Source organism: Micromonospora sp. R311 (assembly GCF_056780015.1).
The window spans coordinates 55184-111236 of sequence record NZ_JBSWCE010000017.1; the positions used below are offsets into that span (position 1 = coordinate 55184).

Genomic DNA, 56053 nt, shown 5'->3' on the forward strand with positions numbered 1-56053 from the left:
GCCGCCCACCGCCCGGATCACCTGGTCGAGCTTGACCGGGTTGGTGCGCAGCCGGTTCTCCGAGGCGCGTTCCAGCATCGCCCGGAGCAGTTGCTGCTGGTGGGTCTGCCGGTCGTAGTCGCCGCCGGGCAGGTCGTAGCGCTGGCGCACGTAGTCCAGCGCCGTCGCCCCGTCCATCTGCTGACAGCCGGGGCTGAAGACGCGGTTGGTGTGGATCGAGCGGACCTCGGTCTGCACGCACATCCGCACCCCGCCGAGCAGGTCGATCACCTTCCGGAAGCCGGAGAAGTCGATCAGCGCCGCGCCGTCGAACCGGATCCCGGTCAGCCGGGCCAGCGTGGCGGAGAGCAACCGCGCGCCGCCCTCGCCACCCCCGCCGTGCTCGAACACGGCATTGATCTTGTCCTGCCCGCCGCCGAAGCCGTTCCGGCCGGGCGGGATGGCTACCAGCAGGTCCCGGGGGACGGAGATCAGGTACGCCGCCCGCAGCCCGGCCGGTACGTGCACGATGAGGATGGTGTCGGTGCGCTGGTCCGGGTTGCTGTTGCCGGGACGCGCGTCGGAGCCGACGAGCAGGTAGTTCAGTGGCCCGTCGAGGTCGGTCCGGTCCCGGCGGGCGGCCGGGTCGAGCAGCTGCTCGCGGAGCACGGCGCGGTCGTACCGGTCGGTCAGGGCGCGCAGGCCGAACACGGCGAGCCCGGCCAGCAGCACGAGCGCCAGCCCGACCCGGAGCAGGATGCGGGACCAGCGCGGCGGCGCGGTCCGGGCGCCCGCCCGGCTCCGTTCCCGTCCGTCCCGCCCCGACCTGGACGTGGCACCCTCCCCGCAGCCAGTACGTGAAACCTGCTCACGTCAGGCTACGGGCGCGCCAGACCGGATCGACCCGGTTTGTCGACATCCGTCCCGGCGGTCGCCGCGGCTGCCGCGACCCGGCCACCGCGAAGCGGATCAGGTGAAGCGGGCGCCGCTACTTGCGGGTGGAGATCACTCCGGGGTTGGCGAAGACGAACTCGGCCAGCTTGTCCTCCTTGACCGCCCGGAACATGGCCAGGGTCTCCTCGCTGAAGGTCTCCTTGCCCGCGCCGTCGCCGTGGAAGGTGCCGCCGTTGGTCTTCAGCATGGTCAACTCGTTGGCGCCGACCCCGCGCATGGTGAAGACGAAGTCGGCCACCGCCACCCCGTTGGTGTCCAGGATGAAGGCCTTGCCCGCCGCCTTGATCAGCTCGTTCAGCTTTGCCGGGTTGGTCAGCGTGCCGTTCTCGCTGGCCTTGCGGGCCATCGCCTTGATCAGCTGCTGCTGGTTCTGCTGGCGGTCGTAGTCGCCGTTCTTCAGGGTCTTGCGCTGGCGGGAGTAGTCCAGCGCCTCCCAGCCCTCCATCTCCCGGCAGCCCTTCTTGTGCACCACCGGGGTCCTCGGCTTGCCGGTCTTCTTGGCGTCCGCGTTCCACATCGGCTTGCCGTCGACGTACGACATGTGCAGCGACTGGACCTCCTGGCTGACGCAGATGCGCACCGAGCCGAGGGTTTCGATGATGTTCTTGAAGCCGCCGAAGTTGATGATCGCGGCGCCGTCGAAGCTGATCCCGGTCATCTTCTTGATGGTCTGCGCCATCAGCTGGGCGCCGCCCTCCCAGCCGCCGCCGTTGCGGGCGCCGGCCTGGAAGGCTGCGTTGATCTTGTCGACCCCGCCGGAGTAGCCGCTCTTCTTGAAGGCCGGGATCTGCGCCTCGGTGTCCCGGGGGATCGAGATCAGGTACGCCTGGTCGTGTGTCGCCGGGATGTGCAGCACGATGATGCTGTCCGCGCGGACGTCGTCGGCGGCCCACCGCTCCCGGGCGTCCACGCCCAGCAGCAGCATGTCGATCGGGCCGTCCAGGTTGGCGCCACCCTCGGCGTCGCTCTTGCCGGCGTCACCGAGCAGGTTCTGCTGGGCGATGTTGCCGGTGGCCTGGTTGATCAGTGCCTTGCTGCCGACGATGGCGATGCCGCTGGTCATCATCAGCACGGCGCCGAAGACCACGGTGAGCCGGGCCCAGAGCGGGTCCCTGCGACGCGGCCGCTTCTTGGCCGGACCGTCGCCGGTCTTCGTACCCTTCCGGGGCTGCGCCGGAATCGTCGTGGACACCCGGGCGGACGCGCGGGGTGGCTCCAGCGACGGGGGGCGTCGGCTGGTCTGAACCGGCATGCGTGCTCCAGCTCGCGTGATCAGGGGGCGGCACCACTGTACGTACGGTTTCCCGTCCTGGCGAGTTCGTCTCACCGCAATTTGCCGTTGTCCTGGCGGCCATCCAGGTGATCTGACCGAACGGACAGATCAATGCGGCCGGTCGGCGGTTGGCCTACCGGAGAGGCGAATCCGAGCGCAGACCCGCGTCGACGTCCGTCGACGTCCCGTGCGCCCCGCGGCGGTCAGCCGCCGTTGCCGTCCACCTTCTGGTTGGCCTTCACCCAGTCGGCCATCGTGTCGCCGGCCATCGCCCGGTACATCGCGAGGGCCTTCTCCCGGTCGGATACCACCACCGACTCCCCGTTGATCGTCTGGCTGCCCACGTGCGGGCTGGTGACGAAGGTGAGGTTCTGGCCGCGCAGGTTGCGGAACTGCACCGCCATGTCCATCAACGAGAAGCCCTGGTCGACGGTTACCGCGTCGGTCACCGACTGGAGGAAGTCGTGCAGCTTCTTCGGGTTGGTCAGGGTGCCGCTGCTCGCCGCCTTGTCCATCAGCGCGCGGAGGAACTCCTGCTGGTGCCGCATCCGGGCGAAGTCGCCGTCCGGGAACTGCTTGCGCTGCCGGATCCAGTCCAGCGCCTCGGCGCCGTCCATGTGGTTGACGCCCTTGGTGAACGTCCGGTACGGCTTGTGGATCGAGGTGATGGTCCGCTCCACCTTCAGGTCCACGCCGCCGAGCGCGTCGGTGACCTGCTTGAAGCCGGCGAAGTCGATCGCCATCACGTGGTCGAGCCGGACGTCGCTGAAGCACTCCACGGTCCGTACCGCCAGCGGCAGCCCACCGAACGCGAACGCCGCGTTGATCTTCCCGCGCCGGCCGGAGCCGCACTCGGCGTTGGCGCTCTCGGGGATCGGCACGTAGAGGTCGCGCGGAATGGAGACCAGATAGGCCTGCTGGTGGTCGGACGGGATGTGCATGACGATGATCGTGTCGGCCCGCCACTTGCTGCCCTGGTCCACCGGGGCGTCCGGGTCCCGGGAGTCGCTGCCGACCAGCAGGATGTTCAGCGCGCCCTCGACCGGCTTCACCGGCCGGCCACCGGTGATCTCCGAGAACGGGTCGGTGCGGGCCAGGTCGTTGTTCAGGTTACGGGCGTAGAACCAGGCGCCCGCCCCGCCGAGCAGCGCGAGCACCAGCACGGCCACGCCGGCGACCAGCGCGATCCGGCCCCACCGCGGGCGCGGGCCGCGCCGCTCCGGCCGGCCCGGGGCACCGGGGCCGTCCGGGCCGATCGGCCCACCGGGGCCGCCGGGCCCCCCGGCCCGCGGCTCGTCGGGCGACGGATACCAGCGCGCCTCGCCCGGGCGGGCGCGTCCGGTGGCGCTCCGACCGGGGCCGGGCACCGACGCGCGCCCGGCGCTGCGCTGCAGGTACGGGAGCGGGAGGCCGGCTGGCGTGGTCGCTGACATGTAACTCAGGGTACGTAGCCGGGGCGAGTACCGCCCTGATGCACAGGCCGGTGTTGTGCCGGCGCGGTTACCCTAGCCGCTCGCGGAAGTACTCGATCGTGCGTCGCAGGCCGTCTTCGGGCGCCACGGTCGGCTCGTATCCGAGCAGTTCGCGGGCGAGGGTCAGGTCGGGCCGGCGCATCTCCGGGTCGTCGGCGCTGCGGGTGACGTACGTCACCTCGGAGCTGCTGCCGGAGAGTGACACGATCGTCTCGGCCAGTTGCCGCATGCTCATCTCGTGCTCGGTGCCGCAGTTGATCGGCCCGGTCTCGCGGGAGTCGAGCAGCAGCAGGATCCCGCGGACGAGGTCCTCGACGTAGCAGATCGAGCGGGTCTGGTTGCCGGTGCCGTGCACCGTGATCGGCTCGCCGCGCAGCGCCTGGGAGATGAAGGTGGGGATCGCCCGCCCGTCGTCCGGGCGCATCCGCGGGCCGTACGTGTTGAAGATCCGGACGATCGCGGCGTCCAGCCCGCGGCTGCGGTGGTAGGCCATGGTGGCCGCCTCGGAGAAGCGCTTGGCCTCGTCGTAGACGCTGCGGATGCCGATCGGGTTGACGTTGCCCCAGTACGTCTCGCGCTGCGGGTGCTCCTTCGGGTCCCCGTACGCCTCGGAGGTGGAGGCCATCAGGAACCGGGCGCCGTCGGCGACCGCGCGGTCCAGCAGGTGCAGGGTGGCCACCGAGCCGACCCGGAGGATCTCCACCGGCAGCTTCTCGAAATCCGTCGGGCTGGCCGGGGAGGCCATGTGCAGGATGGCGTCGAACCGCTCGGCCAGCGCCGGGTGGGCCGGCAGCCCCTCGGAGATGTCCGCCTCCACCAGCGTGAACCGCGGCTCGTCGAGCAGGTGGGCGACGTTCTCCTTCGAGCCGGTGACGAAGTTGTCCAGCGCGACCACCGTGCAGCCCCGGGCGATCAGGGCGTCCACCAGGTGCGACGGCACGAAGCCGGCGCCGCCGGTGACGAGGATGCGGTGATCCGGTCCGAAGCGGGCAGCAACCTTCATGGCGGTCAGCCTACTCACCGGGTGCGGTCCGGCTCCCCTTGACCGCACCCGGTACGCGGGCGGGCCCCCGGTCGAGGTGACCGGGGGCCCGCCGTACCGGACCGGCTCAGTGCGCGCCGGCCCCGGTGAGGGCGCGCACCTCCAGTTCGGCGTACTTCTCGTCGTTGCGTTCCTTCGAGATGACGGTGCCGATCCACCCGCACAGGAAGCCGAACGGGATGGAGAGGATGCCCGGGTTGGACAGCGGGAACCACTGCCAGTCCTGGTCCGGGAACATCGACGTCGCGGCCCCGGAGACCACCGGCGAGAAGAACACCAGCAGCACGGCCGAGAGCAGGCCGCCGTAGATCGCCCAGACCGCTCCCGAGGTGTTGAACCGCTTCCAGAACAGGCTGTAGAGGATCGCCGGCAGGTTGCCGGAGGCGGCCACCGCGAACGCCAACGCCACCAGGAACGCCACGTTCAGGTTCTGCGCGAAGATGGAGAGCACGATCGAGACCGCGCCGATCACCAGCGCGGAGATCCGGGCGACCGACACCTCCTGCCGCTCCGACGCCTGCCCGTTCTTCATCACATTGGCGTAGAAGTCGTGCGCGAGGCTCGACGACGAGGCCAGGGTCAACCCGGCGACCACGGCCAGGATGGTCGCGAAGGCGACCGCCGCGATGACCGCCAGCAGCGTCGCCCCGCCCAGGTCGCCGCCGAGGAAGTCCACTCCGAGCGCCTCGGCCAGCTGTGGTGCGGCGGTGTTGCCGGCCCGGTCCTGGGCGGTGATCGCCTCCCCACCCACCAGGGCCGCCGCGCCGAAGCCGAGGGCCAGGGTGAGCAGGTAGAAGGTGCCGATGATGCCGATCGCCCAGAGCACGCTCTTGCGGGCCGCCTTCGCGGTCGGGACGGTGTAGAAGCGGATCAGGATGTGCGGCAGGCCGGCGGTGCCGAGCACCAGGGCGATGCCGAGCGAGAGCAGGTCCATCTTGTTGTAGAAGGTCTGCGTCGCGTTGCCGGCCACCTCGACCCCGTACCGCAGGCCCGGTTCGAGGAAGGCGCTGCCCTTGCCCGAGGACGACGCGGCGTCGCCGAGCAGCGAGGAGAGGTTGAACTTGTACTTGGCCAGCACCAGCAGCGTCATGATGATCGCGCCGCCCATCAGCAGGAACGCCTTGACGATCTGCACGTAGGTGGTGCCCTTCATGCCACCCACCGTGACGTAGATGATCATCAGGGCGCCGACCATGATGATGGTGGCGATCTTCGCGGCGTCCGCGTCCATGCCGAGGAAGGTGGTCCCCGGCCTGATCCCGAGCAGCAGCGCCACCAGGGCACCCGCGCCGACCATCTGGGCCAGCAGGTAGAAGATCGACACGGTGATGGTGGAGACCGCCGCTGCGGTCCGCACCGGGCGCTGGCGCATCCGGAAGGCCAGCACGTCGGCCATGGTGTAGCGGCCGGAGTTGCGCAGCAGTTCGGCGACCAGCAGCAGCGCCACCAGCCAGGCGACCAGGAAGCCGATCGAGTAGAGGAAGCCGTCGTAGCCGTAGAGGGCGATGAGGCCGGCGATGCCGAGGAACGACGCCGCCGACATGTAGTCGCCGCCGATCGCCATGCCGTTCTGGAAGCCGGAGAAGGACCGGCCGCCGGCGTAGAAGTCGGTGGCGGTCTTGGTCTGCCGGCTGGCCCAGATGGTGATGGCCAGGGTCACCGCCACGAAGACCAGGAAGAGCGTGATCGTGAGGTTGCGGGCGGTGGTGTCGCCCGCCTCAGCCGCGAGGACCGTGTTCATGGGTCACCTCCCCGATCTCGGCGCGGATCCGGTCGGCGACCGGGTCGATCTTCCGGTCGGCGTACCGGGAGTAGAACCACGCGATGAGGAACGTGGACACGAACTGGAGCAGCCCGAAGACCAGCGCGACGTTGATGTTGCCGAAGAGCTTCGTGCCCATGAAGTCCCGGGCGTACGCGGACAGGATCACGTAGAGCGCGTACCACAGGAAGAACGCGACGGTCATCGGGAAGACGAAGCCGCGCAGCGCGCGGCGTAACCCGGCGAACTCGTCCGACCGCTGTACGGCGAGATACCGGTCCGGCGTGGACGCGTCGGCCGGCGCGGGTGTGTCCGTGGACATCTGTGGATCACCACCTTCACAGGCATCGGGGATTTCCGCGCACGGTAGGAAGCCCGCGGCCCGCCGGGGAAGGGTGAGATCGACGCTGGTCGCCGGTTGCGCCGAACGGCACGGTGGCTGCGCCGAGTGACCCAGCTCACTCCGATGAGCGGTCGGGTGGTGGGCCCGGTCGACGGCCGGCGTGCTCGCCGGGGTGGATCAGGCCAGCTCGCGGTACCGGCCCCGGTAGTGCAGCAGCGGGTCCGTCTCCTCGGTCAGCTCGACGGCCACGATGACGGCCTCCACCAGCAGGCCCCAGCCGTACTCCCGGGCGGTGTCCAGCCGGCAGCCGGCCCAGCCGCCGGCGTCGGCCGGCACCGGACCGTAGGGCGTGTCGGTCCACCCGCCGGTGGCGAAGAGGCCGCCGGGCGACGGGAAGAGACCGGCGAACCGGTCGGCGAGTTGCCGGTGCGGCGGGCCCAGCGGAGCCACCGCGAACCGGCCGGCCTCCTCCGCCGCCGCCCACAGGTCGGACTCCGGGTCGATCAGCCCGAGCAGCCGGTCCGGCTCGCCCTCGGCCACCAGGGTGGACGACACCGTCAGGCCCGCCGGCCCGGGCGCCGTCCAGAGCGTCACCGGCGCGGCCAGCCGACCCCGCAGTCGGCGTACGGGGGAGCGCTGCCCGGCCGGCACGGCGAACGGATCGGTGTGGTGGATCTCGGCGCCCGGCTCATGATTCACGTGGAACATTCTGCCGCCCGCCCCACCCGCCCGTGCCGGCTCTGCCCGCTCGGCCCACGCCGGGGGCGCGGCGCTAGTAGATCTTGGACGATTCCGGCCCCCCCGGGGGCCCTTTCTCTCCAAGATCTCAACGATGCCCTCAGGTTGTGCCGGCGGGTGGCGGCTCTTCAGCGGGGGCGTCGGCGGTCAGCGGCGCGGGGTGACCGTGGCGAGCAGTTCCGGCTGCCGCCGGTCCAGCACGTCGCCGGCCAGGTACGCGCCGAGCAGCGCCGCCCCCACGCCGTAGCCCGCGCCGACCGGCAGGGCCAGCCAGTGCCAGACGTCGCCGAGCAGTGCCGCGGCCACCACCATCGGCACGGCCGCGACCGCGGTGCTCACCATGGCCAGCAGGGTGAGGAAGCTCTTCGCCACCCCGGCGCCGCTGTTCAGCGCGAACGGGTTGCTCGTCTCCGGCAGCGCGTACGCCCCGAGCACCGAGACGAAGCTGTTCACCGCCAGCCCGGCGCCGTAGGTGGCGAGCAGGCTGCCGGCGGTCACCCCGATCCAGCCGGGCCGGCCGAGGATCACCGCCAGCGCGACCGAGACCAGCCCCAGCATCGGCAGCACGTAGAGCGAGAAGGCCGCCATCCGGGCCCGCAGCTCCTGCTGGCCGGGCACGCCGGCCACCACGTGCGCGGCGTACGCGCTGCCGTCGAAACCGAACTGGTTGGCCAGGGTCACCGAGGCGAGCACGCCCACGAAGAGCATGGAGAGGCTGACCAGCACCGGCGACGAGGCGTCGGGCACGGCGAGCCCCGGGGTGTCGCCGGCGGCGAGGTTCGGGCCGCCCAGGTTGACCATGACGGGGACGAAGAGGCCGACGACCGCCACGGTGATCAGGTTCGCCCGCCGCCGGGCGTCCCGCCACCAGTAGCGGGCCTCCCGGGCCACCAGTGCGCCGAACCGGTCCCGCCGGGCCCAACCGACCCAGCGCGGGAAGAGCTGCGCCACCGCGCCGCCGGCCGGGCCGCGGCGCGCCGGGGCCGGCCCGGCGCTCGCCGCACCGACCATGGCCGACTCCAGCGACCGGGACCACCAGGCGAGCAGCGCCAGCAGGGCGAGCGCGGTGATCAGCAGCTTGAGCGGCGCGGCCCAGACCCGCCCCTCGGCCACGTCGACGCCGGCCGTCCAGGGCGCGCCGAACGGGGTCCAGCCGACCACCTCCGCCACCGGATCGAGCCGGTCCCAGTCCGTCTCGCGCAGCGCCGCCAGGCCGAAGATCTGCAGCGGGCCGAGCAGCGCGGCGGCCACCGCGAGCAGCACGCCGGCCAGGTCGCGGACCCGGCGCGAGCGGAGCATGGACGCGAACGCGCTGGTGACCGCCCGGGCGGCGGCGACGCAGAGCAGCAGCCCGGCGACCACCCCGACCGCTTCGACCAGGGCCGCCGACCAGCCACCGAGCGCGCCGGCGGTGACCACCAACCCGGAGAGCGCGAGCAGCACCGCGACCGCCGGCACGCTCACCAGGGCCGCCGCGAGCAGCCCGGTGACCAGGGTGCGCCGGGACAGCGGCAGCAGCGCGAACCGGGCCGGGTCGAGCGTCTCGTCCACCCCGAAGAAGACCAGCGGCAGCAGCATCCAGCCGAGCACCATCAGGCCGCCGCCGAACGCGGCGACCATCAGCGCGTACCGGTCGCTGCCGGCCAGGCCGGGGGCGGCGAACAGGAAGAAGCCGCTGCCGGCGAACCAGAGTCCGACCACCGCGCCGACCACGTAGAGCGCGATCCGCCAGCCCTGGCCACGGAAGTTGTTGGCCATCACCCGGAGCTTGAGCCGGACGAAGTGGCGCGCGGACACCCGGCGGGCCGCCGCGGCCGGGGCGGTCACCGGGACAGCCACGCCAGTTCCTCACCGGTCGCCGTCCGCCCGCCGACCACCTCGACGAAGACCTCCTCCAGCGACCGGCCCCCGCGGACCTCCGCCAGCGTGCCGACCCGCTTGATGGTGCCGGCGGCCAGGATCGCCACGTGCGAGCAGAGCCGCTCGACGACCTCCATCACGTGACTGGAGAAGACCACCGTCCCGCCGCCGGTCACGTACCGCTGGAGGATGTCCCGGATCAGCGCGGCGGAGACCGGGTCGACCGCCTCGAACGGTTCGTCGAGCACGAGCAGCCGCGGCCCGTGCAGCAGCGCGCAGGCCAGGCCGATCTTCTTCTTCATGCCGGCGGAGTAGTCCACCACCAGGGTCCGCCCGGCGTCGCCGAGCGCGAGCACGTCGATCAGCTCGGCCGCCCGCTGGTCGACCACCGCCGGGTCCATGCCGCGCAGCAGGCCGTGGTACGCGAGCAGCTCCGCGCCGCTGAGCCGGTCGAAGAGGCGTACGCCGTCCGGCATGACGCCGAGCAGCCGCTTCGCCCCGACCGGGTCGGCCCAGACGTCGTGCCCGAGCACCCACGCCCCGCCGGCGTCCGGGCGGAGCAGCCCGACGGCCATCGACAGGGTGGTGGTCTTGCCGGCGCCGTTCGGGCCGAGCAGGCCGTAGAAGGAACCGGCCGGCACGTCGAGGTCGACGCCGGCCACCGCGACCTTGGCGTCGAACCGCTTCGCCAGGCCACGCAGCGACAGGGCGGGGTGCTCACCAGTCATGGACCCGACCGTATCCGCCCGTGACCAGTTGCTGGTCCGGCCGAGGAATGACCCGCTGTCATCCCGCAGGCGTATCCGGCGGGCCACCCGACCGGCTCTGCGAGGTGGACAACTGCTGCTGACCCGCTAGAGCCGCAGGCTCTCCGGGGTGTGCAGGCGGAGCATGGTGGCCCCGACGTCGGCCGGGGCCCGGCGGCGGCTGGCCAGCGACACCGCCACCATCACGGTGAAGGCCAGCGGCACCGTCCAGGCGGCCGGCTGCGCGGTGAGCGTGGCCGGCCAGCCGGACAGCGGCGGCCCGACGACGGTGACCAGCACCGCGACGATCGCGGCGCCGCCGCCGACCAGGATCCCGGCGGCGGCGCCCAGGTCGGTCAGCCCGCGCCACCAGATGCCGAGCACCAGCAGCGGGCAGAAGCTGGACGCGGCGACCGCGAAGGCCAGCCCGACCACCTGCGAGACGTCGAGCCCGGCGAGGTTGAGCGCGAGCACCGTCGGCACCGCGCCGGCGATCACGGTGGCCAGCCGGAAGCCGCGTACCGAGCCGCGCCCGAGCACGTCCGTCGAGATCACCCCGGCGACGCTGGTGAGCAGCCCGGACGAGGTGGAGAGGAAGGCCGCGAACGCGCCCGCCGCGACCAGCGCGGCGAGTAGCCGCCCGGTGGTGCCGTCGCCGAGCGCGGCCTCGGGCAGCAGCACCACCACCGCGTCGGTCTGCCCGGTGACCAGCAGGTGCGGGGTGTAGATCCGGCCGAGCACCCCGTAGATGGTGGGGAGCAGGTAGAACGCGCCGACCAGGGCGAGCACCACCAGTGTGGTGCGGCGCGCGGCCGCGCCGTCCGGGTTGGTGTAGAAGCGCACCAGCACGTGCGGCAACCCCATGGTGCCGAGGAAGGTCGCCAGGATCAGCGAGTAGGTCGCGAAGAGTCCCCGGTCGTCGTCCCCGGCGGTGCTGGGCAGCAGCCAGTCGGTGGCGTCGGTGGCGACCCCGGAGACCTTCGGCACCGGGTCACCGGCGGCGAAGGCCAACTCGTCGCCGGGGCGTACCTCCCGGGTCCGGCCGTCGGGCAGGGTGAGGGTCGCCCGGTGCTCGACCACGACGGTGGTCGCCGCCCGGAACGTCGGCCCGTCCGGCGGGGTCACCGCCGGGCGGGCGTCGGCCTGCCACTGCAGCGCCAGGAAGATCGCCGGTACGGCGAGCGCGGTCAGCTTCAGCCAGTACTGGAAGGCCTGCACGAAGGTGATCGCGCGCATGCCGCCGAGCGCCACGTTCGCGGTCACCACCACGGCCACCACCAGCGCGCCCACCGGGTACGCGGCGCCGGTCACCGTGGTCAACGTCAACCCGGCCCCCTGCAACTGCGGCACCAGGTAGAGCCAACCGATGAAGATCACGAAGACGGTGGCCAGGGTGCGCAGCCGGCGCGAACCGAGCCGCAGTTCGCAGAAGTCGGGCAGGGTGAACGCGCCGGAGCGGCGCAGCGGCGCGGCGACGAAGAGCAGCAGGGCGAGGTAGCCGGCGGCGAAGCCGACCGGGTACCAGAGCACGTCCACGCCGTACTTGAGCACCAGGCCGGCGACGCCGAGGAAGCTCGCCGCGGAGAGGTACTCCCCGCCGATCGCCGCCGCGTTCCAGGTGGGGCTGATCACCCGGGAGGCGACCAGGAAGTCGGAGGTGGTGCGGGCCAGCCGCAGCCCGTAGAAGCCGATCCCGACGGTCACCAGGGTGACCGCGACGATCGCCGGCACCACGAAGCTGTTGCCCACCTCAGCGCTCCGGTCGCTGGACCAGGTCGGTGAAGTCCTGCTCGTTCCGCTCGGCCAGCCGCACGTACGCCCAGCCGACCGCGATCAGGAACGGAAACGACACCACGCCGAGCAGCAGCCAGGGCAGGTTGACGCCGAGCACGGTGACCCGGCCGACCGAGGGCGCGATGGCGAAGAGCCAGGGCAACCCGCCGAGCCCGATCGCGACCACCAGGGACAGCCGCAGCGCCAGCGCCAGTTGGGCGCGGACCAGGCCGCGGACCAGCGCCTCGCCGACGCGGGTCTGCTGGGCCAGCTCGGTGCGGGTGCGGTCGGCCCGGTCGTCGCGCCGGGACACCTCGGCCAGCACGATCCGGGCGCGCCGGGGCGGCTCCGGCGCCCGGGGCGCCGGGACGGGATCGTCGGCAGCGGCCACCTGGGCAGTCTCATCTGCTCAACGGGAATGTCAAGAGTTGTCCACCGAGGCTGTGGACAACCTGTGGACAACGTGCGCCACCGACGTCCGTGGGCGGAGCATCCGTGAGCTTCCGTGTTATCGTGCAACGTCTCGTCGATGCCCCAAGGATCACCTGGCCGCAGCTGCGCATTCAACGGGGCGCCGAGGCGCTCTGCTGGTCGCCCGAGTGCGGAGCTGTACCCCTGAATTGAGCAACTGTGGGAGCACTCCGTCAGCGCGGTGCTCGCCTGATGGTTGAGAGGTTCCTGGCCGTATGACAACTTCAGCCCTCGTCCGGTCGCGTGGCACGCTGGGTGACCTGCTCTCGGGCCGAAGCAACGGCATCGGTCTGATCCGGCTGTGTCTTGCCCTCGGCGTAGTGCTGTCGCACTCGAAGCCGCTCGGTTTCGGGGCCCACGACCTCGGCTACCACCTCACCGGACGGCAGACCAACGTCGGCACCCTGGCTGTCTACGGCTTCTTCGTGCTCTCCGGGCTGCTGATCACCCGCAGCGGCCGGCGGGCCAGCCTGGGCCGCTACATCTGGCACCGTTGCCTGCGCATCTTCCCCGGCCTGTGGGTGTGCCTGCTGGTCACCGCGTTGGTGGTCGCGCCGCTGGTCGCGCTGCGCGAGACCGGCACCATCGGCGGATACTTCGACGAGCCGTGGAGCTCGGGCGGCCCCCTGGCCTACCTGCAGGCCAACTGGTGGACCGGCGTGCGGCAGTACGGCATCCACGACCTGCTCGCGGAGAGCACGCCGTACGGCCGCAAGACCGGCAACAGCGTCTTCAACGGCGCGCTGTGGTCGCTGAAGTACGAGATGTTCTGCTACGTCCTGGTGGCCGTGCTGGCGACCACCGCGGTGCTGCGGCAGGCGCGGCGCTTCGTGTTCTTCGTGACCGTCGCCCTCTACTGCTTCATCGCGATGGACTGGTGGAGCTCCGAGCAGTGGAGCGGGCCGGCCTCGACGGTGAGCGGGAGTTTCCAGGCGCCGCTGGTCGGCGGGCTCAGCTTCCACTGGATCGTCTACCTCGGCTTCCTCTTCGCCGTCGGAGCCACCCTCGAGCTGTACCGGGAGCGGGTGCCGATCAACGACGCGCTGGGCATCGGCTCGGCGGTGGCGCTGGCCCTGTCGCTGCTCTTCGGCGGCTTCTTCGTCATCGGCCTGCCCGCCTTCGCGTACCTGCTGATCTGGCTGTCGGTGCGGATGCCGCGCCAGCTCCACTGGGTGGGTCGCAAGAACGACTACTCGTACGGCATCTACATCTACGGCTTCGTCTTCCAGCAGGTGATGGCGAGCCTCGGGTGGAGCCGCTGGGGCTTCGTGCCGTTCGCGGCGATGTCCATGGCGGCTGCCTGGGCGGCGGCGTTCCTGTCCTGGAAGCTGGTCGAGAGGCCGGCGCTGCGGCTCAAGGACTGGACCCCGAGCTTCCTGCTCCGGCGGTCGGGCTCCCAGGTGGCCGCTTCCGAGCAGAGCGCGGTCGCCGAGGAGCCGGGGCGCCCGCTCGCGGGATCACCTCGGGCGCCGCTGGACGACGCGCCGACCGAGGTGATCCCGCAGCAGCGGGCCATGCTGGGTTCCGGCGGGTAGCTGCTCCGGTCCGGCCTGGGTACGCCCCGCCTCGCGTACCGACGGCCGGTAGCCGGGTCAGTCCAGCCCGACCCGCTCGGGGCGGGCGGAGGCGGAGCCGAGCCAGGTGTGCGGGTTGCCGTACCAGCACCAGCCGAGCTTCGGCGCGCCCTGGCTGATCCAGATCGCCGGCACCCGCTTGTCGCCGCAGCGCGAGCCGACCAGCGAGAAGCACTTGTTCTTGGCCAGCGCCGCCGGGTACAGCGTGACGAAGGCGAGCCCCTCGTCGATGGTGAGCGGCAGCCGGTCCTGAGCGGTGATCACCTCCATCGCGGCCGACGGCGCCAGGTTCAGCGTCTCCTCGCCCCGGTCCACGTCGAAGAGCAGGTACGCCGGGCCGTCGGGCACCTCCAGTTCCTTGATCGGGTCGAACCTCGCCAGGTCGCCCTCGGCGTAGTGCCGGTCCAGGAAGCCCGTCTTGCGCTTGCCGGCCAGCGTGGTGAGTGCCAGTCGCTCCTCGACCGGCACCAGGTCACGGGTGACCACCAGCAGGAACGGCACCCGTGCCTCGGTGGGCGCGGGCAGGCCCGCGGTGCCGGTGACGGCCGCCGCCCGCAGCGGGGCGACCAGTTCCCGGAAGGCGTCCTCGGTCAGGTTGGCGAGCGCCGGGTAGCCCAGTTCCACCAGGCGGTCGAGTTGGCGGTCGAATTCGGTCGCGGCGTCGAACAAGGCGGTCTCCATTCTCGTACGGAGTACCGTACAGCGTACGAAAGGCGGCTCCTATTCCCGGCGTCCGGAAGCAACCTTTGGCGGCGCATCGCCGCGCAGCCGGAATCCCCGCTGTCCCGGGACCGGGTGACCGCCATCCGCGTTACCCAAAGGGGCGGGTCGAGGCCTGACGGCCGCCGGAGCGGGCCGGGCTGGCGCCGCGGTCAGCGGTTCCAGTCCTGCTTCGCCGCCCGCACCAGCTTGTCCTTCAGTTCCCGGGTGTGCCGCCGGCTCACCGGCAGCTCGGTCGAGTCGATCACCACCACGTACCCGGAGTTGACCAGCCGCAGCTCGGCGATCAGCTTCAGCTGCACCAGGTACGACCGGTGGATCCGGACGAACCCGGCGTCCGCCCAGCGTTCGGCCAGGGTCGCCAGCGACACCCGGACCAGGTGCGAACCGTCGGCGGTGTGCAGCCGGGCGTAGTCGCCCTGCGCCTCCACCCAGCGCACCGCCGAGCGGGGCAGCATCCGGGTGGTGCCGGCGAGCTCGATCGGGATGGTCGGGTCCTCCTCGGCCCGGGCCAGCGCGGCCGGGTGCGACGGCACCACCCGGGAGCCGATCACCCGGCGCAGCGACTCGGCGAGCCGCTCGGCGCGGACCGGCTTGCGGACGTAGTCGGTGGCGCCGAGGTCGAAGGCGTCCACCGCCCCGTCGTCGTACGCGGTGACGAAGACGATCGCCGGCGGCCGGGCGAACCGGCGCAGCACCCGGGCCAGCTCCATGCCGTCCAGGCCGGGCATCCGGATGTCGAGGAAGACCACGTCCACGTCGCCGTCGCGGAGCACCCGGAGCGCCTCGGTGGCGTCCCCGGCCGTGTGCAGCCGGGCAACCCGGGGATCCGACCGCAGGTGGTAGGCCAGTTCGTCCAGCGCCGGCGGTTCGTCGTCGACCGCCAGCACCCGGAGGAACCCGGACGGGCTCACCGGGCTGACCCGCTCCGTCCGCTCGCTCACGGCACCAACCCGGTTCGCGGCTGTGGGGCTCGCAGACCCGGCGCACTCCTCGCGCTCACGAGCCCGCCCGTACGCCCGGGTGGAACTTCGGCACCCGCATGCTCACCTTGGTGCCCGAGCCCAGCCCGGTCTCGACGACCAGGCCGAAGCCGTCCCCGAAGACCGACCGGAGCCGCTCGTCGACGTTGGAGAGGCCGACGTGCTGGCCCGGGTCGTCGCCCGGGTCGCCGGCCGCCAGTTCGGCGATGCCGGCGGTCAGCGTGGCCGGATCCATCCCCACCCCGTCGTCCTCCACCGTGATGTGGCACTCCGCGCCCGCGTCCCGGGCCTCGATGCTCACCATGCCCGTGCCCGGCTTGCGGGACAACCCGTGCCGGACCGCATTCTCCACCAGCGGCTGCAGGCAGAGGAACGGCAGCGTCACCGGCAGCACCTCCGGGGCGATCTGCAACCGCACCTGGAGCCGGTCGCCGAACCGGGCCCGCTCGATGGTCAGGTAGCGGTCGATCGAGCGCAGCTCCTCGGCCAGCGTGGTGAACTCCCCGTGCGCCCGGAACGAGTAGCGGGTGAACTCGGCGAACTCCAGGATCAGCTCCCGGGCCCGCTCCGGGTCGGTGCGGACGAAAGAGCCGATCGCGGTCAGCGCGTTGTAGATGAAGTGCGGGCTGATCTGCGCCCGCAACGCCCGGATCTCGGCCCGGGCCAGCCGCTCCCGGGACGAGTCCAGCTCGGCGAGCGCGAGCTGGTTGCCGGCCCAGTGCGCGGTTTCCAGGGTGGCCTGCACCAGCCCGGGCGCGGGCGCGGCGTCGGCGATCGCGACCAGCGCGCCGACCACCCGCCCGTCCGGGCCGGCCAGTGGCGCCACCACCGCGCCGCGGACCGGGCAGTCGACCCGGTCGCAGTGCAGCTCCGCGCTGCCCAGCACGGTCGAACGCCCGGCCGCCACGGCCCGGCGGGCCGCCGCGGCCAGTTGCCCGCCGTGGTGCCCGCCCCGCCCGTCCAGGGCGAGCAGCTCCGCCTGGTCGGTCAGGGCCAGCCCGACCGCGCCCACCAGGGCGCGCAGGTGGCGTGCGGCCTTTGCCGCGTTCGCCGCGCTCAGCCCGGCGCGCAGCGGCTCGGCGGCCAGCCCGGCGGTGTGCAGCACCTCGTAGGTGGCCCGCTGGGTGGCGGTGGCGATGCCCCGTCGGCCGCGCAGCCGGACCACCGCGAACAGGGCCGCGCCCAGCGCGGTGACCAGCGAGACGACGCCGAAGACGGCGGAGAGGTTGCCATCCACGCGCAGATCCTGTCGGCTCCGGGCCCCCGACGCCAAGGGGTCAGTACGCGCCCTTGCGGGCGAGCACCACGCCGACCGTGCGCCACAGGATGCTCAGGTCGTACGCCAGCGACCAGTTGTCGACGTAGTAGAGGTCCAGCCGGACCGCCTCATCCCAGGAGAGGTCGGAGCGGCCGGAGACCTGCCAGAGCCCGGTCATGCCGGGGCGGACCAGCAGCCGGCGGCGCACGTCGCCGAGGAAGTCGCCGTCGTCGGCCGGGAGCGGACGCGGCCCGACCAGCGACATCTCGCCCCAGAGCACGTTGATCAGCTGCGGCAGCTCGTCGAGCGAGGTGGCCCGCAGGAAGCGGCCCACCGGGAAGACCCGGGGGTCCTGCTTCATCTTGAACAGCATGCCGTCGGTCTCGTTCTGGTCGACCAGGCTGGCCAGCCGCTCCTCGGCGTCGACGTACATGGTCCGGAACTTCCACACCCGGAAGGTGCGCCCCTCGTGGCCCACCCGGGGCTGGCGGAAGAAGACCGGCCCCGGGTCGGAGATCCGGATCGCGATCGCGATGGCCAGGAAGACCGGGATCAGCAGCAGCAGGCCGAGCCCGGCGGCCACCCGGTCCATCAGGTTCTTGGCCAGCAGCGCCGGCCCGGACAGGGTCGGCTCCTCCACGTGCAGCAGCGGCAGGCCCTCGATCGGCCGGATGTGCACCCGGGGGCCGGCGATGTCGGTCAGCTGCGGCGCGACGACCAGGTCGACGCCGGAGCCCTCCAGCTGCCAGGCCAGCCGGCGCAGCTCACCCGGCTCGGCGCTGGCCGAGCCGCAGACCGCGATGGTGTCACCGCCGACCTCGCGGACCAGGGCCAGCACGTCGCGGCCCGCGTACACCGGGACCGGGGTCTGCATGCCCCGGGCGGCCGCGTAGCCGTCGGTGACGTGGATGGCGACCGGCATCAGCCCGGCCGCCGGGTTGCGGGTGACCGCGGTGTAGACCTCGAGGCACTCCGGCAGGGTGCCGACCAGCACCATCCGGTGTCCGGCCTGGCCGATGTTGCGGCGGACCACGTGCAGCACGAAGCGGCAGAGGATCCGGTTCAGCAGGATCAGCATCAACGCCGCGAGCAGGGCGGTGCCGACGGTGTACCGGGACAGATCGGTTTTGGTGGCGAAGGCGATGAACGAGACCGTGGCCGCGACGGCGACGCCGGCCCGGATCACCCGCTTGAACTCGTCCGGGCCGAGGCCGAGGTAGCGCCGGTCGTAGGCGCGGTTGCCCCAGAGGATCACCACCCAGCCGAGCGGCAGCAGCACGAACGCCACGGTGTGGAACCAGGTCGGGTCCTGCTCGGCGTTGTAGAAGCCGGCCCGGGACTGGTCGAACGCCTGGATGGCGATCAGGCTGGCCACGGCCGCCGCCGCGAAGTCGAGCAGCAGCAGCAGGGCGATGTAGGGACGGTGCCAGCGTGACACGCGGCGCCGGGCCCGGGCCCACGCCGAGCGGGGTACGCCGTTGTGGGACGGCGGTGCCGGCGGCTGGATCTCGAAGCTGTCGACGTGCCGCACGAGTTTGCTCCGGCCTTCGTTGGTTACCGGGCGCTGGAGGCTTGTCGTCACCTCACCCATGTCCTCCCGCATGACACGTGCCGCTCACTCGCCGTGAGGGCCCGGGTCGCCCACCGTCCCAGTCTCCCACGCGGGCACCGGCCCGACGCCGACCCGGAGGACAGTGCGCCTGGCTGGTGCGGCAGGGATCTGGCCGGCTCCGTGCCCTTTGGAAGCCGGGGACCGAGCCACTATACCGATGGATGGCCACCCTGGAAGAGACTCGGACCGGAGGTTCGGCGATCGAAGTCCGATTCCTCTCCGTAACCGTGGAGTGGCGTTACTCACCGTACAAGTCGGGACAACCGTCGGTCAGCCAGCGGCTTGCCGCCGGTCTGACAGGTCGGGCAGTACTGGAGGCTGGAGTCGGCGAAGGAGACCTCCCGGACGGTGTCCCCGCAGACCGGGCAGGGCTGGCCGGTACGGGCGTGCACCTTCAGTCCGGAGCGCTTCTCGCCCTTCAGCTCCGCCGCCTTCTGGCCGAGCGACCGGCGCACCGCGTCGCCGAGCACCTCCCGGGTCGCCGCGTGCAGCGCCGCCAGCTGGTCGTCGGTCAGCCGGTCGGTGATCGCGAACGGGGAGAGCTTCGCCGTGTGCAGGATCTCGTCGGAGTACGCGTTGCCGACCCCGGCGAGCACCGCCTGGTCGGTCAGCACCCCCTTGACCTGGCCCCGGCGGCTGCGCAGCCGGGCGCTGAAGGTGGCCAGGTCGGCGGCGAGGGCGTCCGGGCCGAGCTTGGCCACCCCGGGCACCGTCGCCGGGTCGGTGACCAGGTAGACGGCCAGCTTCTTCTGGGTGCCGGCCTCCGTGAGGTCGAAGCCGGAGCCGTCGTCGAGGCGTACCCGCAGCGCGATCGGCCCCTTGCCGGGGCGTAGCGGGGCCGCCGACCCGAAGGCCTCCCGGTAGTGCAGCCAGCCCGCCCGGGCCAGGTGCACCACCAGGTGCAGGTCGCCGTCGAGCACCACGTCGAGGAACTTGCCGTGCCGGCGGGCGTCCACCACCGCGCGCCCGGCCGCCGCGGTCGGCGCCGGGTCGTACGTCTTCAGGGCGCTGATCGCGGCGACCTCCAGCCGGTCGACACGCCGCCCCACCGCGCGCTCGCGCAGGTAGCCCGCGAGCGCCTCAACCTCCGGGAGTTCGGGCATCAGCCAACGGTAGCCTTCTTTCCCGTGAGAATCGTGGTGGCGCACAACCGGTACCGGGAAGCCCAGCCGTCCGGTGAGAACACCATCGTCGACGCCGAGATCGCCCAGCTCACCGCGGCGGGCGTCGAGGTGCTGCCCTTCCTGCGCAGCTCGGACGAGATCCCGACGATGCCGAAGACGGCCAAGGCGCTGCTGCCGATCTCCCCGATCTACGCGCCCCGCGCCCAGCAGGACCTCAGCCGGTTGCTCACCGAGCACCGGCCGGACGTGCTGCACCTGCACAATCCGTACCCGCTGATCTCGCCCTGGGTGGTGCGGACGGCGCACCGGCACGGCGTGCCGGTGGTGCAGACGGTGCACAACTACCGGCAGGTCTGCTCCTCCGGGCTCTACTTCCGGGACGGGATGATCTGCCAGGACTGCCGGGGCCGGGCGCTGGGCGTGCCGGCGATCGTCCACCGCTGCTACCGGGGGTCGCGGGCGCAGAGCGCGCTGATGGCCACCACGCTGGCGGTGCACCGGGGCACCTGGCGCTCGGTGGACCGGTTCATCGCGCTCACCTCGGCGGTCGCCGACCACCTGCGCGACTACGGCATCCCCGCCGAGCGGATCGTGGTGAAGCCGAACGGCATCCCCGACCCGGGCCGGCCCGCCCCCCTCGGTGACGGCTTCCTCTTCCTCGGCCGGCTCTCCCCGGAGAAGGGGCTGGATCTGCTGCTGGACGCGTGGCGGCGGCACCCGGACGGCGCGCTCGGCCCGCTGCGCATCGCCGGCGACGGTGAACTGCGCCCGCTGGTCGAGGCGGCGGCCGCCGAGCGGGCGGACGTCACCTTCCTCGGCCCGCTGGACCGCGCCGGAGTGCGTGCCGCGCTGGAGTCGAGCGCGGTGGTGCTGGCCACCTCGACCTGGCACGACGTGCTGCCCACCGTGATCATCGAGGCGCTGGCCGCCGGCCGGCCGGTGCTCGGCACCGCCCTGGGTGGCATCCCCTACCTGGTCGGCGCGGACACCCCACGGGAACCGGCCGGCACCGGCCCGGCCGCGGTCGCCTCCGCCGTCCCCGGTGCCGGGACGGCCGCCCTGCCGACCGGCGTGGTGCCGGGCGAGGCGGGCTGGGTGGTGCCGCCGGAGCCGGCCGCGCTGGCCGGTGCGCTCCCGGTGGCCCGGGCCGGCGCCGCGACGCTGGCGGCCGCCGCCCGCGCCCGCTACGAGCGCACCTTCCACCCCGACGTGGTCACCAAGCAGCTCATCGACATCTACGCCGACGTGATCCGCACCGGAAAGCCCGTCGACCGCTGACCCCGCCGCCTCAAGCCCGTCCCGACCGGCCCGCCCGTTTCGCCGTCCCGCCCCGGCCCCTTGTGACCGTCAATTGGGAGCACCGTTCCACTCGCTGGCATGACGAATAGATCTTGGTAGGAAACGGCCCCTATAGGGGCCACTTGCTACCAAGATCTCTCGACGCGGGACGCGGGACGCGGGACGCGGGGCGTCAGCGGAGTGAGGCGCGGGCGGAGAAGGCGATGCTGGCCAGCAGGAAGCCGCCGTTGACGACGGTGAACGCGACGATCACCCAGAACGCCAGGGCTGGGGCGAGGAGCAGCACCAGCGCGGCCACGAAGATCACCGCGCCGTAGTCGCGGACCAGCTTCGCCAGGCGTACCGGCAGCGAGGTCGAGGTGACCATGCTCGCGGCGTTCGGGCCGGCCTGCATGACCGAGGTGACCAGGTTGACCATCCAGGTGCCGGCGAAGATCGCCACCAGCCAGGTCGGGGTGGACGGCCGCTGCGCCACCGCGGTCGCCGACAGGGCGGCGACCAGGGCGATCTGCGCCGCCACGTCGCAGAGCACGTCGACCCGGGCGCCGGCCGCGCTGCCCTGGCCGGTCACCCGGGCCAGCTGCCCGTCCGCGCAGTCCAGGGAGTACGCGACCTGCCAGCCGACCAGCGCGAGCAGCCCGACCAGCCAGGCCGGCACGTCGCCGGCGGCGACCGGCCCGGCGAGCGCCACCACGGTGACCGAGGTGGCCAGGCCGAGCACCAGGTTGGTGACGGTCAGCGCGGTCGGCCGCAGCCCGAGGCGCTGCGCGACGAGCGCGAAGACCGCGCCCAGCCACTGGCTGATCGATTCGCTGAACAGACCGCCGCCCCGGTTGACCCGGTGGAAGTCGGCGACGGTGGGACGGGGCTCAGCCAAGGTGGTCGCGGATTGCACCGGCGTAGTCTGCCAGCCGTTGCCGCGTCTCGGTAGGCGTCATCGCCAGGTGTTCGAGGATCGTGTAGCGGTCCGGCCGGGTGGCCGGCGCGAACTGCACCGCCTCCACGAACTGGTCGTCGGTGAGCCCCACCTCGCCCGGGAGCCGGGGCAGGTTGTGCCGGGTCAAACAGGCCGACATCTCCGCGAAGCGCCGCTGGTCACCGCGGAGCCAGGTGCAGAACAACGCTCCGAGCCCCGCGAGTTCGCCGTGCGAGGCGGTGCCGGGGAAGAGCGCGTCGACGGCGTGCATGATCTCGTGGCAGCCGCCGCTGGACGGCCGGCTGGTGCCGCAGACCGCCATCGCCAGACCGCTGGAGATCAGCGCCTCGGCGAGCACGGTGACGAACGCGTCGTCGGTCATGTCGCCGGGGTGGGCGAGCACCGCCTCGGCGCCCATCCGGGCCAGTGAGGCGGCCAGGCCGTCCACCGGCTCGCCCCGGACCCGCCGGGCCAGCTCCCAGTCGGCCAGCGCGCTGATGTTGCTCACCACGTCGCCGATGCCCGCGCGGTTGTGCCGCTCGGGCCCGCTCTCCACGAAGTCGAGGTCGACGATCACCGCGATCGGGATGTGCACGCCGTAGGAGCCCTTGATCCCGTCGGTGACCAGGCTGGCCACCGGGGAGGCGATCCCGTCGTTGGCGAGGCTGGTGGCCACCGAGACCATCGGCAGGCCGCGACGGGTGGCGGCGTACTTGGCGACGTCGATCGTCTTGCCGCCACCGATGCCGACCACCGCGTCGTAGGACCGGGCGCGGAGCTTGCTGCCCAGGTCGTCGGCGGAGTCGAGGGTGGCACCCGCGACGGTGAACACGTCCGCCGACCGCAGCGACGGCCGGATCAGCTCGGCGATCCGCTCGCCCTGACCGGGGCCGACCACCACCGCGACGTCCCCGCCGGACGAGATCCGCCCGTCGACCAGGATCGAGGCCAGGTCGGCGACCGCCCCACGCCGCACGTCGATGTGCAGCGGGGTCAGCACCGTACGGGCTAGTAGCGGCACGCGATCTCCCGGGCCCGGGCCAGGTCGGCGTGGTTGTCGACCTCGACCCAGGAGACGTCCCCGATCGGCGCGGCCCGCACCTCGCCGCCGCGGTCGGCGAACTCCTGGTAGCCGTCCTCGTAGTAGAGGTTCGGGTCGCGCCGCCAGGTCGCCTCCAGCGCGTCGGCCAGGGCGTCGGCCACCTGCGGCTCGATCAGCGTCGCGCCGATGTACTCCCCGTACGCCTCGCCGGGTTCCATGACCTTGGTGATCCGGGTGAGCTGGCCGGCCGCGTCGAAGGTGGTCTTCATCTCCTCCTCGGCCAGCGCCTTGATCGTGTCGATCGCCAGCAGGATGCCCGGGCCGCGCTCGGCCAGCAGGGTCTTCTCCACGCTCACCGGGTGCACGGTGTCGCCGTTGACCAGCAGCACGCCCCGGGCGAAGTGCTCCCGGGCCAGCCAGAGCGAGTAGGCGTTGTTCCACTCCTCGGCCTTGTCGTTGTGCACCAGGGTGAGCGTGACGCCGTACCGCTTCTCCAGGTCGGCCTGCCGCTCGCGGACCGCGTCCGCCGCGTAGCCGACCACGATCACGATGTCGGTGAGCCCCACCTCGGCCAGGTTGCGCAGCGCGATGTCCAGGATGGTGGTGTCCCCGTCCACCGGCACCAGCGCCTTGGGCAGGGTGTCGGTGTACGGGCGCAGCCGGCGCCCCGCCCCGGCCGCGAGCACCATCCCGATCATCCGACGTCCTCCCTCGTACGACTCCCGGTCACCGGTGGAGGATAGCGCTGCGTGACAGAGCGGCCGTGGCCAACCGGTTCAGCCGGGCAGCGCCGCCAGGTCGGCGAGCATCGCCAGCCGCTCCTCGGGGGTCAGCACCAGATAGGGCGGGGCCGCCCGCCGGTCGGTCTCCAGGTCGATGGCGAGCCGCTCCGGCCCGGCCGGCAGGGCGGCGACGCTCGACGCGGTGTGCCCGGCGGCGGCCCACGCGGCGGCGTGCGCGTCGGCCCGGTGGTAGCGCAGCGTGCCGAGCCGGTTGAGCAGCAGCACCCCGGGCGGGGTGCCGTCCGGCTCGTACGGCGGCGCCGTCGCGGCGAACGCCGCGCCCGTTCCGTCCCCCTCCTCCTCGGCGTGGACCAGCGCGTACGTCAGCAGCCGGCCGAGCGCCGCGACCAGCCGGACGACCCGCTCCTCGTGCCCGGCCCAGAGCTCCTCGGTGACCTCGGCGTGCACCTGCCACAGCTCCGTGAGGAAGGCCGCGCCGCGGTCGGTGGCGGAGAGGCCACCGTCCGGCCGGCGGTGGATCATCCCGTACGCGACCTGTTTGTCCAGGGCCCGCTGGCAGGCGGCCGGGTCCCGGTAGCGGGTGACCGCGGCGAAGCCGGCTCCGTCCACGGTCCCGCCGGGCATCGCGAGCCGGGTGCGGAACTCCACCAGGAAGCCGGTCGCGGCCGGTCCGCCGTAGCGCTGGCTGAGTTCGGCGCCGCCGCCGTCGCGTCCGGCCAGCATGGCGGCGACGAAGGCCCGGTCGACCGCCGGGGCCACCAGCCCGGCGAACCGGTGCGGCGGCAGCTCGACGGCGTCGTTCACAGACCGATCGAACGCAGGGCGGCGAAGGCTTCCTCGGCGATCCGCCGGATCAGCCCGTCGTTGACGTCGCGGTGCTCGTCGAGCAGGGCCAGTTCGTCGGCGCGGAGCCAGCGGAACTCGGTGTGCTTGCCCGCCTCGAGCCGGGGGCGGGCCAGGTCGCCGTCGACCCGGACCAGCCAGTCGCTCTCCACCCGGGCCACCCCGTCGTCGCCGACGTAGCGGTACTCGCCGACCTGGCCGAGCACGTGCGAGACGGTCCACCCGGTCTCCTCGGTCACCTCGCGGCGCAGCGCGTCGTCGACCTCCTCGCCGGGCTCCAGGTGCCCCCCGACGATGTCCCAACAGTTGGGAAAAAGGCGCCGGTCGGCGGACCGCCGTTGGAAGAAGAGGCGGGCGTCGTCGTCGACGATCAGGGCGCCGGCGCAGCGCAGAGGCTCGGTGGACACGCCACGACAGTAGCGAGCGCCCGGGCGTGGCGGCGATGCCCGGTCTTGTCCCGGAAACCTCCGGGGTCCACGATGTCCGTACCGGGTGCCACCGTCCCACAGGGGTGATGCGTGATGCAGGTTCGGGAAGCGATGTCCAACGAGGTTCTCGTGGTCGGCCCGGAGCACACGCTCCGTCAGGCCGCGCGGATGATGACGGCCCGCGGGGTCGGGTCGGCGGTCGTGATCGACCCGGACTCCGAGGGAGTCGGGATCATGACGGAACGTGACGTGCTGAAAGCGATCGGGGCCGGGCTGGACTGCGACGTCGAGCGGACCGGTGAGCACCTGACCTGGGACGTCGTCTACGCCGGGCCGGAGTGGACGGTGGAGGAGGCGGCCGCGGCGATGGCCCGGGGCGGGTTCCGGCACCTGGTGGTGCTCGACGGCCGCGAGGTGGCCGGGGTGATCTCCGTCCGGGACATCGTGCGGGTCTGGGCCGGCAGCCGGATGGTCGGCGCCGGCTGAGCCGCGGCTCCGTCCGGCGCACGGCTCGCGGGTCGGGGCGGAGGGGCTGTTCCGGTACGCGCAGCACGACCCGCTCGGCCTTCCGGTCCGATCTGTCGGCCACCGGTCGACGCAGGTCACCCGACCCGGTGGCTCAGGATGCGGACATCGCCGTGCCGTCCGCGCGCACCCCGTCGCCGCCCGTACGCTGAACAGCCATGACCGCCGAGCAGCTGATCTCCTTCGCCCGTGGCGCTCCCTCACTGGACATCGTCGATGTCGAGGGGCTCAAGGCCGCCGCCGTCCGCGCGTTCGACGCCGACCCCGCCGGGGTGACCGCCTACGGCACCTCCGTCGGCTACCTCCCGTTGCGCGAGTGGATCGCCGCGAAGCACGGGGTGAAGGCGGAGCAGGTGCTGGTCACCAACGGCTCGTTGCAGGCCGACGCGTTCCTCTTCGACCACCTGGTCCGCCCCGGCGACGCGGTGGTGGTCGAGCGGCCCACCTACGACCGGACCCTGCTCAATCTGCAGCGGATGGGCAGCGAGCTGCACGGCGTCACCATCCAGCCGGACGGCCTGGACACCGCCGAGCTGCGCAAGCTGCTGGAGTCGGGGGTGCGCCCGCGGCTGGCCCACATCATCCCGAACTACCAGAACCCGGCGGGCGTGACGCTCTCCCTGGAGAAGCGGCGCGAACTGCTCGACCTCGCCGCCGAGTACGAGTTCACCATCTTCGAGGACGACCCGTACGCCGACATCCGGTTCCGCGGCGAGGCACTGCCCTCGATGCTCTCGCTGGACACCCGGGGTGTGGTGGTGCACGCCTCCAGCTTCACCAAGACGGTCTGCCCCGGGGTGCGGGTCGGTTACCTGGTCGGTCCGGCGGACCTGATCGCCGACATCGCCAAGAAGGCGACCAGCCTCTACATCTCGCCCGGCATGGTCTCCGAGGCGATCGTGCACCAGTTCTGCGTCTCCGGCGACATCGACCGCTCGATCGAGACCGTACGCGCCGCGCTCGGCGAGCGGGCCCGGGTGCTCGCCGAGTCGCTGCGCCGGCGCATCCCGGAGGCCCGCTTCGTCGAGCCGGACGGCGGCTACTTCCTCTGGATCGAGCTGCCCGAGGACGTGCTGGTCGACCGGCTGGCCCCGGCCGCCGCCGAGCGCGGGGTGGCCGTGGTCAAGGGCAGCGACTTCGTCGTCGAGGGCGGCCAGCACGCCCTGCGGCTGGCGTTCTCGGCGGTCACCGCCGACCGGATCGACGAGGGTGTCCGGCGGCTGGCCGAGGCGGTCGCGGCCGTCCGGGGCTGACTTCTGTCGGGTTTCCGACAGTATGACGATACCGGCCGTCCCGGGACTCCCGCCGGGGCGGCCTGCGGCCCACAATGCTGCGAGCGTCATTCACCACGTGTCGCGGAATTCACTTCCCGGCCGGCCCCCGAGGTCACCGGCGGTAACGCCGGCCCAGCCGATCCGCCCCACGGTGCGTGGCGCGACCAGCACAACCCCCGCCCCCAAAGGGCGCCGGGTGGGCCGTGTCGTCCCTTCACCCCCCGATGCGGCCCGGCCCGCCCGGCGCCACCCCCGCGCGCCGATCGTCACCGGCGGTGATCGGCGCGGCGGCGTAGCCTGCAAACCGCAGCGAAGCGTGGAAGGGGGCGCGATGACGGACCGGGCCGAGCGGGAGCGGGTGGTGCCGCAGAGCGCCGGGCGGGTGCTCAAGCCCCGGGCCTGGGTGGCGCCGGTCCGGGCGATGGCCCGCCGCCGAGGCGCCGAGGAGCCCGCGGACACCTCCCCGCCCACCGGCCCCGGGCGCAGCGCCGTGGTCGACTGCGCGCTCTACGTCGACGGCCGGCGGCAGCCGGGCGACTGGCAGTACGCCGAGGCGCTCCAGGCCGCCCGCCGGGCGGAGCACGGTTTCGTCTGGCTCGGCCTGCACGAACCGTCGCTGGACGAGATGACCGCCATCGCCGCCACCTACGGCCTGCACGAGCTGGCGGTCGAGGACGCGGTCAAGGCCCAGCAACGCCCCAAGCTGGAGCAGTTCGGCGAGGTCAGCTTCCTGGTGCTGCGGACCGCCCGGTACTGCGAGCACGCGGAGCTGACCGAGACCTCGGAGGTCGTCGAGACCGGCCAGGTGATGCTCTTCATCGGCCCCAACTTCCTGATCAGCGTCCGGCACGGGGACGCCTGCCGGCTCTCCCCCGTCCGGGCCGATCTGGAGACCAAGCAGGAGTTGCTGCTCCAGGGACCGTGGGCGGTGGCGTACGCGGTCACCGACCGGGTGGTCGATCTCTACCTGGAGGTGGCCGACCGGCTGGAGGACGACCTCGACACGCTGGAGGCCGAGGTCTTCGACCGGCACGCCAGCGGGCGGATCCAGCGGATCTACCAGATGAAGCGGGAGCTGGTGGAGTTCAAGCGGGCGGTGACCCCGCTGCAACGGCCGCTGCTGACGCTCACCTCGCAGATGAACCGGGACGTGCCGAAGGAGGTCCGCCGCTACTTCCGAGACGTGCAGGACCACCTCAGCCGGACGGTCGAGCAGGTCAACTCCTACGACGACCTGCTCAACTCGATCCTCCAGGCGCGGCTGGCCCAGGTCACGGTCGACCAGAACAACGACATGCGGAAGATCGCCGCGTGGGCGGCCATCGCCGCGGTCTGGACCGCCATCGCCGGCATCTACGGGATGAACTTCGACGTCATGCCGGAGCTGCGGATGACGTACGGCTATCCGGTCGTGCTCGCGCTGATGCTGGCCATCTCGCTGGCCCTCTACCGCTGGTTCCGCCGCAACGGCTGGCTCTGACGCGCGCCGGCGGTGCGAGCACCACCTCGGGCGCGTCGGATCGCGGCTCGCCGAGGCACGCGGAAGCGCCGGCGTCGCGGGGTGCTCCCCGCCTCGCCGGCGCTTCCCGCGACCCGCGGGTCAGCGGCGTCGGTGACCCCCAGGGTCAGCGACGACCGTTGGTCCGGGCGGTGTCCTTGCCCATCGCCTTGCTCAGGTCGTCGGTCGGGCGGCCGGAGACGTCCCGGGCTCCCTCGGCCACCGACGGGACCTTCTTCGTCTCCTGGATGGTCGGCTGCTTGCCGGGCGAGGTGGTGGAGGCGCTGTCGCCGCCGGCCACCGCCGAGCTGCCGGCCCCGGTCGGGCCGCCGGCCACCGCCGAGCCGCTGGACATCGTGGACGCGTCGGTCACCGTCGTGCCGCCGGCCGAGCGGGTCTTCACCTCGATGGTGTCCACCTCGTCGCGCATCGGCTCCAGCGTGCGGGTCGGGTCGTACTCGGCCCACTCCTGCTGCTCGCGGCGGCGGCGCAGGGCCATCGCCCCGGCCAGGCCGGCCACCGCGCCGGCGGCGAGCAGACCGGTCATCATGGACCCGCGACGGCGGGGCTGCTTCTTCTTGCCAGTGATCCGCATGTTCTTCGCCTTGGCCTTCCTGGTCATCGAGCCCGCCTGCCCGGCACCGTCACGGGCGGCGGCGGCCAGCGGGGCGAGCGTGGTGAGCGTGGTCCCCCAGCCGGTCGCGGCGCGGTCACGCACCTTCGCCGCCGTCGGCGCGACGAAGCCCCGGGCCGCCTGGACCCGCGGGCTGACGTTCGCGCCGGCACCCTTCGCGGCATGGTTGGCTGCCTGCATCAGGTGGCTGATGCTCTGGTTCAGCTCGGCCCTGGCGAGCTGCCCCTGGGACTTACGCCGCCCGATTCCAAACACGGTCCCACCTCCTGGGAGTTGTTCCTCCGTCATCCTCCACCTTCGGATGCCTCCGCATGGCCAGATCGGGCACATGGGAGGATCCGCATGGAACTGACCAACGAGTGAGGAGTACCCGTGGCCGAGGCTGTCTACGCCACCTTGCACACCAACGCCGGCCCGATCCGGCTGGAGCTCTTCCCCAACCACGCGCCGAAGACCGTCCGCAACTTCGTCGAGCTGGCCGAGGGCAAGCGCGAATACATCGACCCGCGTACCGGTCAGCCGGGCAGCGGCCCGTACTACGACGGCACCATCTCGCACCGGGTGATCAGCGGCTTCATGATCCAGATGGGCGACCCGACCGGCACCGGTCGCGGTGGCCCCGGTTACAAGTTCGCCGACGAGTTCCACCCGGAGCTGCGCTTCGACCGGCCGTACCTGCTGGCCATGGCGAACGCCGGGCCGGGCACCAACGGCTCGCAGTTCTTCATCACCGTCTCGCCGACGCCGCACCTCAACAACCGGCACACCATCTTCGGTCAGGTCGCCGACGAGGCCTCGGTGAAGGTCGTCGACACGATCGCCAACACCCCGACCGGCCCGAGCGACCGGCCGCTGCAGGATGTGGTCATCGAGCGGGTCGAGATCGAGCACACCGAGGGTTGAGCCTCGGCGAGGTACCTTTGCTCGCATGACTGAGCGCTCCGGAGGGCGGGCCCGGCGGGACCGTACGGTCCCGGAAAAAAGGCCGGCGCGATGAGCGAGTCGCCGCCGACCACCCCGGTCTGCTACCGGCACCCGGGCCGGGAGACCTACGTCCGGTGCACCCGCTGCGACCGGCCGATCTGCCCGGACTGCATGCGGGAGGCGTCGGTCGGGCACCAGTGCCCGGAGTGCGTCAACGAGGGGCGCCGTAGCGTGCGGCCGGCGCGTACCGCCTTCGGTGGCGGTGCCGCCGGCCGGCACGGCTACGTCACCAAGGCCCTGGTCGCGCTCAACGTGCTGCTGATGCTGCTCTCCATCGCCTCCGACCGGGGCGGGGACGCCGCCCTCGGCGGTTCCGGCTTCGGTGGCCTGCTGGGCGGCACCACCCCGCTCACCGACTGGGGTTCGGTGCTGGGCGGTGCGGTGTTCCCCGACGGCACTGTCGGCGGCATCGCCGAGGGCCAGTGGTACCGGCTGGTCACCGCGATGTTCCTGCACTTCGGCGTGGTCCACCTGCTGCTGAACATGTGGGCGCTGTGGGTGCTCGGCCGGTCGCTGGAGGCCAACCTCGGGCCGTTGCGCTTCCTGTCGCTCTACCTGCTCGCCGGGTTCGGCGGGAACGTCGCCGCGTACCTGTTCAGCGAGCCGAACGTGACCACCGCCGGCGCCTCCACGGCCATCTTCGGGCTCTTCGCCGCGCTCATCGTGATCGAACGCAAGATGGGCCGGGACATCTCCCAGGTCATCCCGATCCTGGTGATCAACCTGGTCTTCACCCTGACCGTGCCGGGCATCTCCATTCCCGGGCACCTGGGCGGCCTGGCGGTCGGCGCGGCGATGGCGCTGGTGCTGGCGTACGCCCCGCGGTCGCGGCGCACGCTGGTGCAGCTGGCCGGCGGCGCGCTCCTGGTGCTGGCGCTGCTCGGCCTGGCGCTGATCCGCACCGCCGCCCTGGTCGGCTGAGCGGCGGGTCAGCCCGCCGGGCGGGCCGCGCGCAGCGCCTCGGCCACCTCGGCCGGCTCGGCGCCCAGGTCGGAGCGGCCGAACAGGTGCAGCGACTCGCCGGCGTCGATCTCCAGCACCTCGCCGGTCAGGCCCAACCGGCCGCGGCGGTCCACGGTGATCGCCTCGACCGCGGTCCAGGGCAGCCGGCGGCGCCCGGCCCAGCCCGCGACGACCGTGATGCCCTCGGGGCCGACGGCCAGCCGGACCGGGGCGACCACGTCGCGCAGCGCCCAGCCGAGCAGTGCGGCGGCGGCCAGCCCGGCGAGCACCAGCTGGACCGGGTCGTCGCCGGCGAGGAGCAGCCCGAGCGCCACCAGCACGACCGCGCCGGCGGCCTTCAGCACCGGCAGGGCGGCGGGCACCCGCCACTGCCCGGACGACTCAGCTTCCATCCGACCAGCATGCCAGCGCCCCGCGGGGGGACGACCGCCCCGCCGAGGACGTAGGATCGGGGACGACCCAAGTTACCGGGGAGTAGACATGAGTGACGCGGTTATCGTCGGCGCGGTACGCACCCCGGTGGGGCGGCGCAAGGGCAGCCTGGCCACGGTCCACCCGGTGGACCTGTCGGCGCACGTGCTGCGCGCCCTCGCCGAGCGCACCGGCATCGACCCGGGCCAGGTCGACGACGTGATCTGGGGCTGCGTGTCGCAGGTCGGCGAGCAGTCGTGGAACATCGCCCGCAACGGCGTACTGGCCGCCGGCTGGCCGGAGTCGGTGCCCGGCACCACGCTCGACCGGCAGTGCGGGTCCAGCCAGCAGGCGCTGCACTTCGCCGCCGCCACCGTGCTCTCCGGCCAGGCCGACCTGGTGGTCGCCGGCGGCGTGGAGTCGATGACCCGGGTGCCGATGGGCTCCAGCGTGGCCGGTGGGATGCCCTTCAGCGACCAGGTGCGCGACCGCTACCGGGGCGTGGCGGGCTTCGCCGACGAGTCCCCACTGCCGTTCAACCAGGGCGTCGGGGCCGAGCTGATCGCCGCGCGCTGGCGCTTCTCCCGGGCCCAGCTCGACGAGTACGCGCTGGCCAGCCACGAGAAGGCGGCCGCCGCGCAGGACGCCGGCGCGTTCGACGCCGAACTCGCCCCGGTGGCGCTAGCCGACGGCGCCAAGTTCGCCGCCGACGAGGGCATCCGGCGGGACACCTCGCTGGCGAAGCTCGGCGAGCTGCCCACCCCGTTCCGGCCCGACGGCGTGGTCACCGCCGGCTCCGCGTCGCAGATCAGCGACGGCGCGGCGGCGCTCGCCGTCACCACCAGCGAGTGGGCCAGCCGGCACGGCCTGCGCCCGCTGGCCCGCGTGCACACCGCCGTGGTCGCCGCGGACGACCCGGTCACCATGCTCACCGCCCCCATCCCGGCCACCGCCAAGGCGCTGCGCCGCGCCGGGCTGGGCATCGAGGAGATCGGGGTGTACGAGGTGAACGAGGCGTTCGCCCCGGTGCCGCTGGCCTGGCTGGCGGAGACCGAGGCGGCCCCGGAGCGGCTCAACCCGCGCGGCGGTGCGATCGCCCTCGGGCACCCGCTGGGCGCGTCCGGCGCCCGGATCATGACCACGATGCTCGCCCACATGCGCGACAACGGCATCCGCTACGGCCTGCAGACGATGTGCGAGGGCGGCGGCATGGCCAACGCCACCATCGTCGAGCTGCTCTGACCCACCGCCCCGGCCGGGCGTCGCGGGCGAGCGGGTGCGGCCGGTGGCCGCCGCGGGCCGGGAGCTGCCCGCCGAGTCGGCGGGCGTCCCCGGGCATCCGCCGGTCGGTGCGGGCGGGCGGCGGCCGGTAACGGCCTCGCCCGGCGGGCGACGGGGGCCTAGATTGCCTGCGTGACCACCACCTCGACGCCGCACCCCGGCTGGACCGATCCGCACTGGCAGGCCGCCGCCCTCGACTGGGTGACCGACCAGCTCGGCCGGCAGGGCCGGCGGGTCACCGGCCCGGTCGAGCCCCGGATCCGTCCCTGGTCGCTGGTCTGGCGGGTGCCGACCGACGCCGGGGACGCCTGGTTCAAGGCGAACAACCCGGGCACCGCGCACGAGGCCGGGCTGCTGGCCGTGCTGGCCCGGCGCACGCCCGGCCGGGTGCTCGACCCGATCGCCGTGCACGCGGACCGGGGCTGGTCGCTGCTGCCCGACGGCGGCGAGTCGCTGCGCGACGTGCTCGCCCGGGACCGCGACCTGGCCCGGTGGGAGCAGGTCCTGCCCGACTACGCGGCGCTCCAGCTCGCCCTCGCCCCCCGGGTCGACGAGTTGCTCGCCGCCCGGGTGCCCGACCACCGGCCCGAGCTCCTGCCCCGCCTCCTCGCCGAGCTGCTCGACGATCGCGAGTCGCTGCTGGTCGGCGCCGAGGACGGGCTCAGCCCCGAGACGTACGACCGGCTGCGCGGGCTGCTGCCGGAGTACGCCGACCGGTGCCGGCGACTCGCCGAGATCGGCATCGCGGCCAGCCTCCAGCACGACGACCTGCACGACGGCAACGTCTTCGTCACCGCCGACGGTTACCGCTTCTTCGACTGGGGTGACGCCTCGGTGGCGCACCCGTTCGGCACCCTGCTGGTGACGCTGAACTCGGTCGGTCGCGTGCTCGACCTCGCCCCCGGTGACGCGGCGCTGGTCCGGTTGCGGGACGCGTACCTGGAGGCGTGGACGGACCGGTACGACCGGGCCACCCTGCGCGAGGCGGCGACGCTGGCCATCGGGGTGACCAAGGTGAGCCGCTCGCTCTCCTGGCGGCGTTCCCTGGACACCGCCGACCCCGCCCGGGCCGAGTACGCCGCGGCGGTGCCCGGCTGGCTGGCCGAGCTGCTGGAGCCGGATCCGGCCTGACCTCATCGCCGATCTACCCGATTGGCCGGACGGAAGCTCGGCGTACGACCGAACTGGACAGTCGGCGGCGGAACCGGGATGATCGATCGCCGACGTGGGACGGTCCACTCGACCGGTCATCCCCCGGCCCCGCCTCGCCGCCAGATCGGGAGACCTGTGATCACCATTCCTGCCCGGTCCGCCCTGCGCCGTACCGCCCGGCGTGTCCTCGCCACCGCCGCGGTCGCCACGCTGATGGCGGGCGCCGCAGTGATCAGCCGGCCGGCGCCGGCTGCCGCGGCCGGCTACACCGGACCGCACCCGGGCACCTTCACCGGCCTGGGGTTCGACACCTGCGCCGCGCCTTCGAACGCGCAGATGAACGCGTGGCTCCAATCGCCGTACCGGGCGGTGGGCATCTACATCGGCGGGGTCAACCGGGGCTGCGCCCAGGCCAACCTGACGAAGGAGTGGGTCAGCACCCAGCAGGCGGCGGGCTGGCGGTTCTTCCCGCTCTACGTGGGGCTCCAGCCGCCCTGCACGACCTACCTGCGCCGGATCGACCCGACGCGGGCAGCCGCCCAGGGGCGTGAGGCGGCCGACGACGCGGCGCGCAACGCGGGGAATCTGGGTCTCGCGGCGCGCAGCACGATCATCCTGGACATCGAGCACTACGAGGGCGACGCCGCCTGCACCGCCGCGGTCGACACCTTCGCGAGCGCGTGGACCAGGCGGTTGCACGAGCTCGGCTACCTGTCGGGCCTCTACACCTCGGTGGGCTCGTACGGCCTCCGTGACCAGGTGGCGGCCTACCAGCGGCCGGGCTACGCCCGTCCCGACCTGCTCGACTTCGCCCGCTGGGACGGCGTCAGGACGGTGTCGGACCCGGCCATCCCAGCGAGCTACTGGACGCCGAAGCGGCGGATGAAGCAGTACCAGGGCGACCACCATGAGACCTGGGGCGGCGTCCGGATCAACATCGACAGCAACTACCTCGACCTCGAGCAGCCGGCGTTCCCGGGGTGGGTGCTGGCGCAGCCGAAGCCGCGCTGGCGCGGCACGGGGGGATCCGTGACGTTCCGCCGCTGAAGCGCTGACGGCGACGGCCCGGTCGCCGGCGCCGCCCGCCGTCGCACAGGCGGTGCGACACGGCGTCGTGGAACTTCCAAAACTGCCGTGTGAGCCGCGTCACCCCCGTGCGGCCGTCGTTGGGCAGGGCATGGACGTCTTCTCCCGAACGTTCCTCCCGGCCGCCTCCGAGGCCGGCCTGGCGGTGCAGACCGCCACCCGGCACATGCCGATCTTCCGCCGTTGCGTCGGCTCCGGCGACGCGACCATCCTGGTCACCCGGTGCAGCCGCCCCGACCGCCCGGTGGGGGGCGAGTACCTGCTGCTGCTCACCCACCGCCGGCTGGTCGTCACCCAGCAGACCCGGGTGCTGCACCGACTGCGCCTGCACCTCAACACCGAACTGCGCGAGCTGAGCAACGTCACCTGGAGCCCCGACCCCCGGCTGCACTCCGTCGAACTGGCGGCCACCGCGATCGACGGGGTCCGCGAGCGGTTCGTCATCCGGACCCAGCACCCGAAGCAGGTGTGGCAGCTCGACGCCCTGCTCAACCACGCCTTCCGGACCCGGCTGCGCAGCGCCCGGGAGCGGATCGTGGCGACCATCGGCGACGCCCCGGCAGCCGCGCGGTCGGCCACCTTCCGTCCCGCCACGGTCCGCTGACCGCCGGCCAGGGCATCCCGCCCCGGCGTGTCCTTACCGAACCCGAACATCCGCCGACGTCCGCGTCGCCGCCCCGGTGGGCAATCATGGGCCGGTGACCGTCGACGCCCAGCCGCGCGGGCTCGTCCTCGTGGTCGAGGACGAGCCGGCCATCGCCGACCTGGTCCGGCTCTACCTGACCCGGGACGGGTTCGGCGTACACCTGGAACGGGACGGGACGGCCGGGCTGGCCGCGGCCCGCCGGCTGCGCCCGGTGGCCTGCGTGCTCGACATCGCGCTGCCCGGGCTGACCGGCACCGAGGTCTGCCGGCGGCTGCGCGAGGCCGGCGACTGGACCCCGGTCATCTTCCTCACCGCCCGCGACGACGAGGTCGACCGGGTCGTCGGCCTGGAACTGGGCGCGGACGACTACGTCACCAAGCCGTTCAGCCCGCGCGAACTGGTCGCCCGGGTGCGGGCGGTGCTGCGCCGCACGGCGGGGCCGCCCGAGGTGGACCGGCCCCGGGCGATCGGCCAGGTGACGCTCGACCCGGCCCGCCGGACGGTGACCGTGGCCGGCGCCCCGGTCCAGCTGACCACCACCGAGTTCGACCTGCTCGCCCATCTGATGGCCCGGCCCGGTCGGGTGTTCACCCGGGAGGAGCTGCTGGCCGCGGTCTGGGGCTACGCCGCGCACGCCGGCACCCGGACGGTCGACGTGCACGTGGCGCAGGTGCGGGCGAAGCTCGGCGGGGCCGGCGTGATCCGCACCCACCGGGGCGTCGGGTACGCCGCCGATGGCTGAGCCGACCCTCGCCCTGCCGGTGGTCGGCCCGCCGCCGGCCCCGCCCCGCCACCGCCCCGGCCGTACGCTGACCTCCCGCGCGGTGCTGGTCACCTGCGCGGTCGCGCTGGTCTCGGTGCTGGCCACCGCGATCGTCGCGGTGCCCGTGGCGATCCGCGGGGTCGAGCGGCGCGAGCAGGCGGCGCTGGCCGCGCAGGCCCGGCTCGCCGCCGAGGTGCTGCGCCCCCGGCTGGAGACCGGACGCACCGCCGACGAGGAACGGCTGGTCCGTCAGCTGCGCGCGCAGGGCATCGACGCGTACCTGATCCGGCGGGGCGTCGCGGACCGGCCCGGGCTGCCGCCCCGGGTGGTGCAGCGGGTGGCCGAGGGGCGCAACGTCTCGACCCGCCGGCCGGTCGACGGGCGGCGCGCCCTGATCGAGGGACGTGCCCTGCCCGGCGGCAACGGGGTGGTGCTGACCCGTTCCCGGTCCGTTGCTCCGTGGCGGCAGGTGCTGCCGAGCCTCTGGCTGCCGCTGCTGGCCGGGCTGGCCGCCGGTCTGGTCGCCGGGCTGCTGCTGGCCCGTCGGCTGGCCCGCCCGATCCGGCGCGCCGCCGAGGCCGCCGCCCGGCTGCGCGCCGGGGACCGGACGGTACGGGTGCCGGTGGAGCCGCCCGACGAGGTGGCCGACCTGGCGTACGCGCTGAACGGGCTGGCCGCCGCCCTGGCCACCAGCGAGGGCCGGCAGCGGGAGTTCCTGCTCTCCGTCTCGCACGAGTTGCGCACCCCGCTGACCGCGATCCGCGGCTACGCCGAGGCGCTGGCCGACGGCGTGATCCCCGCGGCCGAGGTGGCCGGCACCGGGCGGACCGTGCTGGCCGAGGCGGAACACCTGGACCGGCTGGTCAGCGACCTGCTGGCGCTGGCCCGGCTGGAGGCGGCCGACTTCCCGCTGGAACCGGTGCCGGTCGACCTGACCCGGCTGGCGGTCGACGCGGAGCGGACCTGGGCCGGCCGGTGCGCGGCGGTCGGGGTGACGTTCCGGGTCGAGGTCCCGGACCGGCCGGTGCCCGTGTACACCGACCCGGGCCGGATCCGGCAGGTGGTCGACGGGCTGTTGGAGAACGCGCTGCGGGTCGTACCGCCGGGGGCGCCGGTGGTGCTCGCGGTCCGGCCGGCGGGCGCGGACCCGGCCAGCGGCGGCGTGGTCGAGGTCCGCGACGGCGGGCCCGGCTTCACCGACGACGACCTGGCGGTGGCGTTCGAACGCGGAGCGCTGCACCAGCGGTACCGCGGGGTGCGCAAGGTGGGTAGCGGGCTGGGGCTGGCGCTCGCCGCCGGCCTGGTCCGCCGGCTCGGCGGGGAGATCGGGGCGGGACACGCCCCGGAGGGTGGCGCGGCCTTCACCGTCCGGCTCCCGCCCGATCCTTACCCGGCTCGAACATCGACCTGACGCTCCGCTCGCCGACGCGGGGGAGGCTGGCAGCACCACGGACGAGAGGAAGACTCATGGCACGTTGGGGATTTGCCGCCACCACACTGCTCGCGGCGGTCACGCTCGGCGTCGCCGGCTGCGGGGCCGCCGAGACGGCCGGTCAGCCGGTCCGGGAGACCGCCGTCGAGGTGGCCGCCGCGATGGGCGCGGAGGGCCAGGCGCTCGCCGCGCTGGGCTTCGACGCCGTCGACCTGGAGGTGGACACCCTGGCCGCGACCGCGCCGCCGGCCGCGACCGGGGAGAAGCCGCGGCGCGAGCGCGCCGAGGAGTGGCGCGAACGCCGCAAGGCCCGGGTGCTGCTGCGCCGCAACACCCTGCACGGCGAGGCCGTGGTGCAGACCAAGGACGGTACGAAGACCGTCGCCGTGCAGCGCGGCGAGGTGACCGCGATCGACGGCGACTCGATGACCGTGAAGTCCACCGACGGCTTCACCATGACCTGGACCTTCGGCGACAAGCTGCGCGTCGTCGAGCGCCGCACCACGATCCAGTCGACGGACATCACGGTCGGCACCACGATCGGCGTGGCCGGCGCCAAGGACGGCGACGGCGGCGTGGCCCGCCTGATCGTCGTGCCGGTGAAGCAGAAGTAGCCCGCGTGAGCAGTGGCCGCCCTGTCAGGGGCGGCCACTGCCGGTGGAAGGATCGATCAGTACACCCGCGACCCGATGAAGTCGTCGTGGCCGTAGCCGACCGGGTTGGCGAAGTTGCGGGACTCGAACGACCACTGCTGCCGGGTGCTCGTCGAGCAGTTGGCCAGCCGCAGCCGCGGGCTGCCCAGCCACGGGCTGTCGAACGCCAGGCAGAGGTTGGTGTTGCCGGCCGCCTTGATCTGGTTGCCGGCGAGCACGAACTTCTGGTTGACGCCGCCGTGGCAGTCGTAGATGTTGACCGCGGTGCCGGCGCTCAGCGTGCCGCCGGCCACGTCCAGGCAGCGGTCGTGGGAGAGCTCGGAGTGCAGCGACTGCCGGGTCGGGTCGTACCAGAAGCCCTGGTTACGCCCGCCGTGGCAGCCGTACGACTGCTGCGGTGTGCTGTTGCGCGAGTCGTAGCCCTTGCCGTCCACGCAGGTGCCGGTGGCGACGTTGCGCAGCTGCTTGAACTCGAACAGCCCCGGGTAGAGCACGCCACCGCCGGTGCTGGCCGGGTCGACGCAGGTCGCCCGCTGGAGGCCTGCGTTCCAGAACTGGGTGATGCACTGGGCGAACATGCCGTGCCCCCGGTAGTTCGGGTGGAACGACTGCCGCGCCGCGTTCTCGTCCCAGATGCCGACCTCGATGTAGAGGCCGCGGACCGAGGTGTTGTCGGTGCACACCTCGTGGCCGTGGAACAGCCGGCTGGCGTCCAGGTAGCGGGTGCCGGTGTTGGTGGCCGCCGCCCGGATCGCCGTCTCGAACAGCGGCACCGCCTTGTTCCGGGCGAACGCCGCGTCGGCCAGGTAGAGCAGGCAGCCGCCGGCGTACCAGCCGGGGAAGTTCGGGTTGTCCTCCACGTCCGGGCTGCCGGGGCTCGGGTACGACATGAGCACCAGCTCGTAGTCCGACCGCAGGTAGCCGGCGTCGGTCATGGTCCGCCGGATGTCGGTGAGCGCGTCCTCGACCGCCCGTCGGCTGCCGTCGGTGCGGATCGTCCACTGGTCGGTGTAGGTGGGGTAGCACGGGCCCTGGAAGAAGACCCGGCGGATGGTGCAGTCGGTGGCGACCGGCCCGAACTGGATCGTGCCGTCGCCGTTGGCGCCGACCACCACCCAGATCAGCTTGACGTGTGTGTTCCGCGCCTTGATCGCCAGGTGGTCGCCCTGGTTGAGCTCGTTGTGCTGGGTGGGCCCGCCCCGGATCAGGTTCCACGGGGTCGCCCCGGAGCAGGCGATGTTGTACTTCTCGTCGGCGGCGATGCCGGTGCGGAACACCGCCTGGTCGTACGAGCGGTCGCACCAGTTGCCGGGTTCGTGGGTGCCGGGGACGTAGTTGCCCACCCCCTCGCCCGAGATCTCGCTGTCGCCCATGGTGATCAGCGCGGTGCGGCGCTGCTCGATCGGGCGGACGGCGGGCGTGCCGTAGAGCGCGGTGGCCTCGGCGGCGCGGATCGCCTCCAGGTGGCTGGGGAGTGGCTGGATGGCCGGACGGTCGGCCGCGGTGGCGGGGGTGGCCGGTCCGGCGAGCATCGGCAGGACGAGAGCGGCGGCGAAGACGGCGGTGAGTGACCGTCGTCGGGTCGCACGTTCGCGCCTGGCAGCGGAACCAAGCATCGACGCACTCCTTTCGCCTCGATCGTGGGATGTCGATCGAGTTACCGGACGGTAACGCGTGGAATGCAGGCATGTGAATACGTCTCAGAATCCTTGCGCGCGGTCTGCCGAACCGGGCGATCCCGGCAAACCGCCGTGCCGGTCGGTGCCGGCGGGCTGACCGAAGATCCGTCAGCGGCCGGGCGGCAGCGCGTACCCGACGTAGCCGCGGAACTCCAGCCGCCAGCCCGGCGGCACCAGCCGCGTGCAGGCCGGCCGGCTGCCGGTGCAGACGATCGCGTCCACCGACGCCGGGTCGGCCGGCGGTCGCTCCGGCAGCACCGACTGGAGCGCGACCAGTTCCGGCGGCCGGCCGTCCGGCTCGCGCAGCAGCAGCCACCAGGGGTACTCCCAGTTGTCGTTCTGCTGCACCAGACCGATCCGGTTGGCGTCGGCGGCCCGGACCGCCTCCGCCGCCCAGCGGAACTCATCCGCCCACTGTGGACGGCGCAGGAACCGGGTCTCCCACTCGCCCGTGGTGAAGACCGAGCCGGTGCCGACCAGTCGGCGCGGGAAGCCGTACGACACCGCGAGCACCCCGGCCAGCGCGCTCGCCGCCAGCACGGTGACCGCGAGCCCCGCCGCGATCGACCGCCGCCCACCCGGGCCACCGGTCGCCGGCTCGGCCACCCCGCCGGCCTCCGTGCCGGCGGCGGACCGGCGGCGGAACAGCGCCTCCAGCCAGAGCCCGGCCAGCGGTACGGCCAGCACCAGGGCGTAGAGCAGCAGCCGGTTGCCCCACGGCTGCCACTTGATCATCGTGGCGTGCAGCAGCACCGCCGTGACCACGACCACCGCGTACGCCCGCAGCGGTCCCGCGCGTTCCGCGCTGACCCGGCCGGGCCGGGTCAGCGCGAATCCCGCCCCGAGCAGCGCCAGCGCTCCGGCCAGCGGAAAAGCCACCCGGTCCTCGTCCGGGTACCAGGACGGCACCGGGAAGGTCTCCCGCCCGAAGGTGGTGGCGCGGTCCTGCGGGTCCACCCCGATCAGGCCGGCCCCCTCGACGATCGCCGCCGCGGTGGCCCGGCGCAGCGGCGCCAACGGGGTGTCGAACGCGGTGTGTCCGATGCGCAGCGCGTTGACCAGGACGGACCCGGGGTCGTGCCGGTCCATCGGAATGGACTCGCGCAGCCGGGGCGGGCCGAGCGGGTGGCCGAACTCGACCGTCACCCGGGCCAGGAACGGGCCGACCACCGCGGCGGCGACCGTGAGGATCAGCAGCGACGCGGCGACCGTACGGGCCACGCCGGCCGGCCGGGCCGCGCGCCGGTCGAGGTGGGCCAGGCGCAGTTGGGCGAGCCCCCAGAGCACCAGCAGCGGACCGACCGCGATCAGCCCGCTGGTCTTGGTGACCGCGGTCAGCCCGGTGGCCGCCCCGAGCCCGAGCAGCGTGCCCACGCCGGTGCGCCGGTGCAGCCCGTCCAGCGCGAGGGTGGCCGCGGCGGCCACCCAGGCGGCGCAGACCAGGTCGGTCTGCGTGCTGGTCGCCTGCAGCGCCACCATCGGCGTGGTGGCCAGCACGAACGCGGTGAGCAACTGGGCCCGCCGGCCGCCGCCGAGCTGGGCGGTGATCCGGGTGGCGACCAGCAGGCAACCCAGCATGGCCGCCCACTGCACCAGGTTGTGCAGCGCGTCGCCGCCGGTGAACAGGCGCAGGTGCAGCAGCAGGTACTCGGCGCCCGGCGGGATGGTCACCTGGCGGTGGATCGCGGTGGGCCAGAAGTCCAGCTCGCGCTGCGCCACCCAGTGCTCCACCTTGGGCAGGTGGTAGGTCTGTGAGTCGAAGTTGTTCGGCTCGGCCAGCAGCGCGACCAGCAGTTCGACCAGGACCAGACCGCCGACCGTGCCGGCGAGCAGCCGCTCGCCCCGACCCGCCGTACGCCACCACCCGGCCAGCCGGGTCGACCAGCCGGCGGGGCCGGAACCGTCGGCGGCCGGGCCGGCGGGTGCGGGCCGGCCGGCGACCGGGACGCCGGCGCCGGTCGCGGGGGCCGGCCCGGCGGCCCTCGCCCCGACCAGCGCACCCGGCCGGGCGGCGGCGACCGGAGCGGCCGACCGTGCCGCGTCCCGGCGGCGGCGCCAGCCGACGGCCACGCCGGCGGCGACCAGGAAGAGCAGCCAGGCGATCGTGAACGCCGGCCGGGTGAGCAGGCGCAGCGCGCCGAGCAGCTCCACGGTGAGCACCGCGAAGGCGCCGGTCAGCAGCGCGGCCCGGACCACGGCCAGCCGCAGCGGCGCCACGGTGGCCGGCTCGGCCGGCCGCAGGGCGACGGTGAGCAGGACGAGCGCGGCGACGGGCGCCAGGGCGAGCGGGTAGCCGGCTGCCGACATGGCCGGAAGTAAACACCATCGGCCGACGCCGCCATCCGTGACGCCCGGCGGTGGCGGCGACCGCCGCGCTGACCAGCCAGGCTAGGCTAGGCCCGACACATTGTCGCCACCGTGGAGATTCCCGTGAAGCTCTCGATCCTCATGCCGGTCTACAACGAGGAAGAACGCATCGCGGATGCCCTCAAGCAGGCATTGGCGGTCGACTACCCGTGCGAGATCGAGCTGGTCGTGGTCGACGACGGCAGCCGGGACGGGACCGGGGAGATCCTCGGCCGGGCCGACGACGCGCGGCTGCGGGTCATCACCCACCCGCGTAACGCGGGCAAGGGCGCGGCCATCAAGACGGCGGTCGACAACGCCGAGGGCGACTACATGGTGATCCTCGACGCCGACCTGGAGTACGACCCGCAGGACATCCCCAAGCTGCTCGACCCGGTGCTCGACGGCCGCGCCACCGTGGTCTACGGCAATCGCACGTTCGGCAGCCACAGCGCCTACAGCTTCTGGTACGTGATGGGCAACAAGGGCGTCACGATGGCCGCGAACGTGCTGTTCAACTCCTACATCGGTGACCTGGAGACCTGCTTCAAGCTGATGCCGGTCGCCCTCTACCGCTCGCTCGACATCCGCTCCCGCGGCTTCGGGATGGAGGCCGAGGTGACCGGCAAGCTGCTGCGCCGCCGGATCCGGCCCTACGAGGTGCCGATCAGCTACCGCGCCCGCAACCGCGAGGAGGGCAAGAAGATCACCTGGAAGGACGGGGTCGAGGCGCTCTGGATCCTCGGCCGCGAGCGCACCCGCCGCCGGCCCGCCGGCACCCCGACCCGCTGACCCTCGGCCCGCCCGTCCGGCGGGCCCCGGCCGGCGCGGCCGCTCAGCGGCCGACCGCCGCCGGCGCCGGCGCCAGGAACCCGGTCACCGAGTGGCGCAGCCCGGCCGCGTCCAACCCGTGCCAGCGGGTGTGGTCCTCGGGTGACCCGTAGCGGCGCAGCTCCTGCCGGCCCACCCCGAGCGCCAGCAGCCGGTGCGGCCGGTCGGCCAGCGCCGCCGAGACCACCCGGGCCGACGTCCCGGCCAGGTAGGGCTCGACCAGGATCACCTCGGCGCCGGCCAGCGCCCGCAGCCCCGCGATGTCGAACGGTCGGGGCCGGTGGGTGTACGCCACCGAGACGCCCAGGTCGGCCACCGCGGCCAGCGCGGCGTCCAGCACCGGCCCGACCGCGACCAGCAGCGGCGCGCCCGGCCCGGCGTCCCGGACCAGGTCCAACGCGCCGTCGCCGCCGCGCGGCCGGTGGTTGTGCAGGGTGGAGAGCCGCAGGTACGCCGGGCCGTCGGCGGCCACCGCCGCGCGCAGCAGCGCCGGCACCTCGCCGGGGTGCCCGGGCACGTGCACGGTCCACCCGTGCAGCGTGTCGATCAGCGAGACGTCGGCCGGGGAGAGGTGGGTGCGCCCGGCGGCCGCCCGGTCGTACGACGCGCCGACGCTGACCAGCACGGCGCTCGCCCCCTGGTGGTCGAGGTCCAGCTTGAGCTGCTCGTACGCCCGCTCGACGAGGAACGGGGCGTAGCTGTGCACGATCGGGCGCAGCCCGGTCAGCGCGAGCCCGCCGGCCACGCCGACCATCAACTGCTCCCGGATGCCGACGTTGAGCACCCGGTCCGGGTGCCGGCGGGCGGCCGGGGCGAACGCGGCGGCGGAGATGTCGGCGAGCACCAGCGCGGTACGCGGGTCCTCGGCCAGCAACGCGGTGGTGGTGTCGACGAAACTGTCCCGCACGGTCACTCCCCGGAGTCGACGACCGCGACGACGACGTGCGGCCGGTGGTGGTCCTGCCCGGTCAGGGCGGTGTGCAGGGCGTCGTGGTCGCGCCCGTCGACGGTGGCGGCGGTCCACCCGTTCACGGTGAACCGGGCCGCCGCCCCGCCCGGCCAGCCGTGCGTGGCCGAGGAGTTGTCCACCACCACGGCGGTCAGGTTGGCCAGCCCGGTCGCCCCGGCGTACGCGATCGCCTCGTGGTTGGAGCCCTCGTCCAGCTCCGCGTCGCCGAGCAGCACGTACACCCGCGGGGTGAGCAGGCCCTGGGCGCGCAGCCCGAGCGCGGTGCCGACGCCGAGCCCGAGGCCGTGGCCGAGCGAGCCGGAGCCGATCTCCACCCCGGGCACCAGCAGCCGGTCCGGGTGGTCGCCGAGCCGGCTCTCCGGCCCGCCCTGGTCGTCGAGCCAGTCGACCGGGACGAAACCCTTGGCGGCGAGCACCGCGTAGTAGCCGGCCACGGCGTGGCCCTTGGAGAGCAGGAAGCGGTCCCGTTCCGGGTCGTCGACGGTGTCCGGGGCGATCCGGAGGATCCGGTCGTAGAGCACCCAGAGCACGTCGACGGTGGAGTAGACGTTGGCGCCGAACTCCCGGCCGGCCCGGATCCGGTCGAGCAGCGGCGCGACGGGTGCCGGGAGCCGCGGCCCCGGGGGCGGGGACGGGGCGGTCCCGATTCGGCCCGTGCTGGCGGTCATCATGGTCATGCGGATAGCCTGCAAGTTGAAGTGGACTTCAACTCAAGGCGAAAGTGATGCACGAGTCTCTGACCATCGGCCAGCTCTCCGACCGCAGCGGGGTGGCGCCCTCCGCGCTGCGCTACTACGAGCGGCTCGGGCTGATCCGGGCCGAGCGCACCGGCGGCAACCAGCGCCGCTACGCCCGCGGCGAGCTGCGCCGGGTGGCGTTCATCCGGATCTCGCAGCAGGTCGGCATCTCGCTGGACGAGATCCGGGCGGCGCTGGAGTCGCTGCCCGCCTCGCGTACGCCCACCGCGGACGACTGGTCGCGGCTCTCGATGGTCTGGCGGAACAGGCTGGACGAGAAGATCCGGCTGATGACCAAGCTCCGCGACGACCTGGACGGCTGCATCGGCTGCGGCTGCCTGTCGTTGCAGCGCTGCACGCTGAGCAACCCGAGCGACGCGCTGGCCGGCGAGGGCCCGGGCCCGCGCCTGATGCTGCCCCGCCCGGCCGACGACCCGGCCCTCGCCGGATAGGCCGGGTCACCCCGTGGTGAGCAGGACCTTGCCCACGTGGTCGTTCGTCTCGACCAGCCGGTGCGCCTCGGCGGCCCGGCTCATCGGCAGCCGCCGGTCCACGATCGGGCGGATCGCCCCCGACTCGACCAGCGGCCAGACCTGCTCGCGCACCCCCCGGACGATCTCCGCCTTCTCCGCCACCGGCCGGGACCGCAGCGCGGTCGCCGCGACCGTGCCCCGCTTGGCCAGCAGCGCGCCGAGGTCCAGCTCGCCCTTGCGCCCGCCCTGCATGCCGATCACCACCAGCCGGCCGCCGGTGGCCAGCGCGGCCACGTTCCGGGCCAGGTACGAGGCGCCCATGATGTCGAGGATGACGTCCGCGCCCCGGTTGTCGGTGACCCGCCGGACCTCCTCGACGAAGTCCTGCTCCCGGTAGTCGACGGTGTGCGCGGCGCCCAGCTCGCGCAGCCGCTGGTGCTTGGCCGTCCGGGCGGTCACCACCACGGTCGCGCCCAGCGCCACCCCGAGCTGGATGGCGAAGGTGCCGATGCCGCTGCCCCCACCGTGCACCAGCAGCGTCTCGCCCTCGGCGAGCCGGGCCAGCCGCACCACGTTCGACCAGACCGTGCAGGCCACCTCGGGCAGCGCGGCGGCGTCGACCAGGTCGACCCCGGCCGGCACCGGCAGCAGCTGCCCGGCCGGCACCGCCACCCGCTCGGCATACCCACCGCCGGAGAGCAGGGCGCAGACCTCCTGGCCGACCCGCCACCCGGTCACCTCGGGGCCGATCGCGCTGACCACCCCGGCGCACTCCAGGCCGGGGTACGCGGGCGCGCCCGGCGGCGGCGGGTAGTGCCCCTGCCGTTGCAGCAGGTCCGCCCGGTTCACCGCGCCGGCGCGGACGTCCACCACCACCTCGCCCGGCCCGGGCTCGGGATCGGGGACCTCGCTCCAGACCAGTGCCTCGGGTCCGCCGGGTTCCGGAATCGTGATCGCGCGCATGTGTCGTGTCTACCCCACCTGACCGTCGGTCCACGCCCGGGCCAGGATCTCGTCCACCGTCTGCTCCGGGGTCTGCGCGGAGGTGTCCAGCCAGAGCCCGATCCGGGGCGTCCGGGTACCCAGCTCGGCGTCGAAGTCGGCGACCGGCCAGTCGCCGTACCCCTTCTTCGGGCGGTCCCGCTCGCGGGCGGCGACCACCTCCGGCCGGGGCGCGAGCACCACGACCGCCAGCGGCCGGTGCCGGATCCGGTCGACCATGGCCGGCAGTTCGGCGCCGATGACGATGTCCTGGAGCACCACGGTGAAACCGGCGGTGACGTAGCGGTCCGCCACCGTGGCGGCGAGGTCGTAGCGCAGCCGCAGCTGCCGGTACGCCTCGTCCGACAGCTCGGCGGTCATCTCGGCCCGGCCGCTGACCACCATCCGCCGGAAGACGTCGCCGCGCAGGTGCACCGCGCGGGGCAGCCGGCGGGCCAGCGCCTCGGCCACAGTGGACTTGCCGGCGGCCATGATTCCGGTGATCAGCACGATGGCCGGGGTCTCCCACACGGTGCCGATCATCCCAGCCCGGGTGGCGTGCCCGCCCGCCCGGACGGCGGCCGTGGCAGACTAGGCACGGCCGCGCACCCGTCGGGTCCGTGGCCCGGGAGGGTTCGCCTAGTGGCCGATGGCGCTGGTCTTGAAAACCGGTAGGGCGGCAACGTCCTCGTGGGTTCGAATCCCACACCCTCCGCCGCCGAGATCCGCTGGTCGGCTCGGGCGCCGGCGTCTGCTCGCTCCCCGTCCGTCGGTTCCGCGCCCCCGCGGTCGGGGCGCCTCGTTCGACGCGGCGCCGTCAGTCCTCCTCCGCCGGCCGGTCGTGCCGCTCCGGTGCGGTGAGCCGTTCCTGCTCGCGGATCTTCTCCTCGGCGAGCCGCCGCACCGCCCGCCGGCGCTCGGCGCGTACCGCCGCCTCGTCGGGGCGGCGGACCGCGGCGACGAGGGCGGAGCAGAAGTCGCGCCAGATGGAGCTCACGGGGTATTCCTCCCGAGAACGATTGTCGCCCGGCAAAGGTCCTGGTCGGACCGCCGGATCGGCCGGACAACGCGAGCTTCCGGTCGATTACCGGGTGCCGGCGAGGTAAGAAGAGGCAGGAAACCGTTCACCGGAAGGACCCGTTCGATGACCCTGGAACGACCGATCGCCCCGGACCCGTACGAGCTGCTGCCGACCGTCTCGGCGTTCACCCTCACCAGTGACGACGTCCAGAACGGCGAGCCGATGGAGGCCACCTTCGCGCACAGCAGCGTCGGCGGCGACAACCTCTCGCCGCAGCTCGCCTGGTCCGGCTTCCCGGCGGAGACCCGGGGCTTCGTGGTGACCTGCTTCGACCCGGACGCGCCGACCGGCAGCGGGTTCTGGCACTGGGTGCTGGTCAACCTGCCGGCCGAGGTGACCTCGCTGCCGCGCGGGGTGGCCGAGGCGGACCTCGGCGGTGCGTTCACCGTGCGCAACGACTACGGCGAGCGGGGCTACGGCGGAGCCGCCCCGCCGCCCGGCGACCGGCCGCACCGCTACGTCTTCGCGGTGCACGCGCTCGACGTCGACCGCCTGGACCTGACCCCCGACGCCACCCCCGCCTACGTCGGCTTCAACCTCGCCTTCCACACCCTCGCCCGAGCCGTCATCCGCCCCACCTACCAGGCCAAGGAGTAACCCCCGGTCTCCGTCGATCATGAAGTTGTCGCCGTGACACGCCGGTCCGGCGGGCGACAACTTCATGATCAACGGGCCGGGCCGGGCCGGGCCGGGCGGGCCGGGCCGAGCCGGGTCGGGCGGGCCGGGCCGAGCCGGGTCAGGCCAGGCCGAGCCGGGTCAGGCCGGGCGGGGTGGGTCAGGCGGGGACGCGGGCGACGGCGAAGACGGACTGGCCGAACGGCGGGCGGACGAGCTGTTCGGCGGCCTTGGTGGCGGGCAGCACGAGGGTGTCGTAGACCTTCACCATCGGGCCCTCCTTCGGCATCAGCCGGAAGACCTTGGTGGCCATGAAGTAGCCGATCAGGCCGAGCGCGTTGGCGTAGTGGATCTTCTCGACCTCGAGGCCGGCCTCGGTCATCGCGGCGGCCAGGGTCTTCTTCGTGTAGCGCCGGACGTGGCCGGTGGCGACGTCCGCCGGGCTCATCGCGAACTGGAACGCCGGCACGATGATGATCACCGCGCCGCCCGGACGGACCAGGTCGCGCATGCTGCTCAGCGCGCCGACGTGGTCCTCGATGTGCTCCAGCACGTTGTACGACACGGCCGCGCTGTAGTCGCCCCGCTCGGAGTGCGGCAGCAGCATCTGCCGGACCTCGATGGTCGGCTGCTCGGCGAGGCGCTCCTTGAGCGAGACCAGGCGGTCCGGGTCGGCCTCGGTGGCGGTGAACCGGGGCAGCCGGGTGGCCCACTCGAGCGCGTAGTCGCCCAGCCCGCTGCCGATCTCGATCGGGTTGTCACCGAGGTACGGCAGGGCCAGCTCGACGAACCAGCGACGGTGGTTGACAGCGGTCGCGAGGCCCTCCAGGACCTCGGACTGGACGCGCTGATCCCCGGTGATTTCTGCCATGCGTCGATTCCTCACGATATGACTCGACCCGCGCCTGAACCGACAGAGTGAATCATCCGCGCCGCGGGCGGAAGAATCGGGGCACCGTGGTGGCCGAAATGTGATCGGGTTGGGCGGGTGAGCGGCGGGCGGCGAACCCGGCACATGGTACGGCAGTACCCCGAAACATGTCACGGTGGCGGCTACCCCTGACTACCCTACGAATTGTCATGACTACTCCTGAATCGGACCTCCCCGCCGGCGAGCCTTCGCCCGAGGCGCCGGAGGGCGGGCCCGAACGGGGCGTACGCCCGAAGGGGTGGTGGACCGATGTCGCCGCGGTGCTGAGCTTCGTCTTGCTCGGCTTCCTGATCACCGCTCGGCTCTGGTTGGACCCGCGCCAGGGCATCCGGGACAACCCGACGGACCAGGCGCAGTTCGAGTGGATGATGGCGCACGGCGCCCGGGTCGTGACCGATTTCGCCTATCCGTTCTTCTCCGACCGGATGAACGTCCCGGATGGCGTCAATTTGATGGCAAATACGTCGGTATTATCCGTTTCATTGCCAATGACGCCGATCACGATCCTCCTCGGCCCGCGCGCCGCCTTCCTGGTCTTCCTCACCGCGGGAATGATCGCCACGGCCACCGCCTGGTATTTCGTTCTCTCCCGGGTGGTCATCGGCACTCGCGGGCCGGCCTGGCTCGGGGCCGCCTTCTGCGCGTACGCGCCGGCGATGGTGTCGCACGCCAACGCGCACCCGAACATCGTGTCCCAGTTCGTGGTCCCGCTGATCGTCTGGCGCACCCTGCGGCTGGCCGAACCCGGCCGCTGGCTGCGCAACGGGCTGCTGCTCGCGCTGGTGATCGTCTGGCAGGCCTTCCTCAACCTCGAGATCCTGCTGATGACCGCGATCGGGCTGGGCGTGGTGGTCGTGGCGCTCGCCCTCGGCCGGCCCGCCCTGCGCCGGCGGGCCCGTCCCTTCCTCGCCGGGCTGGGCGTGGCCGCCGCGGTCAGCGCGGTGCTCCTGGCCTATCCGCTCTCCGTGCAGTTCTTCGGTCCCGGCGCCTATCACGGGCTGTCCCCGCTGATCCGCGGGTACTCCACCGACCTGGTGTCGTTCGTCGCGTTCTCCCGGGAGTCGCTGGCCGGCGACAACCGCAGCGCGGCGGGGTTGGCCAAGAACCCGACCGAGGAGAACGCCTTCTTCGGCTGGCCGTTGATGGTGCTGGTGGTCGCGCTGGTCTGGTGGCTGCGGCGCAACGTGGTGGTGCTCGGCCTGGCCGGGCTCGGGCTGCTGTTCGGCCTGCTCTCGTTGGGCAGGGAGATCCACTTCAACGGGCGGGAGACCGGCATCCCGGCCCCGTGGGCGGCGCTGGAGAACCTGCCGATCCTGCACTCGGTGGTGCCGACCCGGTGGTCCCTGGCGATCACCCCGGTGATCGGGCTGCTGCTCGCATACGGCGCCGAGCGGGCCCGGACGCTCGCCGCCCGGTTCCCCGCCGCCCGCCCGCAGATCCGCTTCGCCACCGCCACCGTGCTGACCATGGCCCTGCTGCCCCTCCTGCCCACCCCGCTGCCGGCGGAACGGCTCGACGCGGTGCCCGCCTTCGTCACGTCCGGGGCCTGGCGGCCGTACGTGGCCGGCGGGCGCAGCGTGGTGACCCTGCCGCTGCCGGACACCAACTACGCCGAGCCGCTGCGCTGGTCCGCGCTGACCCGGCTGGACATGCCGATCGCGCGGGGCTACTTCCTGGGGCCGGACACCCGACCGGGCATGGGGCGGATCGCGCTGTTCACCGCGCCACCCCGGCCGACCAGCAACTTCTTCGGCGTCATCCGGGACACCGGCGCGGTGCCGCCGATCACCCCGCAGGCCCGGGTGGACGCGGTCGACGACCTGCGCTACTGGCGGGCGGGCGTGGTGATCCTCGGCCCGCACCCGCAGTCCCACGCGTTGCGCCGGGGGATGACCGAGCTGACCGGGATCCAGCCGAAGCGCACCGGGGGCGTCTGGGTCTGGGACGTCCGCCCGCTCACCGACTGAGCGACCGGCGCCCCGCTCCGGGCGGGGTCAGGGCTGGCGGACGCAGCAGCCCTGGCAGATCTTCGGCCTCGGCAGGGTGAAGGCCAGGCAGCAGGTGCGCCGCTGCACGGTGGGTTCGCCGGCCGGGCCGGGCACCAGCTCCACGAGATCGCGCAGGTCGAGCGCGGTGAGCAGGGTGTCGATGGTCTCGACGGAGGTACCGGGCAGCCCGTCGGCGGCCCGGATGATGCCGTGCGCGATGCCGGAGGCCACCGAACCGAGCAGGGTCCGGGTGCCGATCCGCACCTCGGCCTGGATCCGCTCGATCATCGGGGCCAGGTGGGCGTCGAGCAGGGAGGCACGCAGCGCCCCGAGCAGCTCCGCCTCGCCGGCCACCACGCGCACCTCGGGCAGGCCGGCTACCGCCAGCGGGTCGCCCGGCAGCACCGCGACCCGGGTCGAGCGGCGCAGTCCCAGGGTGAGCAGCGGACGGTGGTCCTCGAAGTGGATCAGCACGTCGGCCGGGTCGAACAGCGGCACCCGTCGGGCGGACGCCCAGCCGAGCACCACCGGCAGCGCCGTCCAGTAGCTGTACGACTTCCAGGCCAGCGCCGCGCAGGCGTGCGGCGTGCCACCCCAGCGCAGCGTGGCGGCGTGCAGGAAATCGGGCAGTCGGCTGCCGTCGACCAGGTTGGTCGCCGGGCTCCAACCGAACTCGTCGGTGACCAGCAGGCCGGGTGTGAGGCCGGGCACGTCGTCGGTGCCGAACATGGCCCGCAGGGCGGCGGTGACCGGCGCGAGCGGCGCGGTGGCGACCTGGCGCCCCGGCATCACCGCTGTCATCCGACTCGTCCCCCCGTCCGAAGCGCCCCTGCTGAGCTAAGGTTAGCCTAACCACGCTTCGGGGGCTGAGGGAACCCTCACCTCGGTGGGATGGAGAGGCCCCGGTCACTCGCCCCGTGATCCGGCTCGGCGTCGGCGTACTACCCGGCGGCCGGGGTGGGAAACGCCGCCGGTCTTCGGCGGCGGGGTGCAGTATCGATGAATATCGCTGAACAGTCAAGCCTCGTGTCGGCAAGGTGGCAGTTCCGTACGCGCCCGGCCACGGAACGTGAAACTAATACTCCCGGCCACGAGGAAGCTGATGACGACCTCACCGCTCGATCGGGCTGCCGACTCCTTCGCCGCCGAACTCGCGCGGCAGCGAACCGGGCGGGGGCTGTCCAAGAAACAGCTCGCCAGCCTGATGGGGTTCGACCCGTCCTACGTCAGCCACGTCGAAGGGCGCCGGCACCGGCCGACCGAGGACTTCGCGCGCCGCGCGGAGGCGGTGCTGGAGGCCAGCGGCGCGATCTGGCAGCGCTTCCGGGAGTACGACGAACTCCGGCACGCGCGGGCCGAGAAGGGCCACCGGGATCCCCCGCTGCCCGGCCAGTGGCTGCCGCCGGGCACCGGCCTCGTGGTCGAGCGCGAGGTGGCCACCCTCACCCACGCCGACGACGGCTACCGCTGCGTCATCCGCCGCGAGCTCTACAACGCCGGCACCGAACCGGTCACCCGGTACCTGGTCCGGGTGGCCGTCGACCGCTACCCGAACGACCCCGGCCGGTCCAACAAGCACCACCGGGAACACCCGCTGACCTTCGCCGAGCTGCGACTGCGGGCGTACCGGGAGGACGGCGGCGAGCGGGAGGCGATGCACTGGCGGGCCAAGCACGACCGGGACGCCTTCAAGGAGATCTGGCTGCTCTTCGAGAACGGCGAGCGGCGGTTCCCGCTCTATCCAGGCGACCGGGCCACCATCGAGTACGCGTACCGCGTGGGGCAGGACAAGTGGGGTCCCTGGTTCCAGCGGGCGGTCCGGCTGCCCACCCGGCACCTGGCCGTACGCCTGGACCTGCCGGCGGCCCTCGACCCGCAGGTCTGGGGCGTGGAGACCTCGCTCTCGGCGGAGGAGGGGCCGCTGCGCACGCCGGTGAGCCGGCGCGACGCGGGCGACCGGGCCCTGTTCGACTGGGCCACCGACGACCCCCCGCTGAACGCCCGCTACCGGATGCAGTGGCGGTTCCGTGGCCGCCCGGATCCCGAGCCGGACGCCGCCCGGATCCGGCCCAGCGACCGGATGCGCGGCATCGGCATCGTGCAACGCGGCGCCGACCTGCTGCGCCAGCCGGCCCGCCAGTTCGACCTGCCGCGCGAGGAGCGGCTCGCCCGCAACGTCGTCGACCGGCTCTGCTCGGTGCTGGCCCGCCTCGACGAGCTGCACCCGTTCAGCAAGGGCGTCGGCGTCGCCGCGCCGCAGCTCGGCATCGGCGAGGCCGCCGCGGTGGTCCGGCCGCCGGACCGGGCCGCCGAGCCCGTCGTGCTGCTCAACCCGCGGGTGGTCGACGCCGCCCCGGACGCCGACGAGCAGTACGAGGGCTGCCTCTCCTTCTTCGACCACCGGGGGCTGGTGCCCCGGCCGCTCCGGATCGACGTGGAGCACGCCCAGTACGACGGCAGCCGGATCATCACCTCGTTCGAGTTCGGCATGGCCCGGCTCGTCGCCCACGAGATCGACCACCTGGAGGGGCGGCTCTACGTCGACCGGATGGCGCCCGGCGTGCCGCTGGTGCCGATCGAGGAGTACCGCGAGACCGGGCACCCCTGGCGCTACTGACGCGCCGACCACGTCCGCCCGGGTGGGAAAGGACGGCCGGGCGGACGTGGTCGGGCGGGCGGTGCCGGTCCGCCCGACGGGGGGCCGGGGCGCGTGCCCCAGGGGGCAGGGGCACGCGCCCCGGCACGGGGGGAGAAATGTCCTAGATGCTGCCGAAGGTGTCGTACCGGGTGTGCTCCGGAGGGACGTCGTCGGCGGCGAGCACCCGGAGGGTGGCCCGGACCATCTGGGCCGAACCCGAGACGTAGCAGTCGTGCGCGGTCCACGGGCCGTACCGGCCGACCACGTCGGAGATGTCGCCCAGCTCGCCGTCAAAGTCCGGGTCCTCGCTGCACGCCGGGGTGACCGACAGCCACGGGTGCTGGGCGACCAGTTCCCGCAACCCGGCCAGCCCGTACAGGTCGGCCTCCGTGCGGGCGCCGTAGAAGACGTGCACCCAGCGGGTCCGGTTGTAGCCGGCCAGCTCCTCCACCAGCGCCTTGATCGGGGCGAGACCGACCCCGCCGGCGACGCAGAGGATGTCCCGGTCCGACGAGCGGTCGAGCGTCATCGAGCCCATCGGGGCGGCCACCCGGATCAGGTCACCCGGCTTGACCCGGCGGACCAGCGCGCCGGAGACCCAGCCGGCGCCGGGCGTACGGACGTGGAACTCGAGCACGTTGTCGTCGTTCGGGGCGTTCGCCACCGAGTAGGTCCGCCACACCCGGGGGTGGTAGCGGGGCACCTCGACGCTGACGTACTGGCCGGCCTTCCAGGCCAGCGGGTGCTGCAGGGCCCGGCAGGTCAGCACGGCGGTGTCCGGGCCGTACCGCTCGTGGGTCAGCACCTCGGCGTGCCAGAACGGCGGGTTCTCGTCCGCCGCCGCACCGGCCAGCATCTTCTCCGAGATGGCCGCGTACGCGTCGCGCCACGCCTGGTCGTACTCCAGGTTCCAGCCGTCGCCGGCCGTGCTGCGCAGGGCGTCCAGCAGCGCGACGCCCATGGTCGCGTAGTGCCCGGCCTCGACGTGGAACTTCCGGTGGTCCCGGCCGAGCGAGCGCAGGTACTCGTCGAAGCTCTCCGGGTCGCCGACCGTCTGGCTCGCGGTGACGATCGCTTCCAGGATGCGGTCGCCCTGCCCGGTCATCTGCACCGGGAAGAGGTTGCGCAGCGCGGGGTCGAGCAGGAAGAGGCGGGCGTAGAAGTGACCGCTCAGCCGCTCCCGGTGCTCCTCGACCAGGGTCCAGCTCTCCTTCAGCAGCCGTGCGAAGTCGTCCACGGGCGCGCTCCTTCTCCAGAACGGCGGATCGGGCATGCCCAGGATGGCCACGGAGCGTTCCCGCCGGTCGCACAGAATGTGCGACCGGCTCACGAGGCTCGCTCGGGCGGTGCCGCCGGTCGCCGCGGTCGGGCAGAGTGGTGCGGTGACCGTTGAGCTCACCCGCCCGGTGTCCCAGCGCACCCTGGGCACGGAGACGCTGCTGGTGCTCGGCCTCTCGCTGGGCCAGTCCGCCGTCTACGCGCTGGTGTCGATCATCGCGAAGTTGACCGCCGAGGGCCCGCTGTCCAAGCAGACCGCCGCGCTGAACACCTCCCAGTCGGCCCTGCCGTGGCTGGACCTGACGCGTCAGCTGCTCGGCATCTTCTTCGCGCTGCTGCCGGTGCTGCTCGCCGTACACCTGCTGGCGAGGGACCCCGGCGACCCGGCACGGACGCTCGGCCTGGACGCCCGGCGGCCCGGCCAGGACCTGGCCCGGGGCGCCGGCCTGGCGGCGCTGATCGGCCTGCCCGGGTTGGCGCTGTTCTGGGCCGCGGCGCAGCTCGGCCTGAACGCCACGCTGGTGCCCGCCGCCCTGCCGGAGGTCTGGTGGGCGGTGCCGGTGCTGATCCTCGCCGCCGTGCAGAACGCCGTGCTGGAGGAGGTGATCGTGGTCGGCTACCTGGTCACCCGGCTGCGCCAGCTGGCCTGGCGGACCGGCGCGATCATCGCGGCGAGCGCGCTGCTGCGCGGTTCCTACCACCTCTACCAGGGCTTCGGCGCGTTCGTCGGCAACGCGGTGATGGGTGTCGTGTTCAGCCTCTTCTACCTGCGCACCCGCCGGGTGATGCCGCTGGTCGTGGCGCACGCGCTGCTCGACATCGTGGCCTTCGTCGGCTACGCCCTGCTGCCCAGGGACTGGTTCTCCTGGCTGTGACGGCGGGCGACCCCGGCCGGTGACCGGCTCCGGTTGCGGCAGCCCCGCGCCTGCCGCACGTCGCGGCTCTCCTAACGCGCCCGGGGTGACCGGTAGCTGGTGACCGCCCGGGCGGCCAGCCGGGCGGCGGCCGCGGCGTCACCGGCCGCCGCCGCGAGCACCGCCGCGCCCGGCAGCACCCGGGACGCCAACCGCAGCACCAGCCAGCCGCCGGCCTGCGCGGCGAGCGGCGCGGCCAGCCGCCAGGCCGCCTCCGCCGCCCGCGGCCACGGCTCGTCGCCCGGCCCGTCCGCCGCCCGGGCCGCCGCCAGCGCCGCCCGGGCGCTCTCCGCGTCCGGGTGCACCTGGGTCAGCACCAGCAGCTCCGCGGCCC

General features: G+C 73.2%; 53 protein-coding genes, 1 tRNA gene and 1 pseudogene (2 of these 55 cut by a window edge). 21 read left to right on the forward strand and 34 right to left on the reverse strand.

All coding sequences use genetic code 11. The features are described 5' to 3' along the window. The 11 genes and pseudogenes from AC1WTP_RS16320 to AC1WTP_RS16370 all read right to left on the reverse strand — a co-directional run. A protein-coding gene (locus tag AC1WTP_RS16320) for an LCP family protein (protein WP_481650104.1) crosses the window boundary here: on the reverse strand, positions 1–711 show its 5' portion. The gene continues 231 nt to the left of window position 1, outside the view; the window shows 711 of its 942 coding nt (coding positions 1–711); its start codon is at positions 709–711; its stop codon lies off the left edge, out of view. Positions 712–967: 256 nt separating this feature from the next. Then, complete coding sequence (locus AC1WTP_RS16325) at positions 968–2185, reverse strand: LCP family protein (protein WP_481650105.1); 1218 nt, start codon at positions 2183–2185, stop codon at positions 968–970. A 224-nt stretch (positions 2186–2409) separates the two neighbouring features. After that, a complete protein-coding gene (locus AC1WTP_RS16330; RefSeq protein WP_481650106.1) occupies positions 2410–3639 on the reverse strand; it encodes an LCP family protein in 1230 nt (409 codons plus the stop codon). A gap of 67 nt (positions 3640–3706) precedes the next feature. Further along, positions 3707–4681, reverse strand: a complete 975-nt coding sequence (locus tag AC1WTP_RS16335) for a UDP-glucuronic acid decarboxylase family protein (RefSeq protein ID WP_481650107.1) — start codon at positions 4679–4681, stop codon at positions 3707–3709. A 106-nt stretch (positions 4682–4787) separates the two neighbouring features. Continuing rightward, complete coding sequence (locus AC1WTP_RS16340; protein WP_481650108.1) at positions 4788–6461, reverse strand: solute symporter family protein; 1674 nt, start codon at positions 6459–6461, stop codon at positions 4788–4790. After that, on the reverse strand, positions 6439–6804 hold the full coding sequence (locus AC1WTP_RS16345; RefSeq protein WP_481650109.1) for a DUF485 domain-containing protein: 366 nt from the start codon (positions 6802–6804) through the stop codon (positions 6439–6441). The genes AC1WTP_RS16340 and AC1WTP_RS16345 overlap by 23 nt, the downstream gene beginning before the upstream one ends. A gap of 198 nt (positions 6805–7002) precedes the next feature. Continuing rightward, a pseudogene (locus AC1WTP_RS16350) lies at positions 7003–7554 on the reverse strand (flavin reductase family protein); the annotation flags it as partial. A gap of 156 nt (positions 7555–7710) precedes the next feature. After that, positions 7711–9402, reverse strand: coding sequence for an ABC transporter permease (locus AC1WTP_RS16355; protein ID WP_481650110.1), 1692 nt, complete (start codon positions 9400–9402; stop codon positions 7711–7713). Continuing rightward, positions 9387–10151 (reverse strand): ABC transporter ATP-binding protein, encoded by a 765-nt coding sequence (locus tag AC1WTP_RS16360; RefSeq protein ID WP_481650111.1) that lies wholly within the window; start codon positions 10149–10151, stop codon positions 9387–9389. The genes AC1WTP_RS16355 and AC1WTP_RS16360 overlap by 16 nt, the downstream gene beginning before the upstream one ends. Before the next feature lie 126 nt (positions 10152–10277). Next, positions 10278–11918 carry a sodium/solute symporter gene (locus AC1WTP_RS16365; RefSeq protein WP_481650112.1) on the reverse strand — a complete coding sequence of 547 codons (1641 nt, stop codon included), beginning with the start codon at positions 11916–11918 and terminating at the stop codon, positions 10278–10280. A gap of 1 nt (position 11919) precedes the next feature. After that, positions 11920–12333 carry a hypothetical protein gene (locus tag AC1WTP_RS16370; RefSeq protein ID WP_447138172.1) on the reverse strand — a complete coding sequence of 138 codons (414 nt, stop codon included), beginning with the start codon at positions 12331–12333 and terminating at the stop codon, positions 11920–11922. A gap of 295 nt (positions 12334–12628) precedes the next feature. On the opposite strand from AC1WTP_RS16370, the gene AC1WTP_RS16375 reads away from it, so the two are divergent. Further along, entirely contained in the window at positions 12629–13948 is a 1320-nt protein-coding gene (locus AC1WTP_RS16375) for an acyltransferase family protein (RefSeq protein WP_481650113.1), read from the forward strand. Positions 13949–14005: 57 nt separating this feature from the next. Here the strand turns inward: AC1WTP_RS16375 and AC1WTP_RS16380 are convergent, their stop codons facing one another. The 5 genes from AC1WTP_RS16380 to AC1WTP_RS16400 all read right to left on the reverse strand — a co-directional run bounded on the left by AC1WTP_RS16380 (position 14006) and on the right by AC1WTP_RS16400 (position 19663). Next, on the reverse strand, positions 14006–14668 hold the full coding sequence (locus AC1WTP_RS16380) for a DUF5701 family protein (RefSeq protein WP_481650114.1): 663 nt from the start codon (positions 14666–14668) through the stop codon (positions 14006–14008). 191 nt (positions 14669–14859) lie between these two features. Then, entirely contained in the window at positions 14860–15621 is a 762-nt protein-coding gene (locus AC1WTP_RS16385) for a LytR/AlgR family response regulator transcription factor (RefSeq protein ID WP_481650192.1), read from the reverse strand. Between the two features lie 85 nt (positions 15622–15706). After that, the gene (locus AC1WTP_RS16390) at positions 15707–16927 is read right to left on the reverse strand and encodes a sensor histidine kinase (protein ID WP_481650115.1); all 1221 of its coding nucleotides are present in this window, start codon (positions 16925–16927) and stop codon (positions 15707–15709) included. A gap of 40 nt (positions 16928–16967) precedes the next feature. Further along, complete coding sequence (locus tag AC1WTP_RS16395) at positions 16968–18539, reverse strand: sugar transferase (RefSeq protein WP_481650193.1); 1572 nt, start codon at positions 18537–18539, stop codon at positions 16968–16970. Positions 18540–18802: 263 nt separating this feature from the next. Beyond that, a complete protein-coding gene (locus tag AC1WTP_RS16400; RefSeq protein ID WP_481650116.1) occupies positions 18803–19663 on the reverse strand; it encodes an Fpg/Nei family DNA glycosylase in 861 nt (286 codons plus the stop codon). A 24-nt stretch (positions 19664–19687) separates the two neighbouring features. On the opposite strand from AC1WTP_RS16400, the gene AC1WTP_RS16405 reads away from it, so the two are divergent. Further along, entirely contained in the window at positions 19688–20962 is a 1275-nt protein-coding gene (locus AC1WTP_RS16405) for a glycosyltransferase family 4 protein (RefSeq protein ID WP_481650117.1), read from the forward strand. A gap of 193 nt (positions 20963–21155) precedes the next feature. Here AC1WTP_RS16405 and AC1WTP_RS16410 read toward each other — a convergent pair whose 3' ends face one another. The 5 genes from AC1WTP_RS16410 to AC1WTP_RS16430 all read right to left on the reverse strand — a co-directional run bounded on the left by AC1WTP_RS16410 (position 21156) and on the right by AC1WTP_RS16430 (position 24934). Beyond that, positions 21156–21878, reverse strand: coding sequence for a CDP-alcohol phosphatidyltransferase family protein (locus AC1WTP_RS16410; protein WP_481650118.1), 723 nt, complete (start codon positions 21876–21878; stop codon positions 21156–21158). After that, positions 21853–22920: an iron-containing alcohol dehydrogenase family protein gene (locus AC1WTP_RS16415; RefSeq protein ID WP_481650119.1), complete on the reverse strand. Its 1068-nt coding sequence runs from the start codon at positions 22918–22920 to the stop codon at positions 21853–21855. Before AC1WTP_RS16415 ends, AC1WTP_RS16410 begins: the two co-directional genes overlap by 26 nt. Continuing rightward, positions 22908–23639, reverse strand: a complete 732-nt coding sequence (locus AC1WTP_RS16420; protein WP_481650120.1) for a phosphocholine cytidylyltransferase family protein — start codon at positions 23637–23639, stop codon at positions 22908–22910. Before AC1WTP_RS16420 ends, AC1WTP_RS16415 begins: the two co-directional genes overlap by 13 nt. Positions 23640–23717: 78 nt before the next feature. Continuing rightward, positions 23718–24488: a hypothetical protein gene (locus AC1WTP_RS16425; protein WP_481650121.1), complete on the reverse strand. Its 771-nt coding sequence runs from the start codon at positions 24486–24488 to the stop codon at positions 23718–23720. After that, complete coding sequence (locus AC1WTP_RS16430) at positions 24485–24934, reverse strand: NUDIX hydrolase (RefSeq protein ID WP_447138189.1); 450 nt, start codon at positions 24932–24934, stop codon at positions 24485–24487. The genes AC1WTP_RS16425 and AC1WTP_RS16430 overlap by 4 nt, the downstream gene beginning before the upstream one ends. A gap of 114 nt (positions 24935–25048) precedes the next feature. Between AC1WTP_RS16430 and AC1WTP_RS16435 the strand changes: the two genes are divergently transcribed. The 3 genes from AC1WTP_RS16435 to corA all read left to right on the forward strand — a co-directional run bounded on the left by AC1WTP_RS16435 (position 25049) and on the right by corA (position 28234). After that, complete coding sequence (locus tag AC1WTP_RS16435) at positions 25049–25441, forward strand: CBS domain-containing protein (RefSeq protein WP_481650122.1); 393 nt, start codon at positions 25049–25051, stop codon at positions 25439–25441. Between the two features lie 197 nt (positions 25442–25638). Next, complete coding sequence (locus tag AC1WTP_RS16440) at positions 25639–26733, forward strand: aminotransferase-like domain-containing protein (RefSeq protein WP_481650123.1); 1095 nt, start codon at positions 25639–25641, stop codon at positions 26731–26733. Positions 26734–27085: 352 nt separating this feature from the next. Then, complete coding sequence (gene corA / locus AC1WTP_RS16445) at positions 27086–28234, forward strand: magnesium/cobalt transporter CorA (RefSeq protein WP_481650124.1); 1149 nt, start codon at positions 27086–27088, stop codon at positions 28232–28234. Between the two features lie 145 nt (positions 28235–28379). Here corA and AC1WTP_RS16450 read toward each other — a convergent pair whose 3' ends face one another. Then, on the reverse strand, positions 28380–29174 hold the full coding sequence (locus tag AC1WTP_RS16450; RefSeq protein ID WP_481650125.1) for a hypothetical protein: 795 nt from the start codon (positions 29172–29174) through the stop codon (positions 28380–28382). 84 nt (positions 29175–29258) lie between these two features. Between AC1WTP_RS16450 and AC1WTP_RS16455 the strand changes: the two genes are divergently transcribed. Both AC1WTP_RS16455 and AC1WTP_RS16460 read left to right on the forward strand, forming a co-directional pair. Then, positions 29259–29789, forward strand: a complete 531-nt coding sequence (locus tag AC1WTP_RS16455; RefSeq protein ID WP_481650126.1) for a peptidylprolyl isomerase — start codon at positions 29259–29261, stop codon at positions 29787–29789. Positions 29790–29879: 90 nt separating this feature from the next. Beyond that, positions 29880–30791, forward strand: coding sequence for a rhomboid family intramembrane serine protease (locus tag AC1WTP_RS16460; protein ID WP_481650127.1), 912 nt, complete (start codon positions 29880–29882; stop codon positions 30789–30791). A gap of 8 nt (positions 30792–30799) precedes the next feature. On the opposite strand, the gene AC1WTP_RS16465 is transcribed toward AC1WTP_RS16460, so the two are convergent. Beyond that, the gene (locus AC1WTP_RS16465) at positions 30800–31225 is read right to left on the reverse strand and encodes a PH domain-containing protein (RefSeq protein ID WP_481650128.1); all 426 of its coding nucleotides are present in this window, start codon (positions 31223–31225) and stop codon (positions 30800–30802) included. An 88-nt stretch (positions 31226–31313) separates the two neighbouring features. On the opposite strand from AC1WTP_RS16465, the gene AC1WTP_RS16470 reads away from it, so the two are divergent. From AC1WTP_RS16470 to AC1WTP_RS16500, 7 genes are all read left to right on the forward strand, one after another. Further along, positions 31314–32486, forward strand: a complete 1173-nt coding sequence (locus tag AC1WTP_RS16470) for a thiolase family protein (RefSeq protein WP_481650129.1) — start codon at positions 31314–31316, stop codon at positions 32484–32486. A 171-nt stretch (positions 32487–32657) separates the two neighbouring features. Beyond that, entirely contained in the window at positions 32658–33656 is a 999-nt protein-coding gene (locus AC1WTP_RS16475; protein ID WP_481650130.1) for a phosphotransferase, read from the forward strand. A gap of 156 nt (positions 33657–33812) precedes the next feature. Next, positions 33813–34724 (forward strand): DUF1906 domain-containing protein, encoded by a 912-nt coding sequence (locus tag AC1WTP_RS16480; protein WP_481650131.1) that lies wholly within the window; start codon positions 33813–33815, stop codon positions 34722–34724. A 130-nt stretch (positions 34725–34854) separates the two neighbouring features. Continuing rightward, entirely contained in the window at positions 34855–35367 is a 513-nt protein-coding gene (locus AC1WTP_RS16485; protein WP_481650132.1) for a hypothetical protein, read from the forward strand. Positions 35368–35461: 94 nt separating this feature from the next. After that, a complete protein-coding gene (locus AC1WTP_RS16490) occupies positions 35462–36151 on the forward strand; it encodes a response regulator transcription factor (protein ID WP_481650133.1) in 690 nt (229 codons plus the stop codon). Then, the gene (locus tag AC1WTP_RS16495) at positions 36144–37583 is read left to right on the forward strand and encodes a sensor histidine kinase (protein ID WP_481650134.1); all 1440 of its coding nucleotides are present in this window, start codon (positions 36144–36146) and stop codon (positions 37581–37583) included. Before AC1WTP_RS16490 ends, AC1WTP_RS16495 begins: the two co-directional genes overlap by 8 nt. A gap of 56 nt (positions 37584–37639) precedes the next feature. Next, entirely contained in the window at positions 37640–38218 is a 579-nt protein-coding gene (locus tag AC1WTP_RS16500; protein WP_481650135.1) for a hypothetical protein, read from the forward strand. Between the two features lie 56 nt (positions 38219–38274). Here the strand turns inward: AC1WTP_RS16500 and AC1WTP_RS16505 are convergent, their stop codons facing one another. Beyond that, a complete protein-coding gene (locus tag AC1WTP_RS16505; protein ID WP_481650136.1) occupies positions 38275–39873 on the reverse strand; it encodes a ricin-type beta-trefoil lectin domain protein in 1599 nt (532 codons plus the stop codon). A 171-nt stretch (positions 39874–40044) separates the two neighbouring features. Further along, complete coding sequence (locus AC1WTP_RS16510) at positions 40045–42243, reverse strand: hypothetical protein (protein WP_481650137.1); 2199 nt, start codon at positions 42241–42243, stop codon at positions 40045–40047. A gap of 123 nt (positions 42244–42366) precedes the next feature. On the opposite strand from AC1WTP_RS16510, the gene AC1WTP_RS16515 reads away from it, so the two are divergent. Next, positions 42367–43074 (forward strand): glycosyltransferase family 2 protein, encoded by a 708-nt coding sequence (locus AC1WTP_RS16515; RefSeq protein WP_481650194.1) that lies wholly within the window; start codon positions 42367–42369, stop codon positions 43072–43074. Between the two features lie 43 nt (positions 43075–43117). Here the strand turns inward: AC1WTP_RS16515 and AC1WTP_RS16520 are convergent, their stop codons facing one another. Further along, complete coding sequence (locus tag AC1WTP_RS16520) at positions 43118–44020, reverse strand: transketolase family protein (RefSeq protein WP_481650138.1); 903 nt, start codon at positions 44018–44020, stop codon at positions 43118–43120. 2 nt (positions 44021–44022) lie between these two features. Beyond that, the gene (locus AC1WTP_RS16525) at positions 44023–44760 is read right to left on the reverse strand and encodes a transketolase (protein ID WP_481650139.1); all 738 of its coding nucleotides are present in this window, start codon (positions 44758–44760) and stop codon (positions 44023–44025) included. Between the two features lie 47 nt (positions 44761–44807). On the opposite strand from AC1WTP_RS16525, the gene soxR reads away from it, so the two are divergent. Beyond that, positions 44808–45272: a redox-sensitive transcriptional activator SoxR gene (gene soxR / locus AC1WTP_RS16530; protein ID WP_481650140.1), complete on the forward strand. Its 465-nt coding sequence runs from the start codon at positions 44808–44810 to the stop codon at positions 45270–45272. A 6-nt stretch (positions 45273–45278) separates the two neighbouring features. Here soxR and AC1WTP_RS16535 read toward each other — a convergent pair whose 3' ends face one another. Both AC1WTP_RS16535 and AC1WTP_RS16540 read right to left on the reverse strand, forming a co-directional pair. Further along, positions 45279–46256, reverse strand: a complete 978-nt coding sequence (locus AC1WTP_RS16535; protein ID WP_481650141.1) for an NAD(P)H-quinone oxidoreductase — start codon at positions 46254–46256, stop codon at positions 45279–45281. A gap of 9 nt (positions 46257–46265) precedes the next feature. Further along, positions 46266–46817 (reverse strand): AAA family ATPase, encoded by a 552-nt coding sequence (locus AC1WTP_RS16540; RefSeq protein ID WP_481650142.1) that lies wholly within the window; start codon positions 46815–46817, stop codon positions 46266–46268. 85 nt (positions 46818–46902) lie between these two features. Here AC1WTP_RS16540 and AC1WTP_RS16545 point away from each other — a divergent pair. Beyond that, positions 46903–46989 (forward strand) — tRNA-Ser (locus AC1WTP_RS16545). Between the two features lie 102 nt (positions 46990–47091). Here AC1WTP_RS16545 and AC1WTP_RS16550 read toward each other — a convergent pair. After that, complete coding sequence (locus AC1WTP_RS16550) at positions 47092–47271, reverse strand: hypothetical protein (protein WP_481650143.1); 180 nt, start codon at positions 47269–47271, stop codon at positions 47092–47094. Between the two features lie 147 nt (positions 47272–47418). On the opposite strand from AC1WTP_RS16550, the gene AC1WTP_RS16555 reads away from it, so the two are divergent. After that, positions 47419–47952 (forward strand): YbhB/YbcL family Raf kinase inhibitor-like protein, encoded by a 534-nt coding sequence (locus tag AC1WTP_RS16555; protein WP_481650144.1) that lies wholly within the window; start codon positions 47419–47421, stop codon positions 47950–47952. A gap of 178 nt (positions 47953–48130) precedes the next feature. On the opposite strand, the gene AC1WTP_RS16560 is transcribed toward AC1WTP_RS16555, so the two are convergent. Then, positions 48131–48841 carry a class I SAM-dependent methyltransferase gene (locus AC1WTP_RS16560; protein WP_481650145.1) on the reverse strand — a complete coding sequence of 237 codons (711 nt, stop codon included), beginning with the start codon at positions 48839–48841 and terminating at the stop codon, positions 48131–48133. 209 nt (positions 48842–49050) lie between these two features. Between AC1WTP_RS16560 and AC1WTP_RS16565 the strand changes: the two genes are divergently transcribed. Continuing rightward, positions 49051–50868, forward strand: coding sequence for a DUF6311 domain-containing protein (locus tag AC1WTP_RS16565; RefSeq protein ID WP_481650146.1), 1818 nt, complete (start codon positions 49051–49053; stop codon positions 50866–50868). 27 nt (positions 50869–50895) lie between these two features. Here AC1WTP_RS16565 and AC1WTP_RS16570 read toward each other — a convergent pair whose 3' ends face one another. Beyond that, positions 50896–51678, reverse strand: a complete 783-nt coding sequence (locus AC1WTP_RS16570) for a hypothetical protein (RefSeq protein WP_481650195.1) — start codon at positions 51676–51678, stop codon at positions 50896–50898. Positions 51679–51991: 313 nt separating this feature from the next. Between AC1WTP_RS16570 and AC1WTP_RS16575 the strand changes: the two genes are divergently transcribed. Further along, positions 51992–53506 carry a peptide deformylase gene (locus AC1WTP_RS16575; RefSeq protein WP_481650147.1) on the forward strand — a complete coding sequence of 505 codons (1515 nt, stop codon included), beginning with the start codon at positions 51992–51994 and terminating at the stop codon, positions 53504–53506. A gap of 142 nt (positions 53507–53648) precedes the next feature. On the opposite strand, the gene AC1WTP_RS16580 is transcribed toward AC1WTP_RS16575, so the two are convergent. Beyond that, a complete protein-coding gene (locus AC1WTP_RS16580; RefSeq protein ID WP_481650148.1) occupies positions 53649–54764 on the reverse strand; it encodes a globin domain-containing protein in 1116 nt (371 codons plus the stop codon). A gap of 145 nt (positions 54765–54909) precedes the next feature. On the opposite strand from AC1WTP_RS16580, the gene AC1WTP_RS16585 reads away from it, so the two are divergent. Next, positions 54910–55680, forward strand: a complete 771-nt coding sequence (locus AC1WTP_RS16585) for a CPBP family intramembrane glutamic endopeptidase (RefSeq protein ID WP_481650149.1) — start codon at positions 54910–54912, stop codon at positions 55678–55680. A gap of 71 nt (positions 55681–55751) precedes the next feature. On the opposite strand, the gene AC1WTP_RS16590 is transcribed toward AC1WTP_RS16585, so the two are convergent. Continuing rightward, a protein-coding gene (locus AC1WTP_RS16590; RefSeq protein WP_481650150.1) for a hypothetical protein crosses the window boundary here: on the reverse strand, positions 55752–56053 show its end. 571 nt of this gene lie beyond the right edge of the window; 302 of the gene's 873 nt are visible here — the last part of the coding sequence; its start codon lies beyond the right edge, outside the window — the gene reads right to left on this strand; its stop codon occupies positions 55752–55754.

Bases quoted from the DNA above. Each gene is read 5' to 3' on its own strand.
- AC1WTP_RS16325 (WP_481650105.1), bottom strand. From the start codon at position 2,185: ATGCCGGTTCAGACCAGCCGACGCCCCCCGTCGCTGGAGCCACCCCGC.
- AC1WTP_RS16330 (WP_481650106.1), bottom strand. From the start codon at position 3,639: ATGTCAGCGACCACGCCAGCCGGCCTCCCGCTCCCGTACCTGCAGCGC.
- AC1WTP_RS16335 (WP_481650107.1), bottom strand. From the start codon at position 4,681: ATGAAGGTTGCTGCCCGCTTCGGACCGGATCACCGCATCCTCGTCACC.
- AC1WTP_RS16340 (WP_481650108.1), bottom strand. From the start codon at position 6,461: ATGAACACGGTCCTCGCGGCTGAGGCGGGCGACACCACCGCCCGCAAC.
- AC1WTP_RS16345 (WP_481650109.1), bottom strand. From the start codon at position 6,804: ATGTCCACGGACACACCCGCGCCGGCCGACGCGTCCACGCCGGACCGG.
- AC1WTP_RS16360 (WP_481650111.1), bottom strand. From the start codon at position 10,151: ATGACTGGTGAGCACCCCGCCCTGTCGCTGCGTGGCCTGGCGAAGCGG.
- AC1WTP_RS16375 (WP_481650113.1), top strand. From the start codon at position 12,629: ATGACAACTTCAGCCCTCGTCCGGTCGCGTGGCACGCTGGGTGACCTG.
- AC1WTP_RS16380 (WP_481650114.1), bottom strand. From the start codon at position 14,668: ATGGAGACCGCCTTGTTCGACGCCGCGACCGAATTCGACCGCCAACTC.
- AC1WTP_RS16395 (WP_481650193.1), bottom strand. From the start codon at position 18,539: ATGGGTGAGGTGACGACAAGCCTCCAGCGCCCGGTAACCAACGAAGGC.
- AC1WTP_RS16400 (WP_481650116.1), bottom strand. From the start codon at position 19,663: ATGCCCGAACTCCCGGAGGTTGAGGCGCTCGCGGGCTACCTGCGCGAG.
- AC1WTP_RS16420 (WP_481650120.1), bottom strand. From the start codon at position 23,639: ATGATCGGGATGGTGCTCGCGGCCGGGGCGGGGCGCCGGCTGCGCCCG.
- AC1WTP_RS16435 (WP_481650122.1), top strand. From the start codon at position 25,049: ATGCAGGTTCGGGAAGCGATGTCCAACGAGGTTCTCGTGGTCGGCCCG.
- AC1WTP_RS16440 (WP_481650123.1), top strand. From the start codon at position 25,639: ATGACCGCCGAGCAGCTGATCTCCTTCGCCCGTGGCGCTCCCTCACTG.
- corA (WP_481650124.1), top strand. From the start codon at position 27,086: ATGACGGACCGGGCCGAGCGGGAGCGGGTGGTGCCGCAGAGCGCCGGG.
- AC1WTP_RS16450 (WP_481650125.1), bottom strand. From the start codon at position 29,174: ATGACGGAGGAACAACTCCCAGGAGGTGGGACCGTGTTTGGAATCGGG.
- AC1WTP_RS16460 (WP_481650127.1), top strand. From the start codon at position 29,880: ATGAGCGAGTCGCCGCCGACCACCCCGGTCTGCTACCGGCACCCGGGC.
- AC1WTP_RS16465 (WP_481650128.1), bottom strand. From the start codon at position 31,225: ATGGAAGCTGAGTCGTCCGGGCAGTGGCGGGTGCCCGCCGCCCTGCCG.
- AC1WTP_RS16470 (WP_481650129.1), top strand. From the start codon at position 31,314: ATGAGTGACGCGGTTATCGTCGGCGCGGTACGCACCCCGGTGGGGCGG.
- AC1WTP_RS16485 (WP_481650132.1), top strand. From the start codon at position 34,855: ATGGACGTCTTCTCCCGAACGTTCCTCCCGGCCGCCTCCGAGGCCGGC.
- AC1WTP_RS16495 (WP_481650134.1), top strand. From the start codon at position 36,144: ATGGCTGAGCCGACCCTCGCCCTGCCGGTGGTCGGCCCGCCGCCGGCC.
- AC1WTP_RS16500 (WP_481650135.1), top strand. From the start codon at position 37,640: ATGGCACGTTGGGGATTTGCCGCCACCACACTGCTCGCGGCGGTCACG.
- AC1WTP_RS16505 (WP_481650136.1), bottom strand. From the start codon at position 39,873: ATGCTTGGTTCCGCTGCCAGGCGCGAACGTGCGACCCGACGACGGTCA.
- AC1WTP_RS16510 (WP_481650137.1), bottom strand. From the start codon at position 42,243: ATGTCGGCAGCCGGCTACCCGCTCGCCCTGGCGCCCGTCGCCGCGCTC.
- AC1WTP_RS16525 (WP_481650139.1), bottom strand. From the start codon at position 44,760: ATGACCATGATGACCGCCAGCACGGGCCGAATCGGGACCGCCCCGTCC.
- soxR (WP_481650140.1), top strand. From the start codon at position 44,808: ATGCACGAGTCTCTGACCATCGGCCAGCTCTCCGACCGCAGCGGGGTG.
- AC1WTP_RS16535 (WP_481650141.1), bottom strand. From the start codon at position 46,256: ATGCGCGCGATCACGATTCCGGAACCCGGCGGACCCGAGGCACTGGTC.
- AC1WTP_RS16540 (WP_481650142.1), bottom strand. From the start codon at position 46,817: ATGATCGGCACCGTGTGGGAGACCCCGGCCATCGTGCTGATCACCGGA.
- AC1WTP_RS16555 (WP_481650144.1), top strand. From the start codon at position 47,419: ATGACCCTGGAACGACCGATCGCCCCGGACCCGTACGAGCTGCTGCCG.
- AC1WTP_RS16560 (WP_481650145.1), bottom strand. From the start codon at position 48,841: ATGGCAGAAATCACCGGGGATCAGCGCGTCCAGTCCGAGGTCCTGGAG.
- AC1WTP_RS16565 (WP_481650146.1), top strand. From the start codon at position 49,051: ATGACTACTCCTGAATCGGACCTCCCCGCCGGCGAGCCTTCGCCCGAG.
- AC1WTP_RS16570 (WP_481650195.1), bottom strand. From the start codon at position 51,678: ATGCCGGGGCGCCAGGTCGCCACCGCGCCGCTCGCGCCGGTCACCGCC.
- AC1WTP_RS16575 (WP_481650147.1), top strand. From the start codon at position 51,992: ATGACGACCTCACCGCTCGATCGGGCTGCCGACTCCTTCGCCGCCGAA.